At 73.1% G+C, this 47,741-nt stretch carries 42 protein-coding genes; 20 read left to right on the forward strand and 22 right to left on the reverse strand.

The window, feature by feature from the left end; all coding sequences use genetic code 11:
* Positions 1-274: 274 nt before the first annotated feature.
* Positions 275-1,300, forward strand: a complete 1,026-nt coding sequence (locus AOM00_RS12080) for a TerC family protein (RefSeq protein WP_228373496.1) — start codon at positions 275-277, stop codon at positions 1,298-1,300.
* Between the two features lie 19 nt (positions 1,301-1,319).
* Here AOM00_RS12080 and AOM00_RS12085 read toward each other — a convergent pair whose 3' ends face one another.
* Positions 1,320-1,631, reverse strand: a complete 312-nt coding sequence (locus tag AOM00_RS12085) for a TfoX/Sxy family protein (RefSeq protein ID WP_062518025.1) — start codon at positions 1,629-1,631, stop codon at positions 1,320-1,322.
* Between the two features lie 104 nt (positions 1,632-1,735).
* Between AOM00_RS12085 and AOM00_RS12090 the strand changes: the two genes are divergently transcribed.
* The 3 genes from AOM00_RS12090 (at position 1,736) to AOM00_RS12100 (ending at position 3,669) form a co-directional block, all read left to right on the forward strand.
* Positions 1,736-1,900: a hypothetical protein gene (locus tag AOM00_RS12090; RefSeq protein WP_156159159.1), complete on the forward strand. Its 165-nt coding sequence runs from the start codon at positions 1,736-1,738 to the stop codon at positions 1,898-1,900.
* 84 nt (positions 1,901-1,984) lie between these two features.
* The gene (locus AOM00_RS12095; protein ID WP_062518027.1) at positions 1,985-2,455 is read left to right on the forward strand and encodes an SRPBCC family protein; all 471 of its coding nucleotides are present in this window, start codon (positions 1,985-1,987) and stop codon (positions 2,453-2,455) included.
* Between the two features lie 41 nt (positions 2,456-2,496).
* Positions 2,497-3,669: a MalY/PatB family protein gene (locus AOM00_RS12100; protein ID WP_062518028.1), complete on the forward strand. Its 1,173-nt coding sequence runs from the start codon at positions 2,497-2,499 to the stop codon at positions 3,667-3,669.
* Here AOM00_RS12100 and AOM00_RS12105 read toward each other — a convergent pair.
* Positions 3,636-4,307 carry a class I SAM-dependent methyltransferase gene (locus AOM00_RS12105; protein ID WP_062518029.1) on the reverse strand — a complete coding sequence of 224 codons (672 nt, stop codon included), beginning with the start codon at positions 4,305-4,307 and terminating at the stop codon, positions 3,636-3,638. The genes AOM00_RS12100 and AOM00_RS12105 overlap by 34 nt on opposite strands.
* Positions 4,308-4,387: 80 nt before the next feature.
* Here AOM00_RS12105 and AOM00_RS12110 point away from each other — a divergent pair, with 80 nt between their 5' ends.
* From AOM00_RS12110 to AOM00_RS12130, 5 genes are all read left to right on the forward strand, one after another.
* Positions 4,388-4,975, forward strand: coding sequence for a hypothetical protein (locus AOM00_RS12110; protein ID WP_062518030.1), 588 nt, complete (start codon positions 4,388-4,390; stop codon positions 4,973-4,975).
* Positions 4,976-5,070: 95 nt separating this feature from the next.
* A complete protein-coding gene (locus AOM00_RS12115) occupies positions 5,071-5,586 on the forward strand; it encodes a copper chaperone PCu(A)C (RefSeq protein ID WP_062518031.1) in 516 nt (171 codons plus the stop codon).
* A complete protein-coding gene (locus AOM00_RS12120) occupies positions 5,586-6,836 on the forward strand; it encodes a Dyp-type peroxidase (RefSeq protein ID WP_062518032.1) in 1,251 nt (416 codons plus the stop codon). The genes AOM00_RS12115 and AOM00_RS12120 overlap by 1 nt, the downstream gene beginning before the upstream one ends.
* A 25-nt stretch (positions 6,837-6,861) precedes the next feature.
* Entirely contained in the window at positions 6,862-7,455 is a 594-nt protein-coding gene (locus tag AOM00_RS12125) for an RBBP9/YdeN family alpha/beta hydrolase (RefSeq protein WP_082097020.1), read from the forward strand.
* A complete protein-coding gene (locus AOM00_RS12130) occupies positions 7,452-8,351 on the forward strand; it encodes a phosphotransferase (RefSeq protein ID WP_062518034.1) in 900 nt (299 codons plus the stop codon). Before AOM00_RS12125 ends, AOM00_RS12130 begins: the two co-directional genes overlap by 4 nt.
* Before the next feature lie 3 nt (positions 8,352-8,354).
* Here AOM00_RS12130 and AOM00_RS12135 read toward each other — a convergent pair whose 3' ends face one another.
* Positions 8,355-9,188 (reverse strand): siderophore-interacting protein, encoded by an 834-nt coding sequence (locus AOM00_RS12135; protein ID WP_062518035.1) that lies wholly within the window; start codon positions 9,186-9,188, stop codon positions 8,355-8,357.
* A 152-nt stretch (positions 9,189-9,340) separates the two neighbouring features.
* Between AOM00_RS12135 and AOM00_RS12140 the strand changes: the two genes are divergently transcribed.
* The 10 genes from AOM00_RS12140 to AOM00_RS12185 all read left to right on the forward strand — a co-directional run bounded on the left by AOM00_RS12140 (position 9,341) and on the right by AOM00_RS12185 (position 17,783).
* Entirely contained in the window at positions 9,341-9,928 is a 588-nt protein-coding gene (locus AOM00_RS12140; protein ID WP_169746852.1) for a GNAT family N-acetyltransferase, read from the forward strand.
* An 82-nt stretch (positions 9,929-10,010) separates the two neighbouring features.
* Positions 10,011-10,760, forward strand: a complete 750-nt coding sequence (locus AOM00_RS12145) for a DUF2202 domain-containing protein (protein WP_062518037.1) — start codon at positions 10,011-10,013, stop codon at positions 10,758-10,760.
* Between the two features lie 10 nt (positions 10,761-10,770).
* Positions 10,771-11,454 (forward strand): response regulator, encoded by a 684-nt coding sequence (locus AOM00_RS12150; protein ID WP_062518038.1) that lies wholly within the window; start codon positions 10,771-10,773, stop codon positions 11,452-11,454.
* Complete coding sequence (locus AOM00_RS12155; RefSeq protein WP_062518039.1) at positions 11,451-12,530, forward strand: sensor histidine kinase; 1,080 nt, start codon at positions 11,451-11,453, stop codon at positions 12,528-12,530. Before AOM00_RS12150 ends, AOM00_RS12155 begins: the two co-directional genes overlap by 4 nt.
* Positions 12,531-12,651: 121 nt before the next feature.
* A complete protein-coding gene (locus AOM00_RS12160) occupies positions 12,652-13,551 on the forward strand; it encodes a phosphotransferase (protein ID WP_062518040.1) in 900 nt (299 codons plus the stop codon).
* Positions 13,552-13,628: 77 nt separating this feature from the next.
* Positions 13,629-14,039 carry a DUF6174 domain-containing protein gene (locus tag AOM00_RS12165; protein ID WP_156159160.1) on the forward strand — a complete coding sequence of 137 codons (411 nt, stop codon included), beginning with the start codon at positions 13,629-13,631 and terminating at the stop codon, positions 14,037-14,039.
* Between the two features lie 51 nt (positions 14,040-14,090).
* A complete protein-coding gene (locus AOM00_RS12170; protein ID WP_062518042.1) occupies positions 14,091-14,570 on the forward strand; it encodes a cation:proton antiporter regulatory subunit in 480 nt (159 codons plus the stop codon).
* 3 nt (positions 14,571-14,573) lie between these two features.
* Positions 14,574-15,815, forward strand: coding sequence for a cation:proton antiporter (locus tag AOM00_RS12175; protein ID WP_062518043.1), 1,242 nt, complete (start codon positions 14,574-14,576; stop codon positions 15,813-15,815).
* Positions 15,816-15,928: 113 nt separating this feature from the next.
* Entirely contained in the window at positions 15,929-17,269 is a 1,341-nt protein-coding gene (locus AOM00_RS12180; protein ID WP_062518044.1) for an MFS transporter, read from the forward strand.
* A gap of 7 nt (positions 17,270-17,276) precedes the next feature.
* The gene (locus AOM00_RS12185; protein WP_062518045.1) at positions 17,277-17,783 is read left to right on the forward strand and encodes a GNAT family N-acetyltransferase; all 507 of its coding nucleotides are present in this window, start codon (positions 17,277-17,279) and stop codon (positions 17,781-17,783) included.
* Here AOM00_RS12185 and AOM00_RS12190 read toward each other — a convergent pair.
* From AOM00_RS12190 to AOM00_RS12215, 6 genes are all read right to left on the reverse strand, one after another.
* Positions 17,780-18,490 carry a type IV toxin-antitoxin system AbiEi family antitoxin domain-containing protein gene (locus AOM00_RS12190; protein WP_062518046.1) on the reverse strand — a complete coding sequence of 237 codons (711 nt, stop codon included), beginning with the start codon at positions 18,488-18,490 and terminating at the stop codon, positions 17,780-17,782. The genes AOM00_RS12185 and AOM00_RS12190 overlap by 4 nt on opposite strands.
* 492 nt (positions 18,491-18,982) lie before the next feature.
* Positions 18,983-19,423, reverse strand: coding sequence for an iron chaperone (locus tag AOM00_RS12195; protein WP_156159161.1), 441 nt, complete (start codon positions 19,421-19,423; stop codon positions 18,983-18,985).
* Between the two features lie 103 nt (positions 19,424-19,526).
* Complete coding sequence (metE, locus tag AOM00_RS12200) at positions 19,527-21,851, reverse strand: 5-methyltetrahydropteroyltriglutamate--homocysteine S-methyltransferase (RefSeq protein ID WP_062518048.1); 2,325 nt, start codon at positions 21,849-21,851, stop codon at positions 19,527-19,529.
* A gap of 175 nt (positions 21,852-22,026) precedes the next feature.
* Positions 22,027-22,518, reverse strand: coding sequence for a GNAT family N-acetyltransferase (locus AOM00_RS12205; RefSeq protein ID WP_062518049.1), 492 nt, complete (start codon positions 22,516-22,518; stop codon positions 22,027-22,029).
* Positions 22,515-22,949, reverse strand: a complete 435-nt coding sequence (locus tag AOM00_RS12210) for an OsmC family protein (RefSeq protein WP_062518050.1) — start codon at positions 22,947-22,949, stop codon at positions 22,515-22,517. The genes AOM00_RS12205 and AOM00_RS12210 overlap by 4 nt, the downstream gene beginning before the upstream one ends.
* Positions 22,950-22,989: 40 nt before the next feature.
* Positions 22,990-23,877: a methylenetetrahydrofolate reductase gene (locus tag AOM00_RS12215; RefSeq protein ID WP_062518051.1), complete on the reverse strand. Its 888-nt coding sequence runs from the start codon at positions 23,875-23,877 to the stop codon at positions 22,990-22,992.
* A gap of 132 nt (positions 23,878-24,009) precedes the next feature.
* On the opposite strand from AOM00_RS12215, the gene AOM00_RS12220 reads away from it, so the two are divergent.
* Complete coding sequence (locus AOM00_RS12220) at positions 24,010-24,579, forward strand: DNA-3-methyladenine glycosylase I (protein ID WP_062518052.1); 570 nt, start codon at positions 24,010-24,012, stop codon at positions 24,577-24,579.
* Between the two features lie 105 nt (positions 24,580-24,684).
* Here the strand turns inward: AOM00_RS12220 and AOM00_RS12225 are convergent, their stop codons facing one another.
* The 13 genes from AOM00_RS12225 to AOM00_RS12285 all read right to left on the reverse strand — a co-directional run bounded on the left by AOM00_RS12225 (position 24,685) and on the right by AOM00_RS12285 (position 47,633).
* Positions 24,685-25,194, reverse strand: coding sequence for a (deoxy)nucleoside triphosphate pyrophosphohydrolase (locus AOM00_RS12225; RefSeq protein ID WP_062304078.1), 510 nt, complete (start codon positions 25,192-25,194; stop codon positions 24,685-24,687).
* A 15-nt stretch (positions 25,195-25,209) separates the two neighbouring features.
* Entirely contained in the window at positions 25,210-25,593 is a 384-nt protein-coding gene (gene gcvH, locus AOM00_RS12230) for a glycine cleavage system protein GcvH (RefSeq protein ID WP_062518053.1), read from the reverse strand.
* 65 nt (positions 25,594-25,658) lie between these two features.
* Positions 25,659-26,789 carry a glycine cleavage system aminomethyltransferase GcvT gene (gene gcvT, locus AOM00_RS12235; RefSeq protein ID WP_062518054.1) on the reverse strand — a complete coding sequence of 377 codons (1,131 nt, stop codon included), beginning with the start codon at positions 26,787-26,789 and terminating at the stop codon, positions 25,659-25,661.
* Positions 26,790-26,835: 46 nt separating this feature from the next.
* Positions 26,836-27,390 carry a hypothetical protein gene (locus AOM00_RS12240; protein WP_062518055.1) on the reverse strand — a complete coding sequence of 185 codons (555 nt, stop codon included), beginning with the start codon at positions 27,388-27,390 and terminating at the stop codon, positions 26,836-26,838.
* Positions 27,387-28,208, reverse strand: coding sequence for a PP2C family protein-serine/threonine phosphatase (locus AOM00_RS12245; RefSeq protein WP_062518056.1), 822 nt, complete (start codon positions 28,206-28,208; stop codon positions 27,387-27,389). Before AOM00_RS12245 ends, AOM00_RS12240 begins: the two co-directional genes overlap by 4 nt.
* A complete protein-coding gene (locus tag AOM00_RS12250; protein ID WP_062518057.1) occupies positions 28,205-30,061 on the reverse strand; it encodes an FHA domain-containing protein in 1,857 nt (618 codons plus the stop codon). Before AOM00_RS12250 ends, AOM00_RS12245 begins: the two co-directional genes overlap by 4 nt.
* A 25-nt stretch (positions 30,062-30,086) precedes the next feature.
* Positions 30,087-32,621, reverse strand: a complete 2,535-nt coding sequence (locus tag AOM00_RS12255) for a transglutaminase-like domain-containing protein (protein ID WP_062518058.1) — start codon at positions 32,619-32,621, stop codon at positions 30,087-30,089.
* Positions 32,618-33,985 (reverse strand): DUF58 domain-containing protein, encoded by a 1,368-nt coding sequence (locus AOM00_RS12260; RefSeq protein WP_062518059.1) that lies wholly within the window; start codon positions 33,983-33,985, stop codon positions 32,618-32,620. Before AOM00_RS12260 ends, AOM00_RS12255 begins: the two co-directional genes overlap by 4 nt.
* Positions 33,982-34,941, reverse strand: coding sequence for an AAA family ATPase (locus AOM00_RS12265; RefSeq protein ID WP_062518060.1), 960 nt, complete (start codon positions 34,939-34,941; stop codon positions 33,982-33,984). The genes AOM00_RS12260 and AOM00_RS12265 overlap by 4 nt, the downstream gene beginning before the upstream one ends.
* Positions 34,942-34,993: 52 nt before the next feature.
* Positions 34,994-40,915: an Ig-like domain-containing protein gene (locus AOM00_RS12270; RefSeq protein ID WP_062518061.1), complete on the reverse strand. Its 5,922-nt coding sequence runs from the start codon at positions 40,913-40,915 to the stop codon at positions 34,994-34,996.
* Positions 40,912-41,994, reverse strand: a complete 1,083-nt coding sequence (locus tag AOM00_RS12275; protein WP_062518062.1) for a serine/threonine-protein kinase — start codon at positions 41,992-41,994, stop codon at positions 40,912-40,914. The genes AOM00_RS12270 and AOM00_RS12275 overlap by 4 nt, the downstream gene beginning before the upstream one ends.
* Positions 41,995-42,120: 126 nt before the next feature.
* Positions 42,121-44,988, reverse strand: coding sequence for an aminomethyl-transferring glycine dehydrogenase (gcvP, locus tag AOM00_RS12280; protein ID WP_062518063.1), 2,868 nt, complete (start codon positions 44,986-44,988; stop codon positions 42,121-42,123).
* A 101-nt stretch (positions 44,989-45,089) separates the two neighbouring features.
* Positions 45,090-47,633: a 5'-nucleotidase C-terminal domain-containing protein gene (locus tag AOM00_RS12285; protein ID WP_062518064.1), complete on the reverse strand. Its 2,544-nt coding sequence runs from the start codon at positions 47,631-47,633 to the stop codon at positions 45,090-45,092.
* Positions 47,634-47,741 lie beyond the last annotated feature (108 nt).

Below are 47,741 nucleotides of genomic sequence, written 5' to 3' on the forward strand. Positions count from 1 at the left end.
GACACCCACAACGGATCCCGCGGCGACACGCCGAGCTGGACACGTTCACATCGCCGCCACGCCGGCGTGTCGGATCCGATTCCGTTGCGACTGTCGGAGAGGGGAGGGGGCGGCGGTGTCGCGATCGGGGAGGCGATCCTCTACCCTTGACCCTCGAGGGGAGTACTTCTCAAGCCCCGTCCCGGTCAGTACGAGATCTTCGTGGATCCTCCCGGGCGGGCGCCGCACCAGCGGCGAAGGAGACCTCAGGACTTCGCCGTACCTGAGGAGACCCATGTCCCCGCTCATGCTCGAGGCCTCGACCTCCGAGACCGCGCTGCACTCGATCGCCACCCCCGGCCTGTGGATCGGCACCATCGCCGCCGTCATCGGCCTGCTGGTGTTCGACTTCATCGTCACGCGCAAGCCGCACGAGGTCTCCTTCAAGGAGGCGCTCGGGTGGACCGCCTTCTACATCGCCATCCCGCTCGCCTTCGGCGGCTGGGTGTGGGCCACGCACGGCTCGGACGTGGGGGTGAAGTACTACACCGGCTACATCGTCGAGAAGTCGCTGTCCGTCGACAACCTCTTCGTGTTCATCCTCATCCTCAGCGCGTTCGCGGTGCCGCGGATGCTGCAGCAGCGCGTGCTGCTGTTCGGCGTCGCCGGCGCGATCGTGCTGCGCGGCCTCTTCATCGCGCTCGGCGCGGGCCTCATCGCGACCTTCGACTGGACGTTCCTGCTGTTCGGCGCCATCCTGCTCGCGACCGCGGTCAAGGTGTTCCGCGACGCGCTCAGCCACGAGGACGAGTCCGTGGACCCCGAGCAGATGCGCATCGTCAAGCTGCTGAGCCGCTTCTTCCCCGTGACCGGCGAGTACGAGGGCACCAAGGCCACCGTGATCCGGGGCGGCCGCCGCGCGCTCACCCCGCTCGCGCTCGTGATGGCGGCGATCATCTTCACCGACATCGTGTTCGCGGTCGACTCGGTGCCCGCCGTCTACGGCATCACCGCGGACCCGTACCTGGTCTTCGCCACCAACGCCTTCGCGCTGCTGGGGCTGCGCGCGCTGTACTTCGTGCTCGAGGGCGCGCTGTCCAAGCTGGTCCACCTCGGATACGGGCTGTCCGTGATCCTCGGCTTCATCGGCGTCAAGCTGGTCCTGCACTGGGCGCACGGCGTGTGGTCCGGCGTGCCGACCATCCCCACGCTCGTCTCGCTCGTGGTGATCGTGGGCGTGCTCGCGATCACCACCGTGACGAGCCTGCGCGCGTCCCGGAAGGCCGAGCTCGCGGCCGCCGTGGACGCCGGCGGCCGCTGAGGTCCCGCGCAGGGTCCCGTCAGCGGGCCCTGCGCGGCTTCGGCGGCGGAAGCGCATCGGCCGTGGCCCGCACGAGCGCCTGGAACCGCTCGGCATCCGCGATCACGGCGTCGTCCGCGATCCGGTAGGGCTTCGCGCCCGGATACGGCGGTCCCTCCGCGAGACCGTCGGATGCAGCGGTCGGCTTGAGGAAGACCGTGTCGTCGCAGATCAGCGCGACCACCTTCTCGTCGCAGTAGAGCGCATGCTCGCCGAACATCGCCCGTGCCCGCACGGGGAGGGGCTCGAGCTGCTCGAGCAGGTGGTCGACGGTCGCGCGCGAGGTGCTCACGCGGCCACGCTACGCCCGGCCGGGAAGGATACGCGGCCCGTAGCGTTGGCATGCATGGAGGTGCTCACATGGCACGACGTGCGGAGGAAGGCAAGGGAGCGGGCATGAGGCGCAGGTTCGGACGATGGCTGTTCATGGCGATCGCGATCCCGGTGGCGGCCGCGCTGCTCGGACGGGTCGCCGACGAGGTCGAGGCCCGCCGCGGCGAGGGATCCAAGGTCGCGAAGGGCCTGAGGATGGGCAAGGGGATCCTCCGGCCGGGCGCCTGAATCGCTCCGTTTGACGGGTATGCTCCCGACTACCAGGCTGATGACGTGAAGGGTCGGATTCCTGGTCGAGCTCAGGAGCGTGGCATGGACATCTCTGTCGAGGCGCCCGCGGAGCCCGCCGTGCTCGTCGCGACGGCCCGGCTCCCCTTCCCCGTCGCGCGGGTGTGGACCGCGGTCACCGAACCGCTCTACATCCAGCAGTGGTTCGCACCGCATGGCTACATGAACAGGTCCGTCGACATGGACGTGTCCCCGGGCGGGCATTGGCGCCTGGCCCAGGTGGACCCCGAGGGCAACTCGTTCACGTTCTACGGCCGCTACGACAAGGTCGAGCGCGAGGCGCGCGTGTCCTTCTCGCTCGTCTCCGAGCTGTTCCCCGACGTCCTCACGTGGATCCGGGTCGAGATGGCGGGCGCCACCGTGGGCACCATGCTGAAGGTGAGCCACCTGTTCCCGACGGACTACCACCGCACGGCCTACCTCAACCTGGGCGGCCTCGCGCGCCTCCGGGAGCCGCTCGAACGCCTCGAGACGATGCTCCGCTCGATGTCCTGACGCACCTGTCGGCACGCACGGCGCTCGGTTAGGCTCGCGCCATGACCGCGGATCCCTTCATCGTCCCGCTCGAGCGACTGCGCACGCGGACCTCCGCCAAGTGGACGCACTTCGATCCCGACGTCCTCCCGCTGTGGGTCGCGGAGATGGACGTCGACCTCGCGCCGCCCATCCAGGAGGCGCTGCAGCGCGCGGTCGCGGACGGCGACATGGGCTATCCCACACCCGGGCCCTACATCGAGGCCTTCATCGACTTCGCCAAGGCGCGCTGGACGTGGAACGGCCTCGACCCCGCACGCGTCACGCCGGTCCAGAGCGTCATCATGGGCTATGTCGACGCCCTGCTCGAGGTGACGGACCCCGGCTCCGAGATCCTGGTCAACTCCCCGGTGTACCCGCCGTTCTTCAGCTACCTGGTCCAGGCCGGACGCGTGGTCCGCGAGGCGCCCCTGGGCGCCGACCTGCGGCTCGACCTCGAGGCGATCGACCGTGCGATGGCGGAGGCGACCGCGGGCGGCCGCCGCGCCGGCTACCTCCTGTGCAACCCCCACAACCCCGGCGGCTCGGTCCACACGCGCGCCGAGCTCGAGGGGGTCGCGGAGCTGTCCCGTCGCCACGGCGTGCCGGTGGTGTCCGACGAGATCCACGCGCCGATCGTGTACGCGCCGCACGAGTTCACCCCGTACCTCGACGTGGACCCCACGGGGATGGCGCTCCACGCCGCGTCGAAGGCCTGGAACCTCGCCTCGATCCCGTCGGCGCTGCTGGTCGGCGGCCCCGAGTCGACAGGCTTCGACACCTACCTCCGCGGCAAGCACCACGGGCCGTCCCATCTGGGCGTGATCGCGCAGACGGCGGCCTACCGCGAGGGCGGCGAGTGGCTCGCGGGCATGCTCGCGGGGCTCGACCGCAACCGCCTGCTGGTGCGCGACCTGCTGGAGGAGCACGCTCCGGCGGTGCGCTACACGGTGCCCGAGGGCACCTACCTCACCTGGCTCGACTTCGGGACGATGCTGGGCGAGGTCCCGTCGCATGCGCTCATGACGCATGGGCGGCTCGCGCTCAACATCGGCACCGACTTCGGCACGGGCGGCGCGGGGCACGCGCGCATGAACATCGCGACGTCGCCGGCGATCCTCGAGGAGGCCGTCCGCCGGATCGCCCACACGCTCGCAGCGGCTCAGGCGGAGGGCGCCTCCCAGGTCAGCGTGTAGCGCCACATCAGCTCGCGCGTGTACACGGCGCCCGGCAGCAGCCGCTCCGCGGCCCTCCGCACGTCGCGGAAGCTGTGCGGGGCGGGCCAGACGCACTCGCAGCCGTGGTCCCAGTACCCGCGGAACAGGCGGTGGAACTTGTCGATGAAGGTCGCCCACACGTCGCGCGGCAGGTCCTTGGGCCAGTTCGGCGTCGCCATCCCGACCACGATGAGCCGCCCGCCCGGGGCGACCAGGTCGCGCAGGCGCGTGAGCCCGTCCTCGAGATCGAGGTGGTGGAGCACCGCCGAGGCGCTCACCACGTCGTACGTCCCGAGGGTCTCGGCGAGCACGTCGCCCACGCGGTACGTGATGGAAGGCGACGTCAGCGGCACCTCCTCGGTCGAGTCGAGCAGCTCGACCGTGTGCCCCTGCGCCCGCGCCCGACCGATCGCGACCGGGTCGGCATCGATCGCGGTGACCTCGAGACCGCGCTCCGCGAGCCTGCGCGCGAGGTAGCCCTCGCCGCAGCCGACGTCGAGCGCGGTGCGCGCCGTCTCGGGCAGGTCCGCCACGAGCGGCTGCATGTAGTGGATGTTGTAGTTCCAGCGCTGGTGGTCGGGACGCTCCTTCGCGTCCTGAGGCGTCGTCTCGCTCATGACGCACCATCATCCCCCACGCCACGGAAGGTCCCCGACGGGGCGGGACCTCGGTCCCAGCCCGTGCGAGAATCGTGCGCGTGAACCAGGGAGTGTCGAGGCTGGGACGGGCCGCGGGCGCCGCCGTGCTGTCGACGTTCTCCGCGCTCGCGCTCCACATGCTCGCGGGCGGGGACGCGCCCGCGATGCTCGCCGTGCTCGCGCCGCTGGGCGCGTCGTTCGCCGTCGCGACACAGCTCGCCGGCCGCCCGCTGGGCCGGTGGCGGCTCGCCGTGGTGGTCGCCGCGAGCCAGGCCGCGCTCCACACCACGTTCTCGCTCGGCGCAGCCGACGGCTCGGGAGCGGTCGGCCATGCGGGGCACGATGCGGCTGCCCTCGCGGGCACGCTCGACGGCACCGGGCTCCACGCGCACGCCGCGATGCCGCTCGCGCACGCCGTCGCCGGCGCGGTGACCTACGTGGGCATCCGCGCCGCGAGCATCATCCTCGCGTCCGCCTCGCGCATCGTCGCGGTCGCGCTCGACGCCCTGGTCGCGACGCTGCGGCTGGGTCCCGTCCCCGTCCCCACGCCCGCGGCCCGCCTCGCACCCGCGCACCGTGCTCCCTTCGCGGCGCTCTCGCTCGCGCTCGCCGTCCCCTCGGGACGTGCCCCTCCCGTGACCGCCTGAACCTCGACACCCGCGGGCCGCGCCCGCACCCCTTCAGGCACACCCGCGCCGACGCGTGCCCCTGCACGCGCGCGCACCACCATCACAGGAGAGTCATGAACACCCGTCCCCGCGTCCTCGCCGCCGCCGTCACGCTGGCCGCCGCCGCCTCCCTCGCCGGCTGCGCCTCCGATGCGTCATCCGCCGCCGGCACGCTCGAGATCACCGACCCTTGGGTCAAGACCGCCGCGCCCGAGGACATGATGTCCGCGGCCTTCGGCACGCTCACCAACGGCTCCGACGAGGACATCACCGTGGTGTCCGCGACGTCCGCGGCCTCACCCGAGATCCAGCTCCACAACGTCGTCGACGGCGCCATGGTCGAGCAGGACGGCCTCACGGTCCCCGCGGGCGGATCGCTCACGCTCGAGCCCGGCGGCTACCACCTCATGCTCATGAGCATCCCCGAGGCGATCGTCGCGGGCGACGAGGTCGACTTCACGCTCGAGCTGTCCGACGGGGAGACCGTCACCTTCACCGCGACCGCGAAGGACTTCGACGGCGCGAACGAGGACTACGACCAGGAGGGCTCGATGGACATGGGCTCCTCGATGGAGCCCTCGGAGGGCTGATGCCCGCCGACCGCACCGGCCTCAGCCGGCGGCGGCTCCTCCTCGGAGGGGCCGCCGCCGGCGCGGGCGTCGCGATCACGCTGGGCGCCGAGCGCACCGGGCTCCTCCCGGGCTCCGCGCCCGGCGCCTCGGCCGACGCGTCCGGCATCAACGGCGCGCGCATCGTGCCGTTCCACGGCGCACGCCAGGCCGGCGTCACCTCCACCCCGGGCGCGCACGCCACCTACCTGGCCTTCGACCTGCTCCCCGAGACCGACCGGGACCGCCTCGCGGCCTGGCTGAGGCTGCTCACGGACGATGCCGCGCGCCTCACCCAGGGCCACGGCGCGCTCGCGGATCTCGAGGCGGAGCTCGCGGCGCGGCCCGCGGGCCTCACCGCCACGTTCGGGCTGGGACGCGAGGCCGTGGTCCGCGCGGGCGCGACGGCGCCCGCATGGCTCGGCCCGCTCCCCGCCTTCCCTCAGATCGACGCCCTCGAGGACCGCTGGTCCGGGGGCGACGCGGTGGTGCTGCTCCACGGAGACGACCCGACCTCGATCGCCCATCTCGCGCGCATGATCGTGCGGGACTCGCGTTCGTTCGCGACGCTCCGGTGGCGCCAGAGCGGATTCCGCCGCGCGTACGGCACCGACCCGTCCGGCACCACGATGCGCAACCTCTTCGGGCAGGTGGACGGCTCGACCACCCCGCAGCCTGGCGACGAGGCCTTCGACCGTGCGGTGTGGGCGGGGGACGAGGCCCCCGCGTGGCTGCGCGGCGGCACGTCGCTGGTCCTGCGCCGCATCGCGATGGACCTCGAGGGCTGGGACGAGGTGGGCCGCGAGGGCCGCGAGGCCTCCGTGGGACGCCGGCTGTCCGACGGCGCGCCGCTCACGGGCGGCGGCGAGCACGATGCGATCGACCTCGACGCGACCGGACCGAACGGCTTCACCGTCATCAACCCGGCCGCGCACTCGGCCCGCGCGCATGTGAGCGACCCCGGCCAGGGCATCGTGCGCATCGGCTTCAGCTACGACGACCCCGTCGAGGAGGGCGCGCTCGACTCGCAGGGCCGTCCCGCCGTGTCGAACGTGGGCCTGCTGTTCGGCTCGTGGCAGCGGGACGTCGCGGCGCAGTACATGCCGATGCAGGAGCGGCTCGCGCAGGCGGACCTGCTCAACACGTGGACCACGCCCATCGGCTCGGGCGTGTGGGCGATCCCGCCGGGCTGCGAGGAGGGCGGCTTCGTCGGGGAGGGGCTGTTCGCCTGAACCGGGCTCGTGGGACCATGCCGGGGTGACCGATCGCGTCCTGCTTCTCCATGGCTACCAGCACACTCGTCCACGCGGGCACTGGATGCGGTGGCTCGCGGAGGAGCTGCGGCGGCGCCGCGTGCCCGTGCAGTACCCGCAGCTACCCGCACCGGCCGCGCCCATGCCCGACCAGTGGCGGGACGTCGCGCTCGCGGAGCTCGAGATGCTCGCGGAGGGCGACGGGGAGCGCGTGGTGATCGCGCACTCGCTCGGCACGGTGCTGTGGCGCCACCTCGAGGCCGCGGGCACCGCACCGCGCGTGGACCGCGTGCTGCTGGTCGCCCCTCCCGGCATGACGCCGCCCCCTCCGGGGCTCGAGGCCTGGGCCTTCGCCGAGCAGGCCGCGCCGGCATGGCGGTCGCCGGCGACGATGCTCGCGCGCGAGGTCGACCCCTACCGACCCGAGCCGCTCGGGCAGGTGGCGGACGGCTGGGCGCTGCCCGGCATCGTCCTGCCGGGGACCGGCCACCTCAACCCGGACGACGGCCATGGGCCCTGGGAGGCGGTGCTGGACTGGGCGCTCACCGGCGACGCCCGGTGGCGGCTCGGGGAGGGCGCCCGTAGCCTCGACGCATGAGCACAGCGTCGTGGTCAGCCCCTCCCGCGGACATCTCCGTCACCCCTGACACGGCGCACGCGCTGCTCGCGCGCGACCATCCGGATCTCGCGTCGCTCCCGCTCGGGCCCGTCTACGAGGGATGGGACAACGTCACCATCCGTCTGGGCGAGCATCTCGCGGTCCGCGTCCCGCGGCGCGCGCGCGCCGCGCAGCTGATCGAGCGCGAGCACGTGTGGCTGCCGCGCCTCGCGCCCGCGTGGGGCTTCCGTGCGCCGGTGCCGGAGCGGCTCGGCGCCCCCTCCGCCGAGGTCCCGTGGGCCTGGGCCGTGGTCCCGTGGATCCCCGGCGATCCCGCCTACGCCGCGCCGTTGTCGGCACGCGGCGCCCTCGCGCTCGGTCGTGCCCTCGCGACGCTCCACGCCCCGGCCCCGCCCGAGGCGCCCCGCAACCCGTTCCGGTCGACGACGCTCGCGGAGCGGGCCGAACGGTTCGACGACCGCGTCGCCCGCCTCCTCGAGCGCGGTCTTGCGCTCGACGACGCGCTCGCCCGCGAGCAGTTCGAGCTGGGGGCCTCGCAGCGGCGCCCCCTCGAGACGTGGTGCCACCTCGATCTGCACGGCGCGAACGTGCTGAGCGACCGGGGACGCCTGGGCGGCATCCTCGACTGGGGCGACCTGGGCGTCGCGGACCCCGCGACGGACCTTGGCCAGGCGTGGTGCCTGGTCGGCTCCTCGCGCATGCGCGACCTGCTGCGCGGCTACGACGATGCGGTCACACCGCTCGACGAGTCCGCGATGCTCCGCATCCGCGCGGAGGCGCTCGCCTACGCGGTGACGCTCGCCGCGCTCGACGAGCAGCCGTACGCGGACGCCGGGACGCGCGCGCTCGCCGACCTCGACGTGCTGACGGGCTGAGGCCTACGCACCCATCTTCTGGAGGAAGGGCTCGAGCTCGACCCAGTTCTCCTCATCGGAGCGGTCGTCGCGCCACAGCGCCATGTACTCCGCCTTGGTCGCCTCGGAGGCCTCGTTCCACACGCGGATCGCGTGCTCGAGGTCCTTGTGCCAGTAGCCGACGATCCGGAAGTGCGTGATCGGGAGGCGGAGCTCGCGTCGCAGCATGGTGCGGATCGCGCGCGAGTCCTTGGCCTCGCATGCGACCCAGATGTAGGCGCCGGCGGCGGGGTCCAGATGGGTGTCCGTGAGCTCGAGGAGCGCGTCCTTGAGCTGCGACGGGCGGCGGCCGTTGCCTCCGAGGCGCCAGTCGACGGTCACCGTCGCCGCGGTCGGGAGGTCCCTCGCATCGGCCATGTCGCCCAGCTCGCACACCACGTGGAAGACCTCGTCCGGGCCGGCCTCCGCGAGGATGCGCGCGATCGCGGGCAGCGCGGTCGCATCGCCGACGAGCACCCGCACGCCCGCGCCATCCGGCACCCCGTAGTAGCCCTTCGAGTCCGAGACCTCGGTGCGGTCGCCCGGCTGCACGGTGCGCGCCCACGTCGCGCCGGGGCCGTCGCCGTGGATGAAGATCTCCATCTCGAAGCCGCCGTCGACGTGCCCGCTCACCGTGTAGTGGCGGGCGCTGTGGCCGTCCGCGTCGTCCGTCTCCGCGCCCACCTCGAGGTGCACGCACTCGTCCGGGGTGCCGTCGGAGACCCATGCGGTGGGATCGTCGAGCATCAGGCGCACGCGCATCATGTGCGGCGTGACCACCTCGCTCGCGGTCACCGTGGCGGCGTGGATGGTCTCCATGAGGCTCCGTTCGTGGGGGGCGGTGGATCCTTCGGCAAGGTGAGGCTCACCTACCTTGCGTCAGTGTAGACCACATCCGCAACAGGCATGTTGCCTAATTCTGCGCGCGCCGCACCCGGCATAGCGGGGTTATGCACCGCTAGTGTGTGGCCGTGGCCTTCGCTCCGCTCGAAACCGGAAGACTCGTGCTCCGTCCCTTCTCCGAGGAGGACGCCGAGGATTTCGCCGCGCGCCGCTCCGATCCGGAGACCGCGATGTATCAGGCCTGGCGCGTGCCGTACTCGGTCGAGAAGGCGCTCGCCGTGATCCGGGAGAGCGAGCACCACGAGGGCCCCGTCCCGGGCCACTGGTTCCAGCTCGACGTCCAACGCCGCGCGGACGGCCGCACGGTGGGCGACGTCGCGGTGTACCTCCACGAGCACGGGCACACCGCAGAGATCGGCTACACGCTGCACAGCTGGGCCCGCCGCAAGGGCTACGCCACCGAGGCGGCGTCCGCGCTCATCGACCACCTGGTCGACGTCACGGGCGTGCACCGCATCGAGGCCGCGACTCACCCCGACAACGAGCGCTCCATCGCGGTGCTCACGCGCCTGGGCTTCCGGCCGGAGGGCATCAAGCGTGAGGCCTTCTGGGTCGAGGAAGAGGTCTCGGACGATGCGCTGTTCGGCCTCCTCGCGCGCGAGTGGCGGGCGCAGCGGGCGACGGCCGCCGCCGCCGAGGCGGGCTCGCCCGCCTAGCTTCACGGAATCTTCACGCGCGCGCCTCCCGACGCTTCATGCGCACGCGATGGACTGGGGTCATCGACGGAAGGAGACCCCGATGACCACCACCTGGAGGACCACCGCGTGGGCCGTCGCCGCGGGCGCCGCGCTCATCGCGATCCCGGCCGGCGCGGCGTGGGCCGCGTCGAGCGGCGACGCCGACGACCCGGACGACGGCTACGGCATGGGCATGGGCGGAGCGCGCATGGGCGGCATGATGCGCGGCTGGGACGACGACGACGCCGGCTATCGAGGCGGGTACCGGGACGGCGGCTGCCTCATGGATGGCCTCGCGGACGATGCGGAGGCCACGGAGGCGGATGCCGCGTCCCTTGCCGCCATGGCCGAGGAGGAGCGCATGGCGGGCGACCTCTACGACGAGCTCGCGGACGCCTGGGGCCTGCGCACGTTCGACATGATCGCCCACGCCGAGGACATGCACCTGAGCGCCGTGGCCGGGCTCATGGAGTCCTACGGGCTCGACGACCCGACCGACGGCGCCGAGGCAGGCGTCTACGAGGACGCCGACCTGCAGTCGCTCTACGACGACCTCCTCGCCCAAGGAACCGCCTCCGAGACCGGCGCGCTGACCGTGGGAGCGCTCGTCGAGGAGACGGACATCGCGGATCTGCGCGCGCAGGACGTCGACTCCGACGCGGTCGCCGCGCTGTACGACCGCCTCGAGCACGCGAGCGAGCATCACCTCACCGCGTTCGTGCGCGCGCTCGACGCCGACGGCGGCGCCTACGAGGCCACGGTCCTCGACCCCGCGGAGGTCGCCGAGATCACCGGCGTCCCCGCTCCCTAGGATTGCTGGCGTGGGAGCCCGCACCGTGCTGGTGGTCGACGACGAGCAGAGCATCCGCGAGCTCGTCGGCGGCTACCTGCGCCGCGACGGCTTCGAGGTGGTCGAGGCGGGCTCGGGCGAGCAGGCCCTCGCGGCGCTCGCCGCCTCCCGCATCGACCTCGTGATCCTCGACGTGCGGCTGCCCGGCATCGACGGGATGGAGACCCTGCGCCGCGTGCGGCGCACCTCCTCCGTACCGGTCCTGCTGCTCACGGCGCGCGCCGAGGAGGCCGACCGCATCGTGGGCCTCGAGCTCGGCGCCGACGACTACGTCACCAAGCCCTTCAGCCCGCGCGAGGTGGTCGCGCGCGTGCGGGCGATCCTGCGGCGCGGGGACCCGACGTCCGCGGACGAGCGCATGGTGATCGGGGAGCTCCGGATCGACGCCGCCGCGCACGAGGTCACGGTCGGCGGCGAGCCCGCGGTGCTCACCGCGCTCGAGTTCGACCTGCTCGGGGCGCTCGCCACGGCGCCGGGACGGGTGTTCACGCGACGCCAGCTCATCGAGCGTGTGTGGGGATGGGACTTCTACGGCGACGAGCGCATCGTCGACGTGCACATCCGCAAGCTCCGCCGCGCGCTCGGCGACCCGGCCGAGGACCCCCGCCTGATCCTCACGGTGCGCGGGGTGGGCTACAAGCTGGCGGGCTCATGAGCACCCTGCGCGGCCGGCTGCTCGCGTCGCACCTCGCGGTCGCGGCGGCGGGGGTGCTGGTGCTCCTCGTGGTCGGCGCCACCGTCGGCGGCGTCGCCTACCAGCGCCGCATGGGGACGATGCACGGCGCGATGATGCGCGCCGACTCGGCTCAGCAGGCGCTCGCCGATGCGCTTCCGCTCGCGCTCGGCTGGGGCGCGGCCGCGGGCATCGTCGCCGCCGCGATCGCAGCCCTCTGGGTCTCGCGGCGCATCGCGGGCCCGCTCGCCGAGGTCCAGGAGGCGACGCGTGCGATCGCCGCGGGCGACTACTCGCGCCGGGTGCCGCGTGCGCCGGAGGCGGAGCTCGCGGCCGTCGCGGAGGACATCAACGCGCTCGCCGCGCGGCTGGGCGACGCGGAGGAGCGCCGCGCGCAGCTGATCGACGAGGTCGCGCATGAGATGCGGACGCCGCTCACCACCATCGGCGGCACCATGGAGGGCCTGCTCGACGGGGTGATCGAGGCCGGACCCGAGGCGTACGAGCGGGTCGCGGCGGAGGCCTCGCGGCTCGGCAGGCTCGCAGAGGACCTGTCGACGCTGTCCCGCGCGGAGGAGAGCACGCTCGCGCTCGACCTCGCGCCTACCGATCTTGCCCGGCTCGCCGCCGACGCCGCGCATCGGCTGCACCCGCAGTTCGAGCACCTCGGGGTCGCGCTCGATGTCGAGGCGCCCGCGCCCGTGCCGGTGGACGCGGATGCCGACCGCATCATCCAGGTGCTCGTCAACCTCTTGGGGAACGCGCTCGCGCACAGCGACCAGGGCGGCCGCGTCGTCGTGCGTGCCGCGGCGACGGACGGGACGGCGCACGCCACCGTGATCGATGAGGGCGCGGGGATCGCTCCCGAGGAGCTCGCGCGCGTGTTCGAGCGCTTCTACCGCGGCGCGGACGCGGGCTCGCGTTCCGGCCGCGGCATCGGGCTCACCATCGCACGGTCCCTGGCCCGCGCGCACGGGGGCGACGTGACGGCAGCCTCCGAGGGGCCGGGTCGGGGCGCATCGTTCACGCTGACGCTCCCCGTGGGCCGGCCGCGTTGAACCCTCGGGCTGCGCGCGCCATACCGCGAACAGACGGGCAAAAGCCACGTTCCCGGCACGCGCCCGCGTGATCTGTGGCGGATCTCACACCGCACCTGCGAACTTCGCTAGGGTGGCGCCCATGCTCCCGAGCTCGCGCATCGCCCGGCCGGTCACGGTCGACGACGATCAGGTGCGCGCGCTCATCGACGACCAGTTCCCCCACCTGGCAGACCAGGAGGTCGGTCGGCGCTACACGCACGAGGACCACATCGCGGTGCGCATCGGCGACCATCACGGCGCCCTTTTCCCGCGCTTCGCGCTCGACGATCCCCTGTTCGCGCGTTCGGCGGGCATCCTCGCGCCCCACCTCCCGCGCTTCAGCTTCCCCGTGAGCGCCCCGATCGACACGGGCCGCCCGGGGCATGGCTTCCCGTACCACTGGACGCTCGTGCGGTGGGTCTCGGCATCGACCGCGGCCTTCGTGCCGCTGCACGCGAGCTCCGCGCGCTCGCTCGGCGCCGCGATCCGCCAGATCCACACCCCGGCGCCCGCCGACGCGCCGACCAACCCCGCGACCGCGCCCGGGCTCGCGAGCCTGCTGAGCGAGTGGGACCGGCTGCTCGTCTTCGCCTCGCTGCGCGGCGCGCCGGAGAACCGGGTGCTCGACGTCGAGTCGGTCGACTCGCTGTTCCGCGTGGGCGCCGTCGCCCCCGTCGACATCCCGCAGACGTGGACGCACGGACGGCTCGAGCCCCGCTCGATCCAGTCGGACCGCGGACAGTTCGCGGGGATCCTCATCTGGCACCGCTTCGGCGCGGGGGACCCCGCCGCGGACCTGGGCGGCGCCGCCACCGTGATCCCGCTCGACATGCGCGACGAGCTGTACGCGGGCTACGGCGAGGTCAGCACCGCGACCGCCTGGCGCGCGCAGGCGTACCAGCTCTACGCCGCGCTCACCCACATCGAGCTCGACGACCCGTTCCTGGCCCGCATGGCCTGGGAACGCCTCATCGAGCTGGGCCTCGCGCACGAGGCCTAGGGACGATGCGCGGGCGCGGCTGGGCGGGGATCGCAGCGGTCGTGCTCGTGGCAGGCGGCTGCGCTGCGCCAGGGTCCGTGCCCGCGTCGCCCCCGCCCTCGCCGACGGCAGCGACGACGCAGACGACCGCTGACGGGGGCCGACCCTGGTCCGAGCCCGACGACTACACGTACGAGGCGACCATCAGCGTGTTCGGGCCCACCGCGGGCACCTGGCGGATCACGGTCCTCGATCGAGAGGTCGCGTCCGCCGAGCCGCTCGACGACATCGCCGAGTACTACGCGAGCGACTACCTCCCCCTTCCCGAGGAGTTCCCGACTCTGACCGGGCTCATCGAGCATTACAACCTCGTCATGACCGGCGATCCTCACATCGCGGTCCTCGAGCGCAGCACCGACGGCACTCCGCGGCGCCTCGAGCTGGACCCCGACAAGGACACCTACGACGACGAGTACGCGGTCGAGGTCCACCGCGTCGAGGTCGGGTGACCCGTCCGCCGACGTAGCCGGTTGCCCCTCGTACGTGGGACAGTTAGCCCCATGGACATCTTCGAGACCCCGCTCCCCGGAGTCGGCGTCCGTTACGAGTTCACGGCCGAGGGCGGCGACCACGTCGGCGTGGTCGTGCGTCGCGACGGCAAGCGCGACATCGCGCTGTACGACCGCGACGACCCCGACTCGTGCCGCGGCACCGTCGAGCTGTCCGAAGGCGATGCCGGCAAGATGGCCGAGCTCCTGGGCGGATCCAACATCATCGCGCGGCTCGAGGACCTGAGGCACACCATCGTCGGACTCGCGATCGAATGGGTGACCATGCCCGCCGCCGGCGGCCTCGTCGGCCGACCGCTCGCCGAGGGGCGCATCCGCACCGAGACGTCCGCGTCCGTCGTCGCGGTGATCCGCGGCGACCAGGGCATCCCCGGGATCGAGCCCTCCTTCATCTTCGAGCCGGGCGACGTGGTCCTGGTGATGGGATCCGACGAGGCCGTCGACCGCGCGGCCGCGATCCTCACGGGCTGAGCGATGCTCGCCGCGACCGCTCCCCTGCCGGGACTGCGAGTCGAGCTGGCGAGCGCCCACGCGGAGACCTCGACCGTCCTCATCGAGCTGGGGCTCGTCTTCATCGTCCTCGCACTGCTCGGACGCCTCGCCAACCGCATCGGCATCCCGTCGATCCCGCTGTACCTGCTCGCGGGACTGATCATGGGCGAGGGCGGGTTCATCCCGATCGATGCCGGTGAGGAGTTCCTGTCGATCGGCGCGCAGATCGGCGTGGTGCTGCTCCTGCTGCTGCTGGGCCTGGAGTACTCGCCCGACGACCTCAAGGTGGGCATGCGGACCACCTGGCAGGCGGGGATCGTCGACCTGGTGCTCAACGCTGTCCCCGGCTTCGTGGTCGCGCAGCTGCTCGGATGGTCGGTCCAGGCCTCGATCATCCTCGCGGGCGTCACCTACATCTCGAGCTCGGGCATCATCGCGCGGCTCCTCGACGACTTCGACCGCGTCGCGAACCGTGAGACCCCGGTGATCCTGAGCCTGCTGGTGATGGAGGACATCGCCATGGCGGTGTTCCTGCCGCTGCTCGCGGTGATGCTCGCCGGTGCGACGTTCCTGCAGGGAGCGTTCGCCGCAGGCGTCGCGATCGCGATCGTGGCCGTCGCCTTCCTGCTCGCCGTGCGCTTCTCCCGGCATGTCTCCGCCGTGGTCCACTCGCATTCGCGCGAGCTGCTGCTGCTGGGCGTGCTGGGCCTCGCGTTCCTGGTCGCCGGCCTCGCCGAGGCCGTGCAGGTCTCCGCCGCGGTCGGCGCGTTCCTCCTGGGTCTCACGCTGTCGGGCAACGTCGCCGACCAGATCCGCGGCCTCATGCCTCCCTTGCGCGACGTGTTCGGCGGGATCTTCTTCGTGTTCTTCGGCATCGGCATCGATCCGCGCGACCTGGGCCCGGTCATCGTCCCCGCGCTCATCCTGGCCGTGGTCACGGCGGTCACCAAGGCGGGGACCGGGGTGTGGGCAGCCCGGCGCGCGGGCATCGGCCCCAAGGGCCAGTGGCGCACGGCGATGTCCCTCATCCCTCGCGGCGAGTTCTCGATCGTCATCGCGGGGCTGGGCGTCGCGGCCGGCGCGCAGCCGCTGCTGGGACCGCTCGCAGCCGCCTACGTCCTCACGCTCGCGGTGGCCGGCTCGATCCTCATGCGCTTCGCCGACAGGATCCCCTCGCCGCTCAAGGCACCCGTCCGCGGCAACGGTTCCCGTGTGAGACGATGAGCCGTCGTCCCCGCTGCGGCCATGCCCCGGGGACGATGCGCCGGCCACGTCGCGCAGTTGGCGTGGCTTCCGCGCGAGGACGCGCGAGATCTCAGGTCTTGTGAGGTTCCGTCATGCTCTCTCCCTATCGAGGCATCCTCGCGCTGCCCGGCGCGCGCGCGTTCACCGCGTGGGGCCTGGTCGCGCGCATCCAGATGGGGCTCACCGGTCTCGCGACGTTCCTCCTGGTACAGATCGAGTACGGGCGATACGAGTACGGCGGGCTGGTGCTCGCGACCACGGCGCTGTCCTATGCGGCCATCTCACCGCAGGTGGGCAAGCTCATCGACGCCTACGGGCAGTCGCGCGTGCTGCGGATCGGCTTCGCGATCGCGATCGCCGGGCGTCTCGCCCTCATCGCTGCCGCGCTCACGCACCAGCCGCTCTGGGTGCTGCTGCTGTGCACGCCGCTGTTCGCGGCCGGGGGCACGCAGTCGACGCACACGCGAGCCCGTTGGACGCACATCGTCCCCGACAAGGACGCCCTCAACACCGCCTTCTCGCTCGAGTCGTCGCTCGAGGAGGTCCTGTTCATCGCGGGCCCCGCGCTCGCCACCGTCCTGGCCACCCAGGTCGCGTCGTGGGTGCCCAGCGCGATCGCCGTGGCGACGCTCGCCATCGGCGGGTACGCGTTCCTGTCCCTCACCGCGACCGAGCCGCCCGCGCGCCGGGCCGATGCGCGTCGCTTCCAGGCCGAGCACGAGCATTCGACGGCGCTGGTGATCGACGGCACGCTCGAGCGCGTCGGCCTCCCGCCGCGACCCCGCAGGCTCAAGCGCTACCGTGGCGCGCTGCGCGGCCATCTGCTGGTCACCACCCCGGCACTCGTGGTCACGACGGCGATCTTTGCGACGCAGGGCGCGATGTTCGCGTCCGTCGACGCGGCCACCGTCGCGTTCGCGGAGGATCTGGGGCAGAAGGACAAGGCCGGCCTGGTGCTCGCCGTGTGGGCCGTCGGCTCGCTCGTCGGCGGCCTGGCGTACGGCTCGCGCGTGTGGGCGCGCACCCTCGCGTCGCGTCTGCTGTGGGGCGTCACCATCACCGGCGTCGGCGCGGTGTCCTTCATGCTCGCGCCGAACCTGCTGGTGCTGGGCCTGCTGATGTTCCTCACGGGTCTCGCGATCGCGCCGACCATGGCGGTCGGCGACGGCGTCACGCATGCGCTGGTCCCGCGCTCGCGGCTGACCGAGGGCATGACGTGGACGCGTACCGGCATGGACCTTGGCGTCGCGGCGGGCGCATGGCTCGCGGGCGCTGTCATCGACCGCGCCGGCTACTCGGCGGGCTTCCAGGTCACGGCCTGCGCCGGTGCCGCGGGCGTGGTGATCGCGCTGCTGTCCTGGCGCTACCTGCGCGACCGGCGCGCCTACGAGGAGGAGGTGTCGCGTGATGCCCCGCTCCCCGTGGCCGCATAATGGCGCCGTGATCAGAGACGTCGACCCCGCCCGTGATGCCGCGCGCATCGCCGAGATCTACGCGCACTATGTGCGGCACGACACCGCGACCTTCGAGATCGACCCCGTTTCGGGCGACGAGATGTGGGCGCGGATCGAGAAGATCCGCGGCAGGGGTCTGCCCTACCTGGTGATCGAGGACGAGGGTCGCGTGGTGGGCTACGCGTATGCCGGCCCGTACCGTGAGCGGGTCGCGTACCGGCACACGCTCGAGGCGTCGATCTACCTGGACGCGGACGTACGGCGGGGTGGCGTGGGCACGGCGCTCTACACGGAGCTCCTCGAGCGGCTGCGCGCGCTGCGCGACTCGGAGCATGCGCCCGTCCACTCGGTGATCGGGGGCATCGCGCTCCCTCATCCCGCCTCGGTCGCGCTGCACGAGAAGCTCGGGTTCCGCCATGTCGGGACCATCCCGGAGGCGGGCCTCAAGTTCGACCGTTGGATCGACGTCGGCTTCTGGCAGCTGATCCTCTAGGGCCTGCGACGCGGCTCGCGGAACCCTCCGGCGCGCTCCACCGCGTCGAGACGACGCTGGCGCCACGCGAGGGCTCGCAGCTCCCGGGGGTCGACGCCAGGCACGAGCCTGCTCGCCGCGCGGAGGGCCAGTCCACGGTCTCCCGCGCGGGTGGGGCTGTGCAGCAGGTCGAGCACCGTCTGCGCCGGCGATGTCACGCGGAGCTCGCAGAGCTCGCCCGCGATGGTGTCGATCCCGAGGCCTCCCTCGCTCGCGAACGGGAAGCGCCACGGCACCGTCCTTCGGCATTCATCGGGGTCCCGCTGATGGAAGCGCACCGTCGCGCCGAGCACGGGGAACGCGAGATCCCGCGTCTGCGACGGCACCGTGACGTGCACCTGGCCGTCGAGGCTCGGCACCACCCTGTGGAGATACGCGGCGGACAGCGCGCTCACGTGAGGGAGCGCGCGTCCGAACCGCGCGGCGGCCGCGAGCCATGCCGCCTCGACGGGGTCGGGCAACCACCCCCAGGCGGCGTGGCGGGGGACGGCGATGTGCTTGCCCCTCGCGATGGTGACCACCAGGCCGTCCTCCGCCGCGAGGCGCAGCCACCGCTGCGGCGTGTCGATGGCGCGCGCCACATCGGCGGTGACGAAGTAGGGGAACGCGACGGGCACCGCCGCATCCGCGTCGAGCAGCTCGCTCCACCGGTCCCGCCCACCATGCATCGCGCACCTCCGCACGCCGCCGCCGGGCGCCCACGGACAATCTGCGCTGTCGCGGGAGCCACGTGATGCGGGCACCGGGGTCGTTGGGGACGGCTGCGCGGGCGCGAGCGCCGGGGACATCCGCTACCGAGCCGCGGCGGGCAGCTGCCCGCGGTCGCGCCTCGTACGCACGAGGGAGCGAGCGCCCCGACGCTCGTCACCCCACGCTCGCGCCTCGTATGCGCGAGGCAACAGGTGGCGCCACCCTCGTCACCCCTCGCTCGCGCCTCTCATGCACGAGGGCACGGGTGGCGCCGGACGCGTGGGCACCTGCGCCCGCGCGCGAGCACGCGCGATGGCCCTGCGCGCGCCCGCTTGTGCATACGAGGCGCGAGCACGCGCCACCCCTTCACCGCTGCGCGGCGGTTCGCGCGTGAAAGGTGCGAGCACGCGCCACCCCTTCACCCCTGCGCGCCCGTTCGCGCATGAAAGGTGCGCGCAGCAGCCAGCCGGTCAGGAGGCGGCGCGAGCGATGAGGTCAGCGATCTGCTTCTCCTCGTCCGCGCCGATCGCGAGGACCGCGAGCGACGTGGCCCAGAGCGCACCGTCGTCGAGAGCGGCCGCGTCCTCGAACCCCAGCGTCGCGTAGCGCGACTTGAACTTGCCCGCCGGCTTGAAGAAGCACACCACCTTGCCGTCCTTGGTGTAGGCCGGCATCCCGTACCAGGTCCGCGCCGCGAGCTCGGGAGCCACCTCGCCGACGATCCGGTGGACCGCCTCGGCGAGGGCGCGGTCGTCGTCGGGCATCTCGGCGATCTTGTCGAGCACGTCCTGGAGGTCCGCCGCCTCCTTGTCGGCCGCCTTCGCACGCTTGGCCTGGGCGCGGCGCTCGGCCGCGGTCTCCTTCATGGCTGCACGCTCGTCGGCGGAGAAGCCCTGCCCGTCATCGTTCATAGGACCGATGGTGCCACTCGCAGCCACGCGGCGGAACCTCCACGCGGAGACGCACCGACGGCCCGGCCCCTCCAGGGACCGGGCCGTCGGATGCGGCGCGAGGTCAGCCGCGCACGGCGGCCGTCGCCGCCATCATGTGCTCGAGGGACGCGGTGGTCTCCGCATACGCACGGGTCTTGAGGCCGCAGTCCGGGTTGACCCAGAGCTGCTTGCCGGGGATCGAGTCCTTGGCCAGCGCGAGCAGCTCGGTGATCTCCTCGGTCGACGGCACGCGCGGCGAGTGGATGTCCCAGACGCCGGGGCCGATCTGGCGCTCGTAGCCGTGCTGCTGGATCGCCGGCAGCACCTCCATGCGCGAGCGCGCGGCCTCGATCGAGGTGACGTCGGCGTTGAGACCGTCGATCGCGTCGATGATCTCGCCGAACTCCGAGTAGCACAGGTGCGTGTGGACCTGCGTGTCGTCCTGCGCGCCCGACGTCGCGAGGCGGAACGAGTTCACCGACCACTCCAGGTACGCCGCCTGGTCCTTCTTCTTGAGCGGCAGGAGCTCGCGCAGAGCGGGCTCGTCGACCTGGATGATGCCGATGCCGGCCGCCTCGAGGTCGCGGATCTCGTCCCGGAGCGCGAGCGCGACCTGGTTGGCGGTCACGCCCAGCGGCTGGTCGTCGCGCACGAACGACCACGCGAGGATGGTGACCGGGCCCGTGAGCATGCCCTTCATGGGCTTCTCCGTGAGCGACTGCGCATAGGCGGTCCATGCGACCGTCATCGGAGCCGGACGCGTGACATCGCCCCACAGGATCGACGGTCGCGTGCAACGCGAGCCGTACGACTGCACCCAGCCGTTGACCGTGACGTCGAAGCCGTCGAGCAGCTCGGCGAAGTACTGGACCATGTCGTTGCGCTCGGCCTCGCCGTGCACCAGGACGTCCAGCCCCAGGTCCTCCTGAAGCTTCACGACGCGCGCGATCTCGGCCTTCATGGCCTCCTCGTACGCCGCATCGTCGATCTGCCCCTTGGCCCACGCGGCACGCGCCTTGCGGATGTCCTGCGTCTGCGGGAACGAGCCGATGGTGGTGGTCGCGAGCTCGGGAAGCGCGAAGCGCGCATCCTGAGCCGCGGCGCGCACGGAGTACGCGGGGCGGTCGAGGTCGCCGGGCGTCACGGCCGCGAGCGCGGCACGGACATCGGCCTTGTTGGTGCCCGGGTGCGCCTTGCGCGACGCGAGCGCGGCACGCGTCGCGGCGAACGCCTCGGCCGCCGCCTCCTCGCCCTCGGCGCGCGCCGTCGCGAGCGTCACCACCTCGGCGACCTTCTGGTCGGCGAAGGCGAGCCACGACAGCAGCTCGGCACCCAGGTGCTCCTCGCCCTCGAGCGTGTGAGGCACGTGGAACAGCGACGTCGAGCTCGACACGGCGACCGTGGCGCCGAGCGCCTCGATCTCCTTCGCCTTGCGCAGCGCGGCATCGAGGTCGGTGCGCCAGATGTTGTGGCCGTCGACCACACCGGCGACCACGGTGAGACCCGCGAGGTCGGTACCCGACGGCACGGAGCCGCGCACCAGGTCGAGCCCGATCGCCTCGACGCCCGAGTCCTTGAGGACCGGGAGCGCCTCGTCGAGCGAGTTGTACGGCGCGGCCACGAACAGCGCGGGTCGGTTCGCGAGCGTCGCGAGCGAGCCGTAGACCGTCGCGGCGTTGGCGAGGACCTCATCGCGCGGGGCGTCGATGTCGGCGACCAGGATCGGCTCGTCGATCTGGACCCACGGCGCACCGGCGGCCTTGAAGGCCTCGAGCAGGTTGCCGTAGACCTCGAGCACGTCCGCGAGCCGCTCGATCGGGCGGAAGCCCTCGGGCGCCTCGTCGCTCGCCTTCGCGAGGTAGAGGAACGTCAGCGGGCCCGTGATGACGGGCCGCGTCACGTAGCCGGCCTCCTTGGCCTCGAGGAACTCGTCGACCCAGCGGTTGCTGGACAGCGCGAGCTCGGTCTCCGGGCCGATCTCGGGCACCAGGTAGTGGTAGTTCGAGTCGAACCACTTGGTCATCTCGAGCGGCGCCTTGTCGCCCACGCCACGCGCGATGGTGGAGTAGCCGGCGAGGTCGACGCTGCCGTCGGCGGCACGCAGGTCCGCGAAGCGCGTGGGCACCGCGCCGAGCGTGACCGCGGCGTCGAGCACGTGGTCGTAGAACGAGAAGTTGCTCGGGATGGAGGCATCGTCCTTGCCCAGGCCCAGCGATGCGAGGTGGTCGAGGTTCGCGAGGCGCAGCTGCTTGGCCGCGGCCTCGAGCTCGGAGGCGCTGGTCGCGCCCTTCCAGAAGGACTCGAGCGCCTTCTTCAGCTCTCGCATTCGGCCGATGCGCGGGTAACCCAGGATGGTGCCGCCGGGGAAGGCGGGCGCAGGGACGCGGACGGAGTTCTGCTCAGTCATGGTTCCTCATAGAGGCTTGGTGCGCGGCGGGCTCGCCATTGCGCTTGGTCGACGCGGATCACGCCGAGTTGCGCCGATAGGTTACCCCGCGACGACGGTGTCCGCTAGGGCTTCTGTCCAAGTTCTGGACCAAGCGTCCCACTTGGTGGACGCGTGTCGAGCAAGATGGCGTCCGTCAGGCGTCGCGCATCTCCACGACCGGGATGGTCGCGCCGGTGCGGCTCACCCGCTCTCCGCGCGACGTGATCTCCATGCCGAGCCCCTGGTAGAGCGCGATGTTGCCGTGCTCGGCGGCCCGCACCGTGCAGGTGAGGCCCGCGAGGCCCGCGGCAAGCGCATCGTCCCGGAGCGCCCGGACCAGGGCCTTCGCGTGGCCGTGCCCACGTGCGGCGGGATCCACGCCGAGACGGCCGAAGTAGCGGTAGCCGTCCGGGGTCGCGTGGTGCTTGGCGACCGCGACGATGCGCCCATCCGACCGCACGACCGCGAGCCGCGTCCCGCCGGCCAGCTCCTCGCGCAGCGTCGCGGGCGTCTCGAGCATGACGCCGGCCGTCTCGCCCTTCGCGGTGAACTCGTCGAAGGCGCGATGCAGGACCGCCATGGCCTCGGCTGCAGCGTCGGCTGCGGCGTCGAGATCGATCTCGCGGACCCCGGAAGGCGCGGTCACTCCGCGGCGCGCGCCTGCTCGAGCACCACGGGCACGCCGGCCTCGATGGTGCGCGACACGGTGCAGGACTTCTCATGCGAGGAGCGGAGCGCGGCGCCGATGCGCTTGCGGGCGGCATCGCCCTCCTCGGTGGCGGGGAAGGCGAGATCGAAGAGCACGCGGATGTCCTCGAGGATGTTCGCGCCGTCCTCGGTGACGTACTCGGCGGAGGCCGTGACGTCGAAGCGCTCGGGCTCGGCGCGGCGCGACGTCATGACGTCGACGTCGATGGCCGAGCAGCCGGCGATCGCCGCGAGCAGCAGCTCGACAGGCGAGAGGAGCCCCTCGCCGCGGCCGAAGCGCAGGGTGTCGCCGTTCGCGTTGGTCGCGACGTACACGCGCTCGGACTCACGGGACAGCTGGACGGTGCGGGGCGAGGAGCTACGGGTCATGCAGAGATGGTCGCACGGCACGACCGCGTCGGCGGACGCCTCAGTCGCGCACGAGCCCCATGGCCTCGACCAGCTCGAGCGCCGCGCGATGCTGGTTGAAGGTGATGATGTGGATGCCGGGCGCGCCCGCGTCGAGCAGGTCGCGCGACAGCCGCGCAGCGAAGTCGACCCCCGCGGCCCTCGCCGCGTCCTCGTCGGCCGCGGACTCGAGCGCGGAGAACAGGGCGGACGGGATGCGCACCTCGGTGAGCTGCTCGGCACGGATCGCGCGACGCTCGCTCACGAGCGGCATGATCTCCGGGATCACCGGGATGGTGATGCCCTGGGCACGTGCGTCCTCGACCAGGCGCGTGTACTGATGCGCACGGTAGAACACCTGGGTGATGGCGAAGTCGGCGCCGGCATCCTGCTTGGCGCGGAGGACATCGAGCCCCATCTGCCGGAACTGGGGAACCATGTGCTGCGCAGGGAAGGCCGTCACGCCGACGCTGACGTCGTCGAGCCCATGTGCGTGGGCGACCTCGCGCAGCAGCACCACCAGGTCCGAGGCGTAGAGCAGCCCGTCGGGATGCGGGCGCCAGTCGGTCTGCCCCTGCGGCGGGTCGCCCCGGAGCGCGAGGAAGTCGCGCACGCCGTCTGCGAGGTACTCCTCGATCACCTCGACGAGCTCGGCGCGCGACTGGTCGACGCACGTGAGGTGCGCCAGCGGCGGGACGGTGTGCTCCTCGGCCAGGCGGTGGACCACTCCGCGGGACGTCCCGCGCGTCGAGCCTGAGGCGCCGTACGTGATCGACATGAAGTCGGGCCGGGTCGCCGCCAGCATGCGCATCGTATCCTCGAGGGTCGACTCGGCGGCAGGCGAGCGCGGCGGGAACAGCTCGTACGAGAGCGTCGGCCGCGGCAGGGCGAGGAGGTCACGGATGGTCATGGCGCGCTCACGATACCCGTGACCTTGGTCCGGTTCCATACCCGATGTCCGCGGACCTTTCCACGATTGAACTGTCCACAAGTGCCACAAACCGGGGAAGCGGGTGTCGGATCGTCACGCCAGACTGGGCCCATGACCACGGAGACGAACGACCTCATCCGCTGCTTCGGCGCGGGCGATCCGCTGTACGAGCGCTACCACGACGAGGAGTGGGGCCTGCCCGTGCACGGCGACGCCGCGCTGCTCGAGCGCATCGTGCTCGAGGGGGCGCAGTCGGGGTTAGCCTGGATCACCATCCTGCGCAAGCGCGAGGGGTACCGGGAGGCGTTCGAGGGCTTTGATCCTGCCGCGGTCGCAGCCTTCACCGAGGCTGACGTGGAGCGGCTCATGGACGACGCCCGGATCGTCCGCAACCGCCGCAAGATCGAGTCCGCGATCATCAACGCGCGCGCGACGGTGGCGCTCGCCGAGGCGGGCGGCAGCCTCGACGCGCTGTTCTGGTCGTTCGCCCCCGAGCAGCGCGCCGTCGCCCCTGGCAGCTGGGAGGACGTGCCCGCCTCGACGCCCGAGTCCATCGCTCTCGCGAAGGCGCTCAAGAAGGCGGGCTTCGTGTTCGTGGGGCCCACCACCATGTACGCCGCGATGCAGGCCTGCGGCCTGGTGGACGACCACATCGCGGGGTGCGTCGCCGCGCGGGTCTGAGCACCGCTCACGCGTCGGAACGGGCAGGTTGTCCACATTTGTATCCACTTGATGTGGATATGTCCACCTTGGTGGGCACCAGCGAGCGGCACACGGCCGCAGGTGTCAGCAGTACGCGCGGCGGTGACGCTCGACGGCGTCGGTGAGGAGCGCCTCGACGATGCGCTTGTCCGCCGGCAGCCACGGGACATCGCGCCAGGCGCCCGGCTCGAGCCAACGCAGCTCGTCATGGTCCTCGAGCGGACGCGGCTCGACAGGCGCGCCATCCGCGCCGGGCAGGATCCGCGCCCACCACACCCGCATCACCAGGCGGTCCACGTCGGCGTCGCCAGGACGCAGCATCCACACCGGGCAGTCGCACGAGGCCTCGACGCCCGTGCCGTCGTCGGGACCCACGAGCTCCTCGCCGATCTCGATCTCGACGCCCAGCTCCTCCCGGATCTCGCGTCGGAGGGCCGCCTCCGCGGTCTCTCCGCGCTCGACCTTGCCGCCGGCGAACTCCCACAGGCCCGCGAGAGCGGACGGGGCGCTGCGACGCGCGGCCAGCAGGCGCCGCGGGGCGTCGAGCGAGTCCGTGATCGCCGCGGCGACCACGAGGCGCGTGTTGACTCCCATGCCCGTGCCCAGGTCCTAGGCGATCGTCGCCGCGTACGCCTCGGCGTCCAGCAGGTCGGTCGCGGTCTCGGTCATCTCGACCTTGAAGATCCAGCCGTCGCCGTACGCGTCCGAGTTGATGGTCTCGGGGGCGGACTCGAGGCCCTCGTTCACGGCGGTGACGGTGCCGGACACCGGCGAGTACAGCTCGCTCACGGCCTTGGTCGACTCGAGCTCGCCGCAGACCTCGCCCGCGATGACGGTGTCGCCCACCCGGGGCGCCTCGACGTACACGATGTCGCCCAGCGCGGCGGCGGCGTGCTCGGTGATGCCCACCGTGACCTCCGCACCCGCATCGGGCTCACCGGCCACCCACTCGTGCTCCGCGGAGTACGCGAGCTCGTCGGGAACGTTCGACATGACAACCCCTCTCGGGTCGGGTCTATGAAGATCTGAGGACGCGGAGGGCCCGCCCTGGGATGAGCCTACGAGCCCCGCGAGTAGAACGGTAGCGCCGTCACGGTCATGTCCTCGCGCCTGCCACGTACGTCGATGCCGACCACGGTGCCGGGCTCCGCGAGCGCCGCGGGCACGTACGCCATGGCGATCGGCCTGCCGAGCGTGGGCGACGGCGCGCCCGAGGTCACCGTGCCCACCGCGACCCCCGCATCGTCCAGCACCGGGTACCCCGCACGCGCGGCGCGGCGGCCGTCCCCGACCAGCCCGACGAGGACGCGCGACGGCCCCTCGACCTTGGCCTTGAGAAGCGCCTCCCGACCCACGAAGTCCCCGCGCGGCTTGGCGGCCGTCCCGAACACGACGATGCGTCCCAGGCCCGCGTCGAAGGGCGTGGTGTCGCGCGTGAGCTCCTGACCGTAGAGCGGCATGCCGGCCTCGAGGCGGAGCGTGTCGCGCGAGGACAGGCCGCACGGGACGATGCCGTCCTGGGCTCCGGTCGCGAGCGCGAGCTCCCACACGGCGGCGGCCTCATCGGCGCCGACGAACAGCTCGAAGCCGTCCTCGCCCGTGTAGCCGGTGCGGGCGACGAACGCGTGGATGTCGCCCTCGAGCAGGACGTTCGCGGCGGAGTAGTAGCGCATCGCCCGGATGTCGTCGTCCCCGCGGACGCACATGCGCGCGACGATGCCCTCGGCCAGCGGGCCCTGGACGGCGATGAGCGCGATCTCGGCGGAGATGTCCTCGACGCTCGCGTCGAAGCCCTGGACCCGCGCCGCGAGCTCGGCGACCACCACATCCTTGTTCGAGGCGTTGGCGACGATCACGAAGTGGTCGTGGTCGCGGCGGTACACGATGAGGTCGTCGATGACGCCGCCCTCGGGCGTGCACAGCATGGTGTACTTCGCCCCCGCGAGCGCGAGCGCGGACAGCCGCCCCACCAGCGCGAAGTCGAGGAACGCCGCCGCCTCGGCGCCGCGGATGGAGATCTCGCCCATGTGGGACAGGTCGAACAGGCCCGCGCCCGTGCGCACCGCGGTGTGCTCCGCGATGTCGCCGCTGTAGCGGACCGGCATCTCCCAGCCGGCGAAGGGCACGAGCGTCGCACCGAGGGCGACGTGCTGATCGTGGAGCGGCGAGCGCAGGATGGCGTCGGACATGCCCCTCAGCGTAGTGGCGGGACGATGCGGCGCCGGCGGCAGCGCGCTACAGGAGCACGAGCGCCACGACGACCGCGGCGACGACGGCGACCACGGAGCCGGCGACCAGCGCGAGCGTCCGCCTGCGCCTCGACACCAGCCGCTCCTCGGTGCGTGCGGCTCGGCCCGCCGCATCCAGCACCTGCGGCTGCCGCTCCGTCGCGGGCTCGTCGAGACGCGGCGGCTGCGGCCACACCCCCGCGCCGGTCGCGGACTGCGTGTGCCGGATGCGCGGGTAGTAGTGCTGCGGCGGCCCCCCGAAGGTCGCGGACGCCGCCTCATCGCCTCCGCCGTCCGTCGCGGCGAGATCCGCCGGGGGACGCAGGACCTGGTCCTCGGGCCGGCTCCGCGGGCGGCGACGGGGCGCCACGGTGTCGCTGATGTCCATGGGCTCGGTGCTCTGCTGCGTCGCAGGCTGCGTCGCGCTCTCCGCGAGCCTCCGCCGCGACAGGCGCGTCGAGCCGTCCGCCTCGGCGGACGCCGGGTCCTCCGACGCCGCGCGCGCCGCCTCCGCCTCGCGGGCCGCGCGGCGCGCCGACACGTGGGTCTCGTCGCCCGTCATGATCCGCCTCGCCGGCGCGAGCTCGGCGTGGTGTCCTCATGCGCCTCGAGGCCCCAGACCGACCACGGTGCAGGATCGGCCTCCGGTGCGGTGGTCGACACCGCATCGGCCACCACCACGGTGACGTTGTCGCGTGCCCCACGCCCCACCGCAAGCTCGACCAGGGCCGACGCGGCCTCGATCGGGTCGCCGATGAGCCCCGCGAGATCGCCGATCTCGCGGTCCTCGACCTCCTTCATGAGGCCGTCGCTCGCGACGATGAGCCGGCGGCCCGCGACCTGCGGCACCAGCCACGCATCCATCTCGGGGATGTCGTCGCCGATCGCGCGGGTGAGCAGGTTCCGGTCGGGGTGCACGAGCGCCTCATCAGGGGTGATGTAGCCCTCGTCGACCAGCTCCTGGACGTGCGAGTGGTCCACGCTCACCTGCCGCAGCATGCCGCCGTCGAGCGCATACGTGCGCGAGTCGCCGACGTTGACCACCATCCACCACGGGCTGCCGTCGTGCATCACCGCGACCGCGCCCGTGAGGGTGGTGCCGGACGCCGCACCGACCTCCGCCTGGACCTGCGCGACCAGCCTGCGCGACTCGAGGTGCGCACGCTCGACGTCCGACGGCGTCACCGCGACCGCGCCGACCAGCGGGTGGAAGGCCGCGATCGCGGCACCCGCGGCCTCGGCGCCGGCGACGTGGCCTCCCATGCCGTCCGCGACCACGAACACGGGCGCCTCGGCGAGGTAGGCGTCCTCGTTGCGCGCGCGGCCGCCCACGGCCGTCGCGCCGCCGCCGAGCACCTCGGGCGCACCGCCGGCGGTCATGCGCCGCCCCGGCGGCGGATCTCGACCTCGACATCGCCCAGGATCAGGCGGCCGGTGACCTCGGTGGGGACCCCTTCGGGCGCCTGCGACTCGTAGCCGGCCGCGTCGACCACGTAGGTGCCGTTGGTGGACCCGAGGTCCTCCACCCACCACACGCCGCGCTGGAGCGTGAGGCGTGCATGCGACTTCGAGACCGTGCGCGTCGAGTCGGCCAGGTCGAGTCGGCGGGTGCCGTCGGTCGGGGGGAGCCCTCCGCTGCGGCCCAGCAGCACCGCCGAGGCGTCGAAGCCGTACACGCCGCCCTCCGACGTCACGAGCTCCCAGGCCTCGCGCTGGCGAGCCGAGACCTGCGTGCGGTCGTCGGGGTGGTCGTCGAACGGAGCCGGCGCGGGAGCGGCGGGCATGACCGGAGGCGGAGCGACGATGCCGGGCTCGGGTTCGCTCGCCGGCGCCGGTGCAGGCGCGGCGTACTGAGCCTCCACCGTCTCGGTGTCGGGTTCGACGGCAGGAGGCGGGACCGCAGGCATCTCGAAGCTCGGGACGGCGGCGGGCGCCTCGGGCGGCGCGGCGGCGCCTCCCCGCAGGTACGGGCTGATGGGCAGGGTCGGGGTGGCCTCGATGTACGGCGCCGACGGCACGGCCGGCGGCTCAGGGGCGGGCTCCGGCGCGGGCTCCGGCTCCGGCTCCGGCTCCGGCGCAGGCTGGGGCTCCGGTTCCTGAGGTGCGGGGGCCGCCAGGAACGCGGGTGCGACGGCTCCAGGCTCATGCGCGTGGTCCGGCGCGGCGTCCTCGGGAGCCGCAGGCTCCGGCGCGGACAGGTGCCATGCGCGCTCCTCCGCCGAGCGTGCGAGCACCTCGGGGGCCAGGGACGCGAACGGGGAGACGCGCGGGACGGGCTCGGCGGTGATGTCGGGATCGGGCTCGGGCGCGGGCTCTTGCGCGGGCAGCTGCTGGACCGGCTGCGTGCTCGGCGCCGGGTGCTCCCACGGGGCGAGGGGGGCGGCGGCGGGCCCCGGAGCGGGCGACGGCGCGGGGGCCGGAGCGGGCGACGGCGGCAGGGAGGGTCCCGCCGGAGGCAGCACCGAGGGCCCGGTCCACTGCGGCGCGTTGAGCCGGGGATAGCCGTCGGTGCCGGTGAACGGCTCGACCGGGTACATGTCGTCGACGTTCGCGGCGGGCTCCGGGGCGCGAGCCCACAGCACGGCGGCGGGCGAGCCTCCCCAGATCGCCTGCTGGCTCTCGGGGTCCGGCTCGGCGGGCTCGTCGGCGGGGGGCGCGGCCGGCACCGCCGACGGTGACGGCGGCGGCACGGGCGCCGCAGGCGGCGTCGCCGCGGGGAACGCGCCGGCGGGAGCCGCGGGCGCGGCCTGCGGCAGCCCCGATCCCCAGCCCACCACAGCGGCCCAGATGCCGGGCGCCACCGCGGCGAGCACGGGCAGCGAGGGGGAGAGGGCGTGGTCGAGCCCGAAGCGGTGGGTCTGGACGATCCACATCGCCCAGGCGGCCACACCTGCGACGAAGGCGGTGCCGAGCCCCGCGAGGGCCACGGTGGAGCTGTCGATCAGCGTCAGGCCCAGGATCCACGTGAGGCATCCGAGCCCGGCCACGCTGCGCGTGATCACCGTGCCCGCGACGGACGACTGGGTCAGGTGCGCGAGCGCCGCGTAGCGCACCACCGGGATCCAGGCGAGGCTCCGCCGCGCACCCACCTTCGAGTACACGGCGCCGAGCGCGGCACCCATCCAGCCGACCCCGATCACGAACGCGCCGACCAGCGCGCCCGCGAGGACGGCAGGCTCGAGGCCGATCGCGGCCACCTCGCTCGTCGCGTCCATGACGACCCCTTCGGTCATCCCCGCGCTCCTTCCCTCGCAACTGTCATCGGCGTCTCCTCGTCGATGAGGAGGCCCCGTGCGACGGCACCGTCCGCCAACGCTCGTCGCCATGGTCCCGCTCACGGTGCTGCTCGTCCCTCACCACCGAGCCGCGCCCCAGCAGCGAGCGGGTCGACAGGCGCGAGCCGAGCCTACGCCACGCACCCTGACGCGCCCGCAGCTCCGCGCGGTCGAGTGCGAGGAGCTCCCAGACAAGCTCAGCATCGTCCGTCTCGACCCCCTCGACGGTGAAGGTCGCACGGTCAGCGACGGTGGCGATCGTCGCGCCGTTCGCGGTCCCGTACGCGGCCGCGACCTCGGCGCGCGTCGACAGCGGCATCGGCGGCAGGCCGGCATCGATGCCGAGATCCACGTACTCGTCCCACCCGCCCTGGGCGGCGGCGGTCGGCGCCGCTCGGTGACGCCTGCGCCGCCGGATGCCCTTGGCGGCGAGCACGCCGAGCAGCGGCCCCGCCAGCAGCAGCACGATCACGCCGATCAGCACCACCGTGCGCACGGTGCCCGTGAACCATGACGGCGAGTGCTCGACGGCCGGCGCCGCATCGTCACCCGCGCTCCGGCCCTTGAGGGCGGCCACGGCGTCGATCGGCTCGGCGCGGTCGGGGTCCGTCTCGGTGGGCAGCTCGGGGTCCGCCTCGGTCGCGACCGTGGGCCGCACGGGCTCGGTGTGCTGAGGGGTGACGTCGACCGCGATCCATTCGCCCGAGCCCGACTGCACCTCGGTCCACGCGCTGACATGGCGCCCGCGGCAGACGTCGGTGCACGCCTCGGGCGTCCACCCCTGCGCATCGGTGTCGACGATCCTGACCCCGACGACCACCCGCGCGGGGAACCCCAGCTCGGCCGCCATGAGCGCGACCGCCACGGAGAACTGCTCGTCGTCGCCTACGGCGGCGACCAGCGCGGCGTCGCTCGCGTCCGCCCCGGCCTCCGCCTCGCGCTCGAGCAGGGCCGTGAAGAGCCGGTCGATGCGGTCGTACGAGTGGCCCGAGGCGGACGGCTCGAACGCGTAGTCCCCCAGGCCGGCGGCCCACAGCGGAGCGACCTCGGCCGTCAGCGCGTGGCTGAGGTAGCCGCGCGCCCGCAGCCGGTCGACCAGCGTCGCGAGGCCCTGGCCGTCGCGGGTGACGCCCTGCTGCTCGACCCACTCGCTCAGCGAGGCGGGGATGAGGTCGCGCGGGATGCCGGCGCCACCGGGCGACGCGCCCGCGTCGGCGAGCGTGGTGGCGGCCGGTGCGGACGCGGTCACGGTGAGCGTGTCGCCCGCCGCGACACCGCCGTCGAGGGCGACGATCGCGGCTGCGGCCTCGGGCGCGTAGTAGAACGAGTCCGCGAGCGAGCCCGAGCGCGGTCCGCTGAACCGCGCGTCGCCCAGCGCGCCCGGGATGGGCGCCCACGGCCCCTCGAGGCCCTCGATCGCGATGGTCACGGACACCGCATCGTCCCCCTCGAGCGGCAGGCTCGACGGCACCCGCTGGAAGCGCAGCGGCGTGAAGCCGTCGGGGGCGACCGCCGTGAACGCGCTGCCGTCGAAGAACGGCAGGGTCGCGATGCGGATGCGCTCGAGGTCGCCGGAGACGTCGCTGACGCTGAACAGCGGCGCGTCGAAGAGCGCATCGCTGAACGACGCGCGATACGTGGTGAGCGGGGACACCGAGCTGTCCACCACGAGCCGCGGCGTGACCGTGGTGCGGGCCACCTCGCGCGGCTGCGACTGCGCCACCGGAACCGCGACCGCGACCGCGACCAGCACGGCCCCGACGAGCACGCCGGTGCCGAGCCCGAACCTCCCGAGCGCGCGGAACGGCGTCCGCTCCCCGCGGACGCCGCCGCCCGCGGCGCGTAGCGCGGCGCGGCGCTGCTGCGCCATGCGCCACCACATCCACGCCAGCGTCGCGCCCCATGCGCACAGGCCGATGACGATCTCACGGCTGAGGCCCGCGGCGGACCCCGGGAGCAGGTCGAAGTCCGTGCGCGCAGCCGGGCCGAGCAGGACCGCCACGGCGAAGCCGGCCCCTCCCACGGCAGCGCTGAGACCCCACCAACGGGTCCGCGTGCCGGACCACACGATCCCGGCGACGGTCGCGACCACCAGCACGAGCGGCACCGCGAGGGTCGCCCCGTACTGCCCGATCGGCACCGGCAGGGTGACGATGTCCTTCCACCCGGTCACGGGCGCGCGGACCGCCTCGATGCCGGCCCTCGCGAAGGCTTGCGGCGTGCGCAACGCACCGGGGATGGCGACCACCACGGCCGCCGCCAGGTAGCCCAGCGTCGCGAGCACGATCGCGGGTGCCGGGCCGCGCCGCGCCAGGACGGACGCGAGGCTCGCGACCATCCCGACCCCGAGGCCGACGAGCATGACGAGCCCGTAGCGCGCGGGCGCGCCGTCCGAGGCGACGAAGACCGGGCGCAGCGTGAAGATGATCGCCCCGGCCATCGCGGCGGCGTAGGCCGAGGCCCCGATCACCACCTCGGCAGGGACCGCGGCGCGGCGCGTGCGCTCGGCCCGGCTCACGCGCGCGCCGCCCCTCGCGAGAGAAGGTGCCGGAGGTCGTCGAGCACGCCGAGGCTCACCAGCTGCAGGCTGCCGAGCGCATGGGTGCGCGGCTCCGCCGCCGGCGCGCACACGATCGCGCCGACCGACACGTCGGCGGGGAAGCGCAGCGCCGCGGTGCGGAGACGCTCGTGCCCCAGCGCCGAGCCCGTCACCAGCACCGCGAGCGAGGTGCCCGGATCGTCCTCCGCGACCATGCGCGTGACCGTCGCGAGGTCCATCGCGGCGTCGCTCGCCTCGATGCCCGCGAGGTCGTCGAGCAGCGCACGAGGCGCTCCCACGCGTAGCGCCCGCACCGACCGCACCGACGCGCGCGCGAACTCGGGGACCTCGCCGCTCGCGACGGCGCGGACCTCGCGTCCGTCGCGGATCGCGCGCGTGCCGAGCGAGGCGAAGGCGCTCACCGCCATCTCGAACTCGTCCTCGTCGCGGTAGGACCCGAGGTCGACGTCGAGCACGAGCGTGAGCAGCGAGCGCCGGGTCTCCTCGAACTGGCGGACCATGAGCGTCCCGGTCTTCGCCGTCGACTTCCAATGGATGTGGCGCTGGGCGTCGCCCCGTTGGTACTCGCGCACCGCGTGGAAGGAGATGTCCTCGCTCGTCAGGATCCTCACCGCCTGGCCCTCGAGGTCGCGCACCCACCCCAGCGACGTGCTGGGCACCTCGACGGTCCGCGGGTGGACGTAGAGAGTCTGGACCTCGTCCCACGCACGGTGCCGGCGCAGCAGCCGCAGGGGATCGGTGCGGGCCGACGACACCGGCCCGACCTCGACGATCCCCCGCCGGCGGGCGGGGACCACCACGCGGTCGGCCCACTCGACACCGCCGCGCAGGAGCGGCACGTGCAGCTCGACGAGCGCCTCCCCGACCGGCAGCTCGACCGTCCCGGGAGCGGCGGCATGGCGGGCCTCGTTGACCACGATCACGGAGCCCGCGGTCGGCTCGCCCGCGACGACCGCGTCACGGTCGAGCGCGAACGTCACGCGGTAGCTCAGCTCACCCAGCAGGAACGGGACGGCGACCGCGAGCGCCACGAGCCCCGCGAGCCCCGCGACGAGCGCCTCCTCCCATCCGAAGGACAGCCCCATCACCAGGCCGGCGAGCGTCCAGCCCGCGACCATCCAGCCTGCGGGGGTGACGAGCCCGCGGACCGTGCGCCACGCCCCGGCGGCCACGGCTCCGACGGCATGCCCCGCGCGATCGAGCCTGAGCCGCGCCCCGACCACCCGACCACGCGGAGCGTCGGCGACCTCCGTGCGTGTCGAGTACGTCCCGGTCGCGAACGTGCGCGTCCGGGTCGCGGTGAGGTCGGGGCGATCGGTCACACGAGGTCCCGCTGGCTGGGCGGCGCGGTGTCGAGCAGGATCTGCCCGATCACGGCACCCTGCGTCACGCCGTCGAACTCCGCCTCGGGATCGAGGATCAGGCGGTGCGCGAGCACCACCTCCGCGAGCGCCTTGACGTCGTCGGGTACCACGTAGTGGCGGCCGTGCGCGAGCGCCCACGTGCGGCACGCGCCCGCGAGCGCGAGCGCGCCTCGCATCGACGCCCCGAGCCGCACCTGCGTCGCGCTGCGCGTCGCCCCGACGATGCGCGCGATGTAGTCGGAGATGAGCGCATGCTGCTGGACGTCATGGGTGAGCTCCGACATGGTGGTGATGGTGTCGAGCTCGGCGATCGACGGCACCACCACGCGCGCGCGCCGCTTGGGCTCGAGGATCCGCAGCGTCGCCGCGTGGTCGGGGTAGCCGAGCGAGGTGCGCATGAGGAAGCGGTCGAGCTGCGCCTCGGGAAGCGCGTACGTGCCCGCCTGCTCGATCGGGTTCTGCGTCGCGACGACCATGAACGGCTCACCGACCTCGCGCGTCACCCCGTCCACCGTGACCTGGCGCTCCTCCATCACCTCGAGCAGGGCCGACTGCGTCTTGGGCGAGGCACGGTTGATCTCATCCGCGAGGACCACGTTCGCGAACACCGGCCCATGGTGGAACTCGAAGCGTCCCTGGTCGTAGACCGTCACCCCCGTCACGTCGCCGGGCAGCAGGTCCGGCGTGAACTGCAGGCGTGTGCTCGTTCCCTTGACGGTCTGCGCGATGGCGCGCGCGAGCGACGTCTTGCCCGTGCCGGGCACGTCCTCGAGCAGCAGGTGCCCCTGCGCGATCATGGCGGTGAAGGCGAGCTCCACCACGTGCCGCTTGCCGACCACGGCGCGCTCGACGTTGTCGACGAGCTTGCCGAACGTGGTCTCGAACCACTGCGTGTGCTCGGAGGTCAGGGCCACAGCGGACTCCTTTCGTGACGACCCGCTCGGGGCCGATGCGTGGCGCGCGCCGTCATGGCGTCACCGTCGGGTCGGGGGTGGGTTCGGGGGTGGTCTCGGGAGGGGCGCCGGTGCAGGTCACGGCGGCGCTGGTCCAGTCCCCGATGCCCGCGAGATCACCCTGGAAGGCGACGGTCACGAGCGCGGTGCGCATGAGGGTTGCGTCATCGGTGACCGCGCCGTCGGCGTCGAGCATGAACACGGTCGCCGCGAAGTCTCCCGCGGTGCCACCGTACGTGGGGCGCGGCGTGGTTCCCACCGCGCACGCCGCGAACGTCACGGTCGGTCGGTAGGACGCGCCGGACTCCGGCGTGACGGGCGTGGTCTGCGTCGAGCACGTTCGCTGACCGCCGCCGAAGTCGACGCAGTAGTACGCGACCACGGACACGTCGCGGCCGGCGACCAGGACGTCCGCGAAGGTGCGCGAGGTGGTGCCGTCGGAGCCGCGGTACCAGACTTCGAGGCCCGGCGCGGGCTGCCATTGCGGCTGGCCCGTGAGCGCCGTGGTGCAGCTGGTCCCGCCACCCACGCAGGACGAGGCGACGCGGTACCCGCGCTGGAGCACGGGCGCGCCGGGATCCTGGAAGGCGGCGAACACCACGTCGACCGTCGCGGCCTCCCCGAAGGTGCGGTCGTCCGCGCGGCTCTCGGCGCACACCGTGACCGTGTTCGCGGTGTTGCCGTCGACCGCGACCGTGAGGGACGCGGTGCCTCCGCCCGCCTCGACCATGTCCACGCAGCGTCCACCGGTCATGCGGCCCACCCACGTGGTCGAGCCCGCGCCGCCCGTGGTGACGGTCGCGGTGATGGTCGCGTCCGCGTCGCCCGGCGTGTACGCGTGGGTGGCCGCGGTGATGGTGGGCCGGCCGATGCCGTTCGCGGTGAAGCTCAACGACTCGCCCGCGGCGTCGGGCTCGCCCGTCGGCGGCAGGTCGAGCCCGGTCAGCGGCTCGATGGTCACCGCGATCGGTGCGTTGGAGCCGATCGCGATCCCGTCGAGCCGCTGCTGCCCGCCGGTGACCGCGACGGTCTGCTCGGAGTCGCCCGCCACGATCCTCACCGCGCTGGTCGAGGTGTCCGCGACGTCGAGCACGATGTCGATCCTGCCGCCGTCGCCCGAGGTGACCGCGGGCTGCCACGAGACGAGCCGCGGCTGCGCGGGGGCGGCGTACGCCCACGCCTGCACGCTCGGCCCCGAGCGTGCGCGCCCCACGGCGTTGACCGCGAGCGCGGTGTACGTCGCCTTGGAGCCGTTGGCGAGCCCCGTGACCGGCGTGCACACGCCTTGCGGGGTGCACGTCGCGACGGTCGAGCCGTTCGACACGATGTCGAAGCCCTGCAGCGCCGGATACGCGCCGGCCGCGGGGCCCGGGGTGACCGCGAGCGTCGCCGTGCCGTCGCCGTAGTCGCTCTGGACCACGCGCGATGCGGAGCGGGGATACCCCTGGAGGTCGAGCGAGATGGTGCCGACGCGCTCTCCGCTGCTCACGCGGCCCTGTGCGTCGCGGACGCGGAAGACGGCGTCGCACGCACCTCCCGCGGCCTCGGGCGCCCAGCTCGCGCGCACCGCGCCGCCGGAGGTGACGGCGAACGTCACGTCGGGGCAGTCGTCGGCTCCGGTGACGTCCACGACCTCGAGCGGGGTGCCGGGCAGGGGGTTGACCTCTCCCGCGCCACCGATCACGGTGATGGTGCAGCCGTCGCCCTGGGCCTGGGAGCATCGCTGCACCACCGATCCACCCTTGGGGAGCTCGGACGGGGCCGGCCCCACCACCAGCGACAGGACCCGGGGCTGAACCTCCGGGTGGTCCGGCAGCGACACCGTGACCGACTCGGCGCGTCCCGGCGCCGCGGAGTCCTCGGCCGTGATGGTCAGGCTTGCGCCGTCGCGCGTCACGCGGAACAGCTGGCCCGAGTAGGTGGCGTCGACGTCGACCGTCGACGCCGGTGCGCCGTCAGGCCACCGCACCATGTCGCCCAGGTCGAACCGTGCGGACCGCCCGGGCGAGAGCTCGAGCGAGGCGCTCACCAGGCTGGGGACGGGGTCGGTGGGCACCACCGTCACCGGCACGGGAAGGATCGTCCACGAGTCCTGACCCTCGAGCCGGACCGCGATGAGGCACGCGTCGGTGTACGGCGCGCCGCGGCCCGCCTCGTACCGGACCGTGGTGCCGCCCGCGCTCACGCAGCGGCCGGCCTCACGCGCGCCGCCCGCCGCGATCTGGGTCGCGTCCACCTCGATCGCGGTGCCGGTGGGTGCCGCGAGCAGCGGGATGACGTCGACCGTGGTCTGCCCGTCCTCGTCGACCTGGATGCGCGCGTCCTCGCGCAGCGCGAGGCGCAGATCCTGGCCGCCGAGCACCCGGAGGAAGCCGTAGCCCGTGGTGGGCTCGCCCGAGAAGTCCTCGCCGTCGACGCGGAAGGGGATGATCCGCGTCTGGTCCGGCAGGGGGCCGGCGATGCGCGCCCCGTCGACCGTGAGGTCCTGCTCGTCGCGCCACAGCGACAGCGACAGCGTGGGCGCGTCGCCGCTCGCCCACGCGACGGTGCCGTCGAGGACATCGACGCCGTCGGGGAAGGTGTCCCGGTCCTCGAGGGAGAGCACGGTGTCCGCGACGATCGGCACGTCCACCACGGGCTCGCGCACCGCCTTGAGGACGATGCGCCCCTGGGACAGCGAGCCCGTCGCGTTGCGCGCGGTGTAGAGGAACGCGTAGGTGCCCACGTCCTCGGGCACCTCGAACGACACCAGGCCGTCCGCCAGCGACGCCTCGAGCGCACCGGCATCCCCCAGGAGCGCCTCGAGCGACGAGTGCTCCTGCGTACCCTCGACCGCGTCGGGCCGCACGCCCACCAGCTCGAGCTCTCCACCCGTGAGGTCGATGTCGTTCGCGAGCGGCTGGACCACCACGCGCCGGCCCGTGCCCGCCTGCACCTGGACCAGGTCCGAGTACGTGACGGGAGCCGGGTCCGCCTCCACCGCGACCACCCCGATGCGCGCCGTCGCCGTCGCGGAGCGCCCGCGGGCGTCGACCACACGGAACTCGAACGCGTCCTGACCCGCGAAGCCCGCGACGGAGGTGTACACGAGCGACGTGCCGTCCGCGCTCACGCGCGCCGCGCCGCTGGTCGGCTGCGTGACGACGGCGTCGAGCCGGACCTCGTCGCCGTCGGGGTCGGTCCCGGTGCCGTCGAACGTGAGCCGGACCTCTTCGCCGGACGATGCCCGCCCGGCCATGTCCTCGGGCGTGGGAGCGGCGTTGTCCAGCCCGTCCGTCACCGTCACGACCACGGTCGCGGTGTCCCGCTGCGACGGGTAGCCGAGCACGTAGGAGGCGTAGGGGATCCGATAGGTGCCGGGGGTGTCCGGGGCGAGGATGCGTACAAGAGGCCCCGCGGCGAAGGCCAGGCCGTCGCCCTCGGGCGCGGCCACCGAGCCCGGATCGAGCGCGACCACCGCGCCGGCGCCCGCCACGTCGTTCCCGAGCACCCGCACGTCCACCTGGCCGCCCGCCCGGACGGTGATCGCATCGTCCGTCGCGAGCGGCGGGGCCGGCACCGAGCCGTCGAGCAGCATCACCGTGATCTCGCCGCGCACCGTCATCGCCGCGCGGCCCGAGCCGTCGGACACCGTGTAGGACACCACGCCGAGGACCCCCGGCTCGCCGTCGCCGGTGGTCCCCGACAGGCGCAGCGCGCCGTGACCGACGATCGAGGCCTCGACGCGCGCGCCGTCCGTGGGGTCGACGGAGGCGTCGGAGAGCAGGAGCACGCGGCCGCCCGGGTTGGTGACGGCGTCGAGCACGTCGACCGTCACGTCCTCATGCGGTCGCACGAAGGCCGTGAGGGGGACGGTCGCGAGCGCCTCGTCCTCCGGCGCGAGCACCGTGACGCGCGCGGTGCCCCGGGCCTGGAGCGCGCCGTCCACCACGGTGAGCTGCACGGTGTAGGTCCCCGGCTCCTCCGCCGCGAAGAGCACGCCCGAGGCATCGGGCGCGACCTCGACCGTCGCGGCGTCCGCGGGATCCACGCTCGCCTCCGTCACGAGCGGCGCTCCCGCGCCGCCGGTGACATGGCCCGTGAGGTCGATGAGAGTACGCACACCCTGGAGCGACGCCACCGCGAGCGGATCGACGCTGAGGCGCGGCGAGGTCACCACGCTGACGCCGAGAGTGCGCGTCGCCGTCATCCCGCGCGAGTCCGCGACCGTGACCTCGACCTCCACGAGGCTCGAGTCGCCGCCGTGGCGCACCACCACGGTGCCGTCCGGTGCCGCGGCGACCGCGACGTCGGGGTCGGACGATGCGGCGGCGGCGAGGTACACGGGGTCGCCGTCCGGATCCACCCAGCCCTCGAGCACGTCGACCGTCACGGTGCCGCCGGACTCGAGGCGCGGCGCCGGCCACGGTGCGAGGCATCCCTCCGTCCCGCACCACTCGGGTGCGGACTCGGACGCGGACACGGTCAGGGTGACCTCCGCCGCAGGCGAGACGCCCTCGGGTCCGGAGCCGTCGGAGACCGCGTAGGAGAAGGTCGCGGTGCCGGTCGCGCCGGGGGCGACGGTCGCGACGAGCGACTGGCCGTCGTCACCGATCGCGATGCTCGCGAAGTCCTCGGCGGGCTGGGTGAGCGATGCGGCGTCGACGGTGAGGAGGTCCCCGTTCGGATCGTGGTCGTTGAGCAGCACCGGGAGCCGGACCTGCCGGCCGGCCCGCACCCCGAGCGCATCGTCCTCGGCCACCGGCGGCCGCGGGTCGCGCACCTCGGTCGCCTGCTGCTGATCCTCCTCGGTGGTGGTCGCCGGGTCCTCGGGGTCCCAGTCCTGCGACGAGGCGACGAGCGTGCCCGACGGGACGTCCCAGACCCAGCCGCTGCGCACCTCGTTGAGCACCATGCGCGAGCCGTTCGACCGCAGCGCGGGCTCGCGCCGCTCCCCGAGGGTGCCGTCCGCGTAGTCGAGCGCGATGGTCGGCCCCGCGGAGCTCCACAGGGTCCCCGAGCCTCCGCCGGCCGGCAGCCATGCGGCGTAGACGACGCCGTCGAGCTCGGCGGGCGCGGCCGGCGCGCCCGCCGCGGCGGAGGACCCGAAGACCCGCGTCGCAGCGCCGCCGTCGGCCTGCACCATCACCAGCCCCGAGCCGTCCGCGATCGCGACGTCGGCGGACCCCGACGGGTGCTGGAGGCGCGCATCGGCGTCGGTGCCCGTCGCGATCGCTCCGTCGATCGACTCGCGCCACAGCTCGCCCGATCCGGGCTCGAGCAGCACCCAGTCGTCGCCGGCGAAGGACACCTGGTACGTCGCGTCCTCGGGAGCGCCGTCGACCGCGTCGATGCCGTCCACGCGTCCGTCGAGGCCGGCGCGCACCACGCCTCCGTGGGCGGGGGAGTAGGCGGCAAGGTCGCCGTCCGCCGTCACGGCGATGGCGACGGCGCGCAGCCCGTCGCCGCTCGCGAGCGTGACCTCGCGCGGCGACAGCACCGTGTCGTCGGAGATCCGGCCGACCAGGACGTCGCCGTCGGCCGCGAGGTATGCGACGGCATCGCCCTCCGAGACGACCGCGGTGGTCCCCGCCGGCGTCTCCACCGCGCCCTCGGCAGCGGCGTCGAGGTCACGGGGCCGGCCCGCCTCGAGCGCGATCGCACGGGTGAGGCCGGACGAGAGCACCAGCAGGCGGTCGCGGTACTGGAGGATGTCGTTGGGCGCATCGACCTCCTTGACCGTGTCGACCTCCGCGAGCGCGGTGTTGACCCGCGCGTAGCGCTCCCCCGACGCCGTCTGGAGCGCCCAGACGGTCGGATCGATCGCATCGGCCTCGCGCTCGTCGAAGCCGGGCGCCAAGGCGACGCCCACGGCGGCCGCGACCAGCGCGACGCCCGTGACGATGCGCATCGTCCTGCGGCGTCGCGCGGCGGTGGCGCGGCCGACGTCGGTCACCCGCCGCCCGCCAGCGTCATCACGAGCACGGTGGTGACGGTCGCGGCGGCGGCCGCACCCACCACCCAGGCGACCAGGGTGCGCGGCGTCGCGTGCGGCTGGCGCGTGAGCGTGCCGGTCGCCTGCACGGGGCGTCGACGCTGCGCGATCGGCACGTGGGAGCGCTTGGGGCCGCGCGGGCCGTCGTCGACCGTCACCCGGGAGGCGTGGGCCCACGCCTCCGTGGGGACCTCGAGCGGCGTCACCGGGAGGTCGAGCTCGCGCTGGACCGCCTGGAGCGCCTGCCCGAACGCGAGCGCGCTGCGGTAACGGTCGCCCGGGTCCTTGCGCATGCCGCCGGCCAGGGCCGCATCGAGCGAGGCGGGGACGTCGTCCCGACCGACGTCGCGGTAGCGGGCCTTCACGATGCGCGCCTTGAGGTCCTCCTGGGACAGGCGCCGGTCCGCCTCGTCGAACGGGCTGTGCTGGGCGAGCAGCGTGTAGACGGTGGCCGCGAGCGACCACACGTCGGAGGCGACGGTGCCCGAGCTCATGCGGTCCACCACCTCGGGCGCGCTCCACGGCGGGCTCATCGCGACATCGTCCGCATCGCCGGCCATCACCGCCGTCGCGACGCCGAAGTCGGACAGCACGGGATGCCCGAACTGCGTCACCAGGATGTTCGAAGGCTTGATGTCGCGGTGCAGCATGCCGATGCGGTGGGCCGCCTCGACCGCGGACGCGATCTGGATCCCCACCGCGAGGACGTCGGGGACCGGGATCCGCTCGGCGCGGTAGCGGTTGGCGAGCGAGCCCGGGCAGTACTCGACCACCATGTAGGGCCGTCCGTCCGCGGACACCGAGGCCTCGTGCAGCGTGAGGATCGACGGATGCGCGCTCAGCGCCGCCATCACGTCCGCCTCGACCCCCAGCGCCCGCACCGCGGTGTCGCGGATCCGCGCGTGGAGCACCTTGACCGCCACCTGCCGGCGCGGCATGTCCTGCTGGTACAGGAACACATCCGCGAAACCGCCCTGGCCGAGCGGGCGCACATGCGAGTAGCCGGGGAGCACCGGCGGCTGGAGGGGCGGACGCGTCATGACCCTCCGGACCCGGCGCGCGGGCGACGACGAGGGTGCGACGGGTTCATGACGCCAGGGTAGCGGCGCAAGGCTCGCATACCGCCCAGCACCTCGCCGCGCGGTCGCCTCGGCGAGGCGGGCGGCTCAGCCCTCGTACTCCTCGAGCGGCGGGCAGGCGCACACCAGGTTGCGATCGCCATGGGCGTTGTCGATGCGGCGCACCGGCGCCCAGTACTTGTCGACGCGCAGCGACGGCACGGGGAACGCGGCCTGCTCGCGCGGATACGCGCGGTCCCACGTGTCCGAGGCCACCATGGCGACCGTGTGGGGCGCGTGGCGCAGCGCCGAGTCGGCCGCGGCGATGTCGCCGCGCTCGATCGCGGCGATCTCCTCGCGGATCACGATCATGGCGTCGATGAAGCGGTCGATCTCCGCGAGGTCCTCGGACTCCGTGGGCTCGACCATGAGCGTGCCCGCGACGGGGAAGGACATGGTCGGGGCGTGGATGCCGAAGTCGATGAGGCGCTTCGCGATGTCCTCCGCGGTCACGCCCGTCGCCTTGGTGAGCGGACGCACGTCCAGGATGCACTCGTGCGCCACGAGGCCGCCGGGGCCACGGAACAGCACCGGGTAGTGCGGCTCGAGGCGCGTGGCGACGTAGTTCGCGGCCAGGACGGCGGTCTCCGTCGCGCGCCGCAGGCCCTCGTGGCCCATGAGCGCGATGTAGGCCCAGGAGATCGGCAGGATGCCCGCCGAGCCGTACGGCGCCGCGGAGACGGCCGCGCCCTCGCGCTGGAGCTCCGACGGCGACTGCACGGGTGCGAGCGACCGCGGCAGGAAGGGCACCAGGTGCGAGGCCACCGCCACGGGGCCCACGCCGGGGCCGCCGCCGCCATGGGGGATGCAGAAGGTCTTGTGGAGGTTGAGATGCGAGACGTCGCCGCCGAACCGCCCGGGCTTGGCGAGCCCCACGAGGGCGTTGAGGTTGGCGCCGTCGATGTAGACCTGGCCACCCGCCTCGTGCACCGCCGCGCAGACCTCGCCCACGTGCTCCTCGAACACGCCGTGGGTCGACGGGTAGGTGATCATGATGCAGCTCACCCGGCCCTCGTGGGCCGTGAGCTTGGTGCGCAGGTCCTCGAGGTCGACCTCGCCGTCCTCGGCGGTCGCGACCACCACGACGCGCATGCCCGCGAGCACCGCGGACGCGGCGTTGGTGCCGTGGGCGGAGGCGGGGATGAGGCACACGTCGCGATCGAGGTCGCCACGCGAGCGGTGGTACCCGCGGATCGCGAGCAGGCCCGCGTACTCGCCGCGCGAGCCGGCGTTCGGCTGCACCGAGACGGCCGCGTAGCCCGTGATCTCCGCGAGCTGCTCCTCGAGCTGAGCGATCATCTCGCGGTAGCCCGCCGTCTGATCCGCGGGGGCGAACGGGTGGATCTGGGCGAACTCGGGCCAGCTGACGGCCGCCATCTCCACGGCGGCGTTGAGCTTCATGGTGCACGAGCCGAGCGGGATCATCGTGCGGTCGAGCGCGAGGTCGCGGTCGGCGAGCCGCCGCATGTAGCGCATGAGCGAGGTCTCGGACCGGTGCGCGTGGAAGATCGGGTGCGCGAGGTACTCCGACGTCCGGCGCAGCCCCACCGGGATGGTGACCGACGGTCCGGTGTAGACGGGCCAGTTCGCACGGCGGTCGAGGATGGCCTCGACGAGCGCGGTGAGGATCTCGGGCGTGGTCTTCTCGTCGCACGCGATCGCGACCGCATCGCCGTCGAGGCGGTGCACGTTGATGTCGCGCGCGGCGATGCGCGCGATCACCGAGTCGGCTCCGCGGGGGACCTCGATCACGACCGTGTCGAAGAAGTGCTCGTGGCGGATCGCGACGCCGCGGGCGCGCAACGCATCCGCGAGGGTCGCGGCCATGGTGTGGACGCGCAGCGCGATCTCACGCAGCCCCTCCGGCCCGTGGTACACCGCGTAGAAGCTCGCGATCACCGCGAGCAGCGCCTGCGCGGTGCAGATGTTGGAGGTCGCCTTGTCGCGCCGGATGTGCTGCTCGCGGGTCTGGAGCGCGAGGCGGTACGCGGGGTCGCCGTCCGCATCGACGCTCACGCCCACCAGGCGTCCGGGGAGCTGGCGCTCGAGGCCCTCACGGACCGAGATGTACGCGGCATGCGGGCCGCCGAAGAACAGCGGCACGCCGAAGCGCTGGGCCGAGCCGACCGCGATGTCCGCGCCCAGCTCGCCGGGCGCCTTGATCACGCACAGCGACAGCAGGTCCGCCGCGACCGTGACGAGCGCGCCCGCGGCGTGCGCGGACTCGATGAGCGGTGCGATCTCCCGCACCACGCCGGTGCGGCCGGGCTGCTGGATCACCAGGCCGACCAGGTCCTCGGGGGCCTCCCAGCCCTCGCCGAGCTCCTGCACGTCGAGCGGGAGCCCGATCGCCTCGGCCTGGGCGCGCACCACCTCGAGCGTCTGCGGCAGGCACTCGGCGTCGAGCACGATCCGCCCGCCGTCCTTGCCGCGGACCGCGCGCCGCATCAGCAGCATCGCCTCGGACACCGCAGTGGCCTCGTCGAGCAGCGACGCGCCCGCGACCGGCAGCGCGGTGAGGTCCGCGATCATCGTCTGGAAGTTGAGCATCGCCTCCAGCCGCCCCTGGGAGATCTCCGCCTGGTACGGCGTGTAGGCCGTGTACCAGGCCGGGTTCTCCAGGACGTTGCGCTGGATCACCATGGGGGTGATCGTGTCGTGATAGCCCTGGCCGATCATCGACACCTGGACGCGGTTGCGTCCCGCCAGCTCGCGGAGGTCCGCGAGGACCTCCGTCTCGGTGCGCGGCTCGGGCAGCACCAGCACGTCGTCGCGCCGGATCGACGCGGGCACCGCCGCATCCACGAGCGAGTCCAGCGAGGCATGCCCGACGGCCTCGAGCATGGTCTCCACGGCATGGGCGTCGGGTCCGATGTGGCGGTCGGCGAAGGAGGTCACCGGGCCATTCTTGCGCATCGTCGCCCCCCTGTGTCCCGGGCACCCCGCGCGGCATCCGCCCGGGACGGCGAACGGGGCCGGGCCATGCGGCCCGGCCCCGTCGCGTCAGCGCCCTGGTGCTACTTCACCAGCCGCGGCCACGAGCTCACCGAGTCGGTGACGTAGCCGTCCTTCTCCGCGGTGATGCGCACCTTGATGAGGTGGCCCTGGTCCCAGAAGCGCGGGGTGTAGGTGCTGTCCGTCGCGCCCTTGATCGGCTTGCCGTCACGGAGCCACTGGTAGGTGAGCTCGTCCGGACGTGGGCGGAACATCGGCTTCGGCGCGGTGATGGTCGTCTTGGGCTCGACCGTGCCCGCGATGTGCGGACGGGCGGGGGTGTCCCATTCCTTGAGGACCTTGACCGGGGTCGCCTTGACCGTGGTGGTGACGTAGCCCTCGAGCGAGGCGGTCACCTTGACGGTGACGCGCTTGCCCATGTCGGACTTGCGGATGCGGTACGTCGGGTGGGTCGCACCCGAGATCGGCTCGCCGTTGCGCAGCCACTGGTAGGTGTAGGTCGCCGGGGTGGGCTCCCACGCGCCCAGGTCGGCGGTCAGCGTGCTGCCGAACTGGGCCGCTCCCTCGATGACCGGCTTGGGTGCCGACTCGAACGCCACCGGCTCCGGGGACGCCACGTCGATCGCGACGGCGAACGAGGTACCCGTGACGTCGCCCTCGATCTCGAGCAGCTGCTCGCCCACGAGGCCCTCGGGGATGGTGACGGCCACGGACGCGGTGCCGTGCTCGTCGAGGATGTCGGTCGGCGCCGTGTTGGTCACCGGGAAGGTGCCGAGCGCGTCGCCGTCGAGGCTCACCACGACGTTGTCGTCCGTGAGGTCGCTCGCGCCGGTGAACATCAGCGACGTGAGGTCGAACGACAGCTCCTCGCCGGCGGTGACGTCGAACGAGTCGAGGCCCTGCAGACCGATGGCGTGCTGCGCGTAGTCCGTGCCCAGCGAGCCGTTGTCGGCGAGGTAGTCGACCATCGCGGCGAGGTCGATGCGGCCCGAGTCGGCCACATCCGTGCCCTCGGCGAACGTGGTGAAGTTGTCACCGCCGGCCGCGAGGAACGAGTTCATGGTCACCGTGAAGGTGTCGGCGGGCTCGATGAGCACGCCGTCAAGCCACATCTGGAGGATGCGCTCGCCCTCCGCGGCGGTCGCGTCGTAGGTGTACTCGAAGCCCTCCGAGACGCCCAGGCGCAGGAACGGACGCGACGATCCGGAGGGCTGCCACTGCTCCTCGAGGACCGCGGCGAGCTGCTCGCCCGTCAGCGTCATGGTCACCAGGGTGTTCGCGAACGGCTGCACGCCGGCCGCCGCCTTGTACGTGATCTCGCCCGTGCCGTCGCCCTCGGCGCCGATCATGTCGGCGCGCAGGCCGCCCGGGTTCATGAACGCGATCTGCGCGCCCAGGCCCTCGGTCGCCCAGCGCTGGACCTCGGCCACGGCGTTGCCCAGCGTCGACTCGCCGCCGCGGCTCGAACCGGACGTGCCGGACGCCGTGGTCGCGCGGTAGAGCGGCTGGTCCATCTCGCCGAGCACCTCGGCGCCGAGCACGTCAGCGTTGGACTGCGCCGCGGACACGATCGCCGCGACGTCCGGGTCCGCCGCCCACACCGGGGAGGAGGCGCCGGACTCGACCAGGTCGACGATGCTCGTCTCGACGTCCGCGATCGAGCCGCTGTCGGCGCCGACGGTGAAGATCAAGCGGTTGAGGTTCATGCCGTACTGGCCGGCGGAGACCACGGGGCGCTCGGTGACCGCGCGGCCCTCGTCGATCCACTCCTGGACCGGGACCTTGTGGTCGTAGGCCATGTGGGTGTGGCCGGAGATGACCGCGTCGATGCTCGGGTCCAGGTCGGCGAGCATCTGCCCGAAGTTGTTCGAGGTGTCGACCGCGTCGGCATAGGCGGTGGTCGGCGCGCCCTCGTGCACCAGCAGCACGATGACGTCCGCGCCCTCCTCCTCGAGGACCTCCGCCGAGCGGTTGGCCGCGACGGCCTCGTCCTCGAACTCGAGCATCGACACGCCGTCGGGCGAGACGAGCGACGGGGTCTCCTCCGTCACCGCGCCGATGAAGCCCACCTCGACGCCGTCGAAGTCCTGGATCCAGGTCTCCGGAAGCGCCGGGTCGCCCGTGTCCACGAAGCGGACATTCGCGCCCAGGTACTCCCAGGTCGCACCGCCGTACGGGTTCGTCTCCTCGTCGTAGGCCGCCATGACCCGGTCGACCAGGTCCTCGTAGCCCTGGTCGAACTCGTGGTTGCCCACCGCGGAGACGTCGAGGCCCATCGCGTTGAGCGCGTCGATGGTCGGCTTGTCCTTCGCGATGAAGCTCTCGAACGTCGAGGCGCCGATGAGGTCGCCCGCCGCCGCGAAGACGGTGTTGGGGTACTCCGACTCGAGGTCGGCGACCGCCGTCGCGAGCGAGGCCGCCCCCGCGACACCGTTGTACGTGTCGGGCAGGATGCGCCCGTGGAAGTCGTTGATGCCCAGGACCTGGACCTCGACGGCCTCCTCGATGGTCTCAACGGCCTGAGCGGGAACGGCGAGCGCTGCCACGAGGAGGCCGGCAGCACCGGTAGCCCCCAGGGTCAGCACCCGCGACGCGGGTCGATTCATGTTCTCTCCTTGACGAACGTAGGCGCGCGGCATCACCCGGCGCAGTCGCAAGGTATCGGCGCTCAGTGCCACTGAGAAGACGAAGAACCTGTTATTCACCCAGTCCTT

It is taken from the genome of Demequina gelatinilytica (genome assembly GCF_000971115.1).
GTDB lineage: Bacteria > Actinomycetota > Actinomycetes > Actinomycetales > Demequinaceae > Demequina > Demequina gelatinilytica.

What these genes read in the sequence shown, in the direction of transcription:
- AOM00_RS12115 (WP_062518031.1), top strand. Translation starts at nt 5,071, where the DNA reads ATGAACACCCGTCCCCGCGTCCTCGCCGCCGCCGTCACGCTGGCCGCC.
- AOM00_RS12160 (WP_062518040.1), top strand. Translation starts at nt 12,652, where the DNA reads ATGCTCCCGAGCTCGCGCATCGCCCGGCCGGTCACGGTCGACGACGAT.
- AOM00_RS12195 (WP_156159161.1), bottom strand. Translation starts at nt 19,423, where the DNA reads ATGAACGATGACGGGCAGGGCTTCTCCGCCGACGAGCGTGCAGCCATG.
- AOM00_RS12105 (WP_062518029.1), bottom strand. Translation starts at nt 4,307, where the DNA reads ATGAGCGAGACGACGCCTCAGGACGCGAAGGAGCGTCCCGACCACCAG.
- AOM00_RS12285 (WP_062518064.1), bottom strand. Translation starts at nt 47,633, where the DNA reads ATGAATCGACCCGCGTCGCGGGTGCTGACCCTGGGGGCTACCGGTGCT.
- AOM00_RS12225 (WP_062304078.1), bottom strand. Translation starts at nt 25,194, where the DNA reads ATGGGAGTCAACACGCGCCTCGTGGTCGCCGCGGCGATCACGGACTCG.
- AOM00_RS12130 (WP_062518034.1), top strand. Translation starts at nt 7,452, where the DNA reads ATGAGCACAGCGTCGTGGTCAGCCCCTCCCGCGGACATCTCCGTCACC.
- gcvP (WP_062518063.1), bottom strand. Translation starts at nt 44,988, where the DNA reads ATGCGCAAGAATGGCCCGGTGACCTCCTTCGCCGACCGCCACATCGGA.
- AOM00_RS12245 (WP_062518056.1), bottom strand. Translation starts at nt 28,208, where the DNA reads ATGACCGCCGGCGGTGCGCCCGAGGTGCTCGGCGGCGGCGCGACGGCC.
- AOM00_RS12250 (WP_062518057.1), bottom strand. Translation starts at nt 30,061, where the DNA reads ATGACCGAAGGGGTCGTCATGGACGCGACGAGCGAGGTGGCCGCGATC.
- AOM00_RS12275 (WP_062518062.1), bottom strand. Translation starts at nt 41,994, where the DNA reads ATGACGCGTCCGCCCCTCCAGCCGCCGGTGCTCCCCGGCTACTCGCAT.
- gcvT (WP_062518054.1), bottom strand. Translation starts at nt 26,789, where the DNA reads ATGTCCGACGCCATCCTGCGCTCGCCGCTCCACGATCAGCACGTCGCC.
- AOM00_RS12210 (WP_062518050.1), bottom strand. Translation starts at nt 22,949, where the DNA reads ATGACCCGTAGCTCCTCGCCCCGCACCGTCCAGCTGTCCCGTGAGTCC.
- AOM00_RS12190 (WP_062518046.1), bottom strand. Translation starts at nt 18,490, where the DNA reads ATGCATGGTGGGCGGGACCGGTGGAGCGAGCTGCTCGACGCGGATGCG.
- AOM00_RS12180 (WP_062518044.1), top strand. Translation starts at nt 15,929, where the DNA reads ATGCTCTCTCCCTATCGAGGCATCCTCGCGCTGCCCGGCGCGCGCGCG.
- AOM00_RS12155 (WP_062518039.1), top strand. Translation starts at nt 11,451, where the DNA reads ATGAGCACCCTGCGCGGCCGGCTGCTCGCGTCGCACCTCGCGGTCGCG.
- AOM00_RS12095 (WP_062518027.1), top strand. Translation starts at nt 1,985, where the DNA reads ATGGACATCTCTGTCGAGGCGCCCGCGGAGCCCGCCGTGCTCGTCGCG.
- AOM00_RS12170 (WP_062518042.1), top strand. Translation starts at nt 14,091, where the DNA reads ATGGACATCTTCGAGACCCCGCTCCCCGGAGTCGGCGTCCGTTACGAG.
- AOM00_RS12220 (WP_062518052.1), top strand. Translation starts at nt 24,010, where the DNA reads ATGACCACGGAGACGAACGACCTCATCCGCTGCTTCGGCGCGGGCGAT.
- gcvH (WP_062518053.1), bottom strand. Translation starts at nt 25,593, where the DNA reads ATGTCGAACGTTCCCGACGAGCTCGCGTACTCCGCGGAGCACGAGTGG.
- AOM00_RS12090 (WP_156159159.1), top strand. Translation starts at nt 1,736, where the DNA reads ATGAGGCGCAGGTTCGGACGATGGCTGTTCATGGCGATCGCGATCCCG.
- AOM00_RS12240 (WP_062518055.1), bottom strand. Translation starts at nt 27,390, where the DNA reads ATGACGGGCGACGAGACCCACGTGTCGGCGCGCCGCGCGGCCCGCGAG.
- AOM00_RS12135 (WP_062518035.1), bottom strand. Translation starts at nt 9,188, where the DNA reads ATGGAGACCATCCACGCCGCCACGGTGACCGCGAGCGAGGTGGTCACG.
- AOM00_RS12120 (WP_062518032.1), top strand. Translation starts at nt 5,586, where the DNA reads ATGCCCGCCGACCGCACCGGCCTCAGCCGGCGGCGGCTCCTCCTCGGA.
- AOM00_RS12145 (WP_062518037.1), top strand. Translation starts at nt 10,011, where the DNA reads ATGACCACCACCTGGAGGACCACCGCGTGGGCCGTCGCCGCGGGCGCC.
- AOM00_RS12100 (WP_062518028.1), top strand. Translation starts at nt 2,497, where the DNA reads ATGACCGCGGATCCCTTCATCGTCCCGCTCGAGCGACTGCGCACGCGG.
- AOM00_RS12215 (WP_062518051.1), bottom strand. Translation starts at nt 23,877, where the DNA reads ATGACCATCCGTGACCTCCTCGCCCTGCCGCGGCCGACGCTCTCGTAC.
- metE (WP_062518048.1), bottom strand. Translation starts at nt 21,851, where the DNA reads ATGACTGAGCAGAACTCCGTCCGCGTCCCTGCGCCCGCCTTCCCCGGC.
- AOM00_RS12080 (WP_228373496.1), top strand. Translation starts at nt 275, where the DNA reads ATGTCCCCGCTCATGCTCGAGGCCTCGACCTCCGAGACCGCGCTGCAC.
- AOM00_RS12175 (WP_062518043.1), top strand. Translation starts at nt 14,574, where the DNA reads ATGCTCGCCGCGACCGCTCCCCTGCCGGGACTGCGAGTCGAGCTGGCG.